Raw genomic sequence first — 57671 nt, 5'->3', positions numbered from 1 at the left:
CGCTTAATTTTTTTGAGAGCATCAATGACATCAATTCGCAAAGCTACATCTGGCTCAATATGGGTTTAACCTATAATTTGATGGATGATAACATCAGGGCCGAACAATCATTAAAAAAGGCGGTAAGGCTTGCAAAAAGGGCCGGTATAAAAAATGTAGAGTTGTATGCTTACTCTAATTTATCGGCCACTTATTCTTCGTTAAAAAAATATGATCTGTCATATCATTATGCCATGAACGCGGCTGCAATAGGCAGGCAAACCGGCGACTTAGGGATAACTGCAGCAAGCTTATCAAAGGCTATTATTGCCCTTGCCGATCAAAACCTTTTACCTGAGGCCTTAAAGCTGGGAAAGGAATCCATTGCTGTTGCCGATTCATCAAACCAGCCGTACAGCAAATATCAGATTTATGCCAGTATAGGTAATGTACTTAAAAGGCAGGGTTCATACGGCGATGCCATTTTTTATTTAAACAAAGCTTTTAAAGCTATTAAGGAAACTGATATTGTTGATGACGCAACAGGGCAATCGTACGGTGACCTGGCCGAAGCGTATGAAAAAATAGGTTCGTACAGAAGTGCTTTTAAGACTTATAAACGTTCTTCGCAGATCATCGATTCGCTCAGGAGTACCAAAAATATACGCATGGCCACTGAGCAAAACATGAACTATGAGTACGAAAAAAAGCAACAGGCCCAGCTGGCACTGAAACTGAAGCAGGATGAGGCTAATAAGATCAGGCTAATCATTCTTGTAGCTGTGCTCATTGTATTTTCGGTTATAGCAGTTATATATAGAAATGCTTACCGCAATAAGCAAAAGGCCAACGCTTTGCTAACAAGCCAGAAAAAGGAGATAGAAAGTGCCTTGAGCAAACTTAAAACCACTCAGAAGCAATTGGTTCAGGCTGAAAAGATGGCTTCATTGGGGCAGCTTACTGCTGGTATAGCCCATGAGATTCAGAACCCGCTTAACTTTGTTAATAACTTTAGCGAGGTAAGTGCTGAACTGGCAGGTGAGTTAAAAGAAGAACTGAAAAATGGAAACAGGGAGGAAGCCATTTCCATAGCCGACGACCTGGAACAAAATCTGAATAAAATTCAGCACCATGGCAAGCGGGCCGATAATATTGTTAAAGGCATGCTTGAGCATAGTCGCACGCAAGTTGGCGACAGGCAGGTTGTAAACATAAACACCCTGGCCGAAGAGTTTTTAAGGCTATCCTACCATGGTATGCGGGTTAAAGACCAAGCCTTCGCATCGGAGATCGTAACCAACTTTACCGGCGAAAAGGTGATCGTGGATGGCATACAACAGGATATTGGTCGTGTATTGCTCAATTTATTTAACAATGCCTTTTATTCGGTGAGCCAAAAGCTAAAAAATAATCCTAATAACTATACTCCTAAGGTGGAGATCAAGACCGAAAATGAGGGTGCCTATGCTATCATAAGGATCAAAGATAACGGCAATGGTATACCCGCCGATATTCAGGACAAGATCATGCAACCGTTTTTTACAACCAAGCCATCGGGTGAAGGGACGGGTTTAGGCTTATCGCTTAGCTATGATATTATAGTGAACGGCCACAACGGAACCATCGATTTTAGTACCGCCGAGTCTGAATACACCGAATTCATCATTGCCCTGCCGCGGATTTTGGTAAACAACCCGGTTGATATGGTAAATCATCATTCATGAAATTTGAATTTTTAGAATTGGCAGATCTTTTTGTGTAGCTGTCATGGTGAGCTCGTCGAACCATGGTGGGTAGGCCTCTGCTTGCACCCTCGACAAGTTCAGTGTGACAGATTTCAACCTTCAAATCGGTTCTATATTGGTTTATTACGAGTACTTCATGGAGGTTTACGAATTTTGTATCTTTGCAACCCATGTCAGATACTCCTTTTTTGCAGGCCATTGCAGTAAGTAAAATATTTCCGGGTAAACAGCTTTCCGGCGTTAAAAAAACAGATCTGGTTATACAACCCGGAAAAATAACAGCTATTATTGGCGAAAGCGGTAGCGGTAAAAGCACGTTACTGCGCTTACTTTACGGCTTGATCTCGCCCGATGAAGGAGAGGTACAGTTTAAGGGCGAACGCATCTGGGGGCCTGAAGAGAAACTGATCCCCGGCCATGATGCTATGAAAATGGTTACTCAGCATACCGATGATCTTAACCTTTTTGCCAAGGTGTGGGATAATGTGGCGGCTATGCTTCCGGCAACCGATCTGAAAGCCAAACAGCAAAAAACAGAACAGGTGCTAAAGCAACTGAACATGGCCCACATGGCCGACAGGCGTGTGGCCGACTTAAGCGGTGGCGAAAAGCAGCGTGTGGCTATTGCACGAGCAATAATAACCCGTCCGCAGGTATTGTTGTTGGATGAACCCTTTAACCAGGTGGATACCTCATTCAGAGAGGGGCTGCAACGCGATATCAGGCTGATAGTAAAAGAAACGGGACTTACTGTGGTAATGGTATCACATGACCCGGCAGAAGTGCTCTCCATGGCCGATGACTTGATCGTACTTAAGCAAGGGGAGATATTGGAAGAAGGCACCCCGAAAGCTCTGTATCAATATCCGCAAAATTTGTACACGGCCCAGTTATTAAGCAACTGCAACGTGCTCACAGCCACCGAAGCCAAACTTTGCGGTTTGGAAGTAACCAAAGAGTACGCCGTAATTTATCCTGAATGGATCAAGCTAAAACTTATTACCCAATCCAAAAACTGGACAGTAAAGGAAGTGCAATTCAAAGGCTTTTTTGAAAACCTTATACTGGAGCAAAACGGCAGCCTGCTGCGCGTAGTGAACGAAGAAGCAGACAAATACAACCCAGGCGATAAAGTTGCCGTTAGGGTAGGGAAGTGGCTGGAGTATTGAGATTAATGCATCGTCATGCTGAACTTGTTTCATGACAATCGCTATATATGCCGTAAACTTTACCAATGGGATGCCGAAATAAATTCGGCATGACGGCCTGGGGCTAAAAGAGTAGCTAACAAACCGTAGTCAAGCGCGGCAATCGCGAACATTACAGAGATATTATCAAAGTTCTCGATTGCTTCCTCTTGGCAATGAAACGGTTATTCATTATTACCGAACATATAAACGCAGGTAACCATTCTCGAGTTTCTTTGGGTTCTCATTAAACTCATCTACCACAGTGGCACTGAATTTGGCCTCGAGGTTATAACCTCCGACATCTGTTTGGGTAAAACTGATAACTTTAAATGATGAATTATTTTGAAAACCGGGTTTTAATGAAGTTTTCATTTGTAAAGGAAGCGGGCCGTAAGAAGAAAACGATTTATTGTCGGCTGATACTAAAATAGCTATTCCGTTCTGAGCGTTTTCTCTGCCAAAGTCTTCAGCATATCGTTGGTCGCCTGTATATAATTTAAGAACATCTGCCCTTGATGGCGTATAGAAATTGGGGCCGTTTAAATCCTTTTTATTAAATTTTTTGGCAAAGAATATCTGAAAATAAGCGGTGTTTGATGTTATCAAATTCCCTCTGTAAAATAAAACCGAATCTTTATCACCAACAATATCCCAGTTAAGCATGGTGCCGTTATTGTTGTATACAACTTTTTGATTTACCCCCTGGTTACCACCAGATGTGAAGGTACCTTCGTTATTGGCAATATAAGTTTTGCCATCAATGGTATAGGATACCGAATCTCTTACTCCTAAAATTTCTGCTTTTTTAGCCTCTGTAGAGATGTTTTGTGTTGGATTATCTTTTTTGCAGGATGATACGATAGCCAAAAGCAGGATGGCATGAAAAGTAATAAGGTTTTTCATAAAAGTATTTAATGCAAGGTTATAGATTTTTGGTGTGTTTTACAATATGACCTTATCAATTACTAATGGTTTATTAAAATAACAAAAAAAGCCTGAAGCATTCGTAAATACTTCAGGCTTACAGTAATAATAAATTAGTTTATACGAGATACTCAAACAAAGTCCTATCCTTGTTAAGCTCAATAACGTTGAAGCGATGTGCTATCATGCGTTTAAGCAAAGCAGGATAATCATCGGCCGATTGTAGTTCGATACCTACCAAAGCAGGGCCGTTCTCTTTGTCATTTTTCTTGATAAACTCAAAACGGGTAATATCGTCATGCGGGCCCAGTACGTTGGTCACAAATAATTTCAAAGCACCCGGGCGCTGTGGGAAACGTACAATAAAGTAATGCTTCAGGCCCTCGTACAATAATGATTTCTCTTTGATCTCCTGCATGCGGGCAATATCGTTGTTACCTCCGCTTACTATGCAAACCACTTTTTTGCCTTTTATTTTATCCTTGCAGGCATCCAGTGCTGCTACAGATAGCGCACCAGCCGGTTCAACCACAATGGCATCCTCATTGTAAAGTTTTAATATGGTGGTACAAACCTTTCCTTCAGGAACAAGAAGCATATCGTCCAGTATTTCACGGCAAATCTCGTAAGTTAAAGCACCTACGCGTTTCACTGCGGCACCATCAACAAAACGGTCAATTTCGGGTAAGGTGATAGGCTCACCCTGTTCCAGCGCTTTAAGCATAGATGGGGCCCCTTCAGGTTCAACACCTATCAAATGAATGCCGGATACATTTTGTTTTAAATAAGTTCCGGTACCGGCCGCCAGTCCGCCACCGCCAATGGGCATAATTACGGTCTCAACACCGGGCAGATCCTGTAGTAATTCAACGCCAACAGTACCTTGTCCTTCAATAATACGAGGATTATCAAAAGGAGGGATAAAAGTCATCTGGTGAGCTTCGGTATAAGCCAAAGCTTCGCGCAGGCAATCGTCAAAAGTATCGCCGGTTAAAACTAGTTCAACACTGCCGTGGCCGTGCATTTCTGTTTGAGTAACCTTTTGCTTAGGTGTAATTTCGGGCATAAAAATTACACCCTTAGTACCTAAAGCATTGCAGCTAAAGGCCACGCCCTGCGCATGGTTACCTGCGCTGGCGCAAACTACTCCGCGGCTTAATTGTTCGGCAGTTAGCTGGCTGATCATGTTATAAGCACCGCGCAGTTTGTACGAGCGTACAATTTGCAGGTCCTCACGTTTCAGATATATTTCACAATCGTACCGGGCCGACAGGCCGGCATTATATTCCAGCGGAGTGCGCCTTACAACACCTTTAAGGCGTTCATAAGCCGACTCGAAATCAAGCTGGTTCTTAGTGTCAGTTTCCATTTTTAATTTTTTACCAGCTTATGCGCAACCAAACTCAACAAGTCATCATCATTGATGTCGAGCTTAGCATCGGCAAGGGTTAAAAAGCTGTTGTATGCCTCTGCCAGTTCTTCTTTGTTTAAATTGAAGCCCAGGCGTTCTAAGTGAAATTTAAGCGCGTGCCTGCCGCTGCGTGCGGTAAGTACAATGGTGGCACTCGGGAATCCTACATCCTCAGGACGAATGATCTCATAATTTTCACGCATTTTCAGGAAACCATCCTGATGAATGCCCGAGCTGTGTGCAAAGGCATTGGCGCCAACTATAGCTTTATTTGGCTGTACCGGCATGCGCATTTGCGTACGGATCATCTGGCTCAATTCATAGAATCTTTTAGAGTCGATGTTGGTATGTAAACCTAATGTTTGGTGTGTTTTCAGGATCATGACCACCTCCTCAATTGAGGTATTGCCTGCACGTTCGCCGATGCCGTTAATGGTACCTTCAATCTGGCGTGCGCCGTTCTGTAAGCCGGCAATAGAGTTGGCAGTAGCCAAACCAAGGTCATTATGACAATGTACCGAAATAATGGCTTTGTCAATATTCTTAACGTTCTCTTTCAGGAAGCGGATCTTGCTGCCATACTGATCGGGCAGGCAGTAGCCGTTAGTATCCGGGATATTAACTACAGTGGCACCGGCGGAAATCACAGCCTCAACCATTTTAGCTAAATATTCTACATCAGCACGACCGGCATCTTCGGCGTAAAACTCAATATCTTCAACGGCACGTTTGGCATATTTTACAGCTTCAACGGCACGCTCCAGAATTTCTTCGCGGGTGCTGTTAAATTTATGCTTGATGTGCATATCAGACGAGCCGATACCTGTATGTATACGCGGACGTTTGGCATATTTTAATGATTCGATAGCGGCATCAATATCACCTTTGTTTGCACGGGTTAGTGCACAAACGGTAGGTTCTTTAACTGCCTTTGAAATTTCAACAACGCTGTTAAAATCGCCAGGGCTTGAAACCGGAAAGCCTGCTTCAATGATATCCACGCCCAGCAGCTCCAGCTCTTTGGCTATCTCAATTTTTTCGGGGGTTGTTAACTGGCAACCCGGTACCTGCTCGCCATCACGCAGCGTGGTATCAAAAACATAAACGCGGTTGGGATCGTGTAACATATCTTTTGTTTTTTTAGTTGTACGTATTACGTTTTAAGTTTTACGTTATTTAATTATTTATTATCTGTTGTACGTAAAACGTATAACCTATCATTCTTTCACTGCCACAAACCGTAACCTTTTATAATCGGCATACCATTGGCCGCCTTCGTTATAGTAGGGCTCGAGTTTCTGGGTTATTTCTTTTAATATCTGTGGTTTCTCCTCATCGGGAATACCTTCCAGGAATTGTGCACCAAACATAGTTACCCATTTGGCCACACCCTGATCGCCATCCTGCAGCGGAGTTTTGCGGTCATAAAGAATAGCATAAGTCACCTTAAAACCGTGTTCCTCTAATTTTGTGGCCTGCTCGGCAATAGAAGGGAAGTACCATATCTTGGTATCAGCCTGCTCGGTATAACCATGATTTTGCAATACTAACTGGGTCGACTCAATTAAATGGCCAACATTTCCTTTGCCACCCATTTCGGCCACAAAGCGGCCGCCATGTTTCAGGCTATTATATACACTGCGCATCATACCGTTTTGATCAAGCACCCAATGCAGCGCCGCGTTTGAAAATACGGCATCATAAGGCTTATCGGTAAAAAAGTCGGCAGCATTTTCAATTTCAAAATCAACTTCCGGATATTTTTCCTTTGCCTGCGCAATCATATCGGGCGAAAGATCGGTGCCTTTTACTATAGCCCCTTTATCCTGTATTTGTTTTGTTAAATGGCCTGTTCCGCAACCGAGGTCAAGTATATATTCGCCGGGTTTAGCATCCAGTAATTCCAACACATCTTCGCCGTATTGAAATACGAAGGCATGTTTTTCATCATACAGATCGGCGTTCCATTTCATTGCTTTTTTCATCGGCCTTAAATATTTAGCTCAAATACTCTAACACTTTTTGGCCCATGGCTGTGGTGCCTAAAATTTTGCTTTTATCGGTATTAGCATCAGCAATGTCGCCGGTGCGGTAACCTTGTTTAAGCGTTTTGTCAATAGCTGATGTGATCAGTTTGGCTTCTTCTTTTAATCCGAAGCTGATCTCCAGCATCAATGCTACTGATAATATGGATGCCAGCGGGTTGGCTTTATCCTGCCCCGCAATGTCATGTGCCGAACCGTGGATAGGCTCAAAAAAGCCGGTACCATCACCAACCGATGCTGATGCCAGCATACCCATTGAACCTGCAATTTGCGATGCCTCATCAGTTAAAATATCACCAAAAAGGTTAGCGGTTAATACCACATCAAACTTTTTAGGGTTTTTAACCAGCTGCATAGCGGCATTATCAATAAACATGTGCTCGGTTTCAACATCAGGATATTGTTTGGCAATTTCCTGTACCACCTCGCGCCACAGGCGTGAAGCTTCCAGTACGTTGGCTTTATCAACTGAACATAATTTTTTACCGCGTACACGAGCAGCCTCGTATGCTTTGATAGCGATACGCTCGACTTCATAACGGGAATAGATCATCAGGTCAGAAGCGGTATTCCTATCTTCGCTGCGTTTTTTCTCGCCGAAATAAACATCGCCTGTAAGCTCGCGGAAAAACAGGATATCAGTTCCTTTCAATATCTCCGGTTTCAGGCTCGATGCATCAAGCAGTTCATCAAACAGCATGATAGGGCGCAGGTTGGCATACAAACCAAGTTCCTTGCGTATTTTCAACAACCCTTGCTCTGGACGAACCTTTGCTGACGGATCATTATCGTATTTGATGTGACCAATAGCTCCAAATAAAATGGCATCACTGACCTTAGCCTTTTCAAGTGTTTCATCGGGTAGCGGATTGCCGGTAGCTTCAATACCTGCGTGGCCCATCAGGGCTTCGTCGAAGGTAAATTCGTGACCAAACTGCTGACCAATCTTTTCCAAAACGGCCTTACCCCATGTTGTTACTTCGGGCCCGATACCATCACCGGGTATTACTAATATATGTTTTTTAATTCCCATGTTAAATTCAATTCGTCATTACGAAAGCTTCATCCAATCCTCTCCAAAGGGGAGGGCTTCTAAAAACTTTTTAAAGTCTCCCCTTTTGGGGGAGATTTAGAGGGAGCTTTTTTCAATTACGCTTGGTTAATTATTTGCCTTCAAACTCCTCAATTAATTCCTTTTTGCTCAGGATGTAATCAATATCATCATAACCATTGGTCATGCAGGCTTTTTTGTAGGGGTTAACCTCGAATGTTTCCTGTTCGCCGGTGGCTACTATTTTGATAAACTGATCAACCAGGTCAATTTCAACGGCTGCGGTATGGTCGGCATAAACAGCATCAAAGATCTTCTTTAAAAAATCTTCGCTTACCTGTACCGGCAGCAAGCCATTGTTTAGGGCGTTGCCTTTAAATATATCTGCAAAAAAGCTGCTTACAACTGCGTCGAAACCGTAATCGGCAATGGCCCAGGCAGCGTGTTCACGGCTACTGCCGCAACCGAAGTTTTTACCGGCAACCAGTATTTTACCGCTGAAGTTCGGGTTGTTGAGCACAAATTCCTCTTTAGGGTTATCGTTCTCGTCAAAACGCCAATCGCGGAATAAGTTATTGCCAAAACCATCGCGGGTAGTGGCCTTTAAAAAACGAGCAGGGATGATCTGGTCGGTATCGATGTTCTCGATAGGCAGAGGCACCACGCTGGTTTGTATATGTTTGAATATTTTGGTTGCCATCTTTTTTTAGATTTGAGATGTTTGATAAGAAACGGAGGGGCTTGCGGCACCCGCTATCTCTGTATCTTTATAATGTTCAACAGTAGGGAAAGGATCATAAAAATGATGTAATAAAGCTTTCCACTCCTGGTATTCTTTTGATTGTCTGAAGCCTACGGTATGATCAGTTAATATATCCCACTCAACCAGCAGTAGGTACCGGCTTTCGTTTTCAATACATTGCTTAAGCTGATGACTGATATACCCTGTCATTTTTGATATGATGGCCTGAGCTTTTGAAAACGCTTTCACAAAAGCATCTTGCTGGCCCGGTATCACATTTAAAATGGCAACTTCTAATATCATGCTATTTTCTTTTTGTCATTGCGAGGAACGAAGCAATCGCGAATCAGGTTATTCGCTCTGCACAGTTCGCGATTGCCACGCTATGCTCGCAATGACATATTATTGTTATTAGCTAACTAACTCTTCTTCTTTCAGAAAGGTTCTGATATCTGTAACCTTACCGGTAATTGCTGATGCTGCCGCGGTAAGCGGGCTGGCCAGGAAGGTGCGGCTGTTAGGGCCTTGTCTGCCTTCAAAATTACGGTTTGAGGTAGATACACAGTATTTGCCAGCCGGTATTTTATCCTCATTCATACCCAGGCAGGCACTGCATCCTGGTTCGCGGAGCGGGAAACCTGCTTCGTTAAATATCTTGTCGAGCCCTTCGCGTATAGCTTGTTCCTGTACCTGTTTTGATCCTGGAACTACCCATACGGTCACATTATCGGCCTTGTGTTTACCTTTTACAAATTCGGCTACCTGGCGCAAGTCCTCAATGCGCGAGTTGGTACAGCTGCCGATGAAAACATAGTCGATAGGTTTGCCTAACAGTTGTTCATCATCATGCAGGCCCATATATTCCAGGGCTTTTTTGTATGATCCTTGTTCTTTGGCTTCAAACGAAGCAGTTTCAGGAACGTGTTGTGTTACACCAATACCCATACCCGGATTAGTTCCGTAGGTGATCATTGGCTCAATGTCTTCTGCCCTAAAGGATAATACTTCATCAAACTGAGCATCAGCATCAGAGTATAAAGTTTTCCAGTAAGCTACGGCCTTATCCCACTCTTCGCCTTTAGGCGCAAACTCACGGCCTTTTACATATTCAATGGTGGTTTCGTCGGGAGCAATTAAGCCGCAACGAGCACCCATTTCAATGCTCATGTTACAGATGGTCATACGGCCTTCCATACTTAATGAGCGGATGGTATCGCCTGCATATTCCACAGCATAACCTGTACCGCCTGCGGCAGATATCTGCGAAATAATATACAGGATAATGTCTTTAGCACCAACACCTTTGTGCAGCTTGCCGTTTACTTCAATCTTCATCCTTTTAGGGCGCGATTGCAGCAAACACTGGGTTGCCATTACTTGCTCAACTTGCGATGTACCTATACCAAACGCAATAGCACCAAAGGCACCGTGTGTTGAGGTATGGCTATCGCCGCACACATAAGTACCACCAGGGCGGGTAATGCCCAGCTCGGGGCCTATTACGTGTACTATACCCTGAAAAGGGTGACCCAAGCCGTATAACTCAATACCAAACTCTTTACAGTTTTTGGTGAGCATATCAACCTGGTAGCGGGAAAGTTCTTCTTTGATTGGGAGGTGCTGATCAATTGTAGGAACGTTATGATCTGCAGTGGCCACTGTTTGTTTGGGCCTGAAAACAGGTAATCCTCTGGTGCGTAAGCCATCAAATGCCTGCGGACTGGTTACCTCGTGAATGAAATGTGTGTCGATGTATAAAATATCAGGAAAACCCTCGTTGCTACTGACGACGTGTGCATCCCATATCTTATCAAATAATGTTTGTCCCATGATAGTATCAAGTATTTAGTATCAAGTATCAAGTAAGCCTCTTTAACCTGATACTGGTATTGTTTTATTAGTAAGTAACAAGTATTTAATACCTGGTGCATCAAAAAATCCTGATACCAGATACTAAATACTTGATACTAAAAAGGCTTATGCTTCTACAACCTGGTTTTCAGGGCGTAAGCTGCGTACAGTTTTACCTGCCTGCCATAATTCGCTTTCGCGTAATTCTTTCAATTCCGCGTCTAATTTTTCGCGGTAATCTGGCTGGCTGTTTGAATCTATAGAACGTTGTGACTCTTTGCCTGTAGCAACGCTTTCGTATAATTCTTCAAATACCGGTTTAGTGGCGTCACGGAATTTTTTCCACCAATCTAACGCACCGCGTTGAGCTGTGGTTGAGCAATTGGCATACATCCAATCCATACCGTTTTCAGCAACCAGTGGCATTAATGATTGAGTTAACTCTTCAACAGTTTCGTTAAAAGCCTCAGATGGAGAGTGGCCTTTGCTGCGCAATACATCATACTGAGCCGCGAAGATACCCTGGATACAACCCATCAGTGTACCACGCTCGCCGGTTAAATCGCTGTATACTTCTTTTTTGAAGTTAGTTTCAAACAGGTAACCGCTACCTACAGCAATACCTAATGCAATAACACGGTCAAATGCTTTACCGGTAGCATCCTGGAAAATAGCATAGCTTGAGTTTAAGCCACGGCCTTGCAGGAACATACGACGTAATGAAGTTCCTGAACCTTTAGGAGCAACCAAAAATACGTCAACATCTGCAGGAGGTACAATGCCGGTTTGCTCATTGAAAGTGATACCAAAACCATGAGAAAAATAAAGTGCTTTACCAGGAGTTAAGTGTTTTTTAACAGTTGGCCATAAAGCAATCTGAGCTGCATCGCTTAATAAGTAGCAAATAACAGTTCCTCTTTCTAAAGCTTCTTCAATTTCAAAAAGAGTTTCGCCCGGTACAAAGCCATCACTTACGGCTTTATCCCATGTTTTGGTGCCTTTACGCTGACCAACAATTACATTAATACCATTATCTTTTTGGTTTAATGCCTGGCCTGGGCCTTGTACGCCATAGCCAATTACCGCTACAACTTCATCTTTTAATACTTCCTGAGCTTTTGATAAAGGGAACTCTTCGCGGGTTACTACGTTTTCTTCAGTGCCGCCGAAATTTAGTTTTGCCATTGTTTTGTTTATTTTATTGATTTTGATGATGGCCACTTTTTAAAGTGGTATCACCGATTAATTTGCTGTTAATAATTTATCTATTGTCATTGCTACACTCGCAATAACATTTTTCTACATTGTAAATACCTTTTGCCCTTGATTGAGGTATTCGTTTTCGATAACATCTTCACCTGGTTCAAGTCTTTCAAACTCGCGCAGTTTGCGGTTAAAGCCATCGCTATCTTTGATGATAGCCACGCGTGCGCTCCTAACAAACTCAATGAGGCCGTAAGGCTGTAATATATTGATCAGGTTGTCGGTCTCTTCGCGATGACCGGTGGTTTCAAATACTGTATAATCTTTACGCAGCACAACCACACGTGCGCCGTTTTCGCGCAGTAAACGTTCAACACTTACCTTCTCGGCAATAACATCTGTTGATACTTTATATAACGCTAATTCCTGCCAAATCACGTCTTCATTGGTATGATAGTATACTTTTAATACCTCTACCTGTTTTTCAATCTGGCGGGTAAGCTTGCGTACTACATCTTCCGATTCGGTGATCACTATGTTAAATCGATGAATACGTTCAATTTCTGATGGCGACGTATTCAGGCTTTCGATATTGATTTTTCGGCGTGTAAATATAATAGCTATCCGGTTTAATAAACCAATTTGGTTTTCGGTATAAACCGTGATGTTAAATTCCTGTTTCTCTGTATCTTGATTGCTCATAATTTGTTTTGTTAAAGTTTAGGGCTGATTATTTAAGCCTGATTTCGCTTACACTACATCCTTGCGGCACCATCGGGAACACATTGTTTTCCTTGGTTACCATCACTTCTAAAAGGAACGAACCTTTGTTGCTCAGCATTTCATTTAATGCCGCAGGCAGATCCGTACGATCTTCAATCCGTTTTCCCGGGATTCTATAAGCCGCAGCCAGGGCAACAAAATCAGGGCTCTGAATATCTACAAATGAGTAACGGCGTTCGTTAAACAATTCCTGCCATTGTCTTACCATACCTAAAAAGCGGTTATTCAGAATAATTATCTTTACATCGATACCGCTTTGCATAATGGTACCCAGTTCCTGCAAGGTCATCTGGAAACCACCATCACCAATAATGGCTACAACGGTACGGTCTTGAGCCCCAAACTTAGCGCCGATGGCAGCAGGCAGGGCAAAGCCCATTGTACCTAAGCCGCCACTGGTAACGTTGCTGCGGGTGTTATTGAACTTAGCATAACGGCAGGCCACCATTTGGTGCTGACCTACGTCGGTTACAATAATAGCTTCGCCTTTGGTTATCTCGTTCAGTTGTTTAATAACCTCGCCCATGGTCATTTCAGGCGTGGTTGGGTTAAGTTCCTGATGAATTACCGCTTCAACTTCCTGTTGAGTGTAATCATGGAATTTATTTATCCACTCGGTATGTTGTTTTTGCTCAATGGCTTTGGTAAGCAAAGGCAGGGTTTCTTTACAGTCGCCCCATACCGGTACGGTTGATTTAACGTTTTTATCAATCTCGGCAGGGTCAATGTCCAGATGGATCACTTTAGCTTGCTTGGCGTATTTATCAAGGCGGCCTGTTACACGGTCGTCAAAACGCATACCGATGGCTATCAGTACATCGCATTCGTTGGTTAATACGTTGGGGCCATAGTTGCCGTGCATACCCAGCATACCCACGTTTTGAGGGTGATCTGTTGGGATGGCACCTGCACCTAAAACTGTCCATGCTGCAGGGATACCGCTTTTTTCGATAAAAGTTTTGAACTCCTGCTCGGCACTACCCAATATTACACCCTGACCCCAAATGATAAATGGTTTTTTAGCCTGATTTATCAATTCGGCAGCTTCCTGTATGTATTGTGTACGTACAATAGGTTTTGGCCTGTAGCTGCGGATATGGTTGCAAGGGGTATAACCCTGAAAATTAAATTTTTGTATCTGCGCGTTTTTGGTAATATCGATTAACACTGGTCCGGGGCGGCCGCTTTTAGCTATGTAAAAAGCTTTGGCAATTACCTCAGGAATTTCGTTGGCATCAGTTACCTGGTAGTTCCATTTGGTTACCGGGGTGGTGATGTTGATCACGTCGGTTTCCTGGAAAGCATCTGTACCTAAAAGGTGCGCGAATACCTGCCCGGTGATACATACTAATGGTGTGCTATCTATCTGGGCATCGGCCAGGCCGGTTACCAGGTTGGTTGCACCGGGGCCGCTGGTTGCAAATACAACACCTACTTTGCCCGAAGTACGCGCATAGCCTTGCCCTGCATGGATACCACCCTGTTCATGACGGACCAGGATGTGGTTCAGTTTATCATTATAATCAAACAGAGCATCATAGATGGGCATGATAGCGCCACCCGGATAGCCGAAGATGGTATCAACACCTTCAACAATTAATGCCTCCAATAATGCTACTGATCCTGAAACTTCTACCGCTGTTGTTGTAGCCGGTGTAGTTAGTGTTTCCTGTGCAACTTCCATAGTGTGTTGGGTATTATGTTGTATGTTATTATTGTTTTACGTAGTACGTTTTACGTGATACGTTTTTATTTTATTACCATTTTCAATTGTGTACAACTTAAAACGTTATACGTATAACCTTATGGCATTTCGTCGGTTACGCAACCTTCGGCTGCTGTGCTTACCGTTTTGGCATATCTGTATAATAAGCCTTTGCTTACCTTTAAAGCTGGTTGTACCCATGCTGCTTTACGGGCTGCAAATTCTTCATCGCTTATCATTACGTTGATGGTGCGGTTAACAGCATCAATAAATATGCGGTCTTCATCCTTTACAAAGGCGATACCACCACCATCATAAGCTTCTGGTGTAATGTGACCAACCACAAAACCGTGTGTACCGCCAGAAAAACGACCATCGGTGATTAATGCTACCGAGCTACCTAAACCGGCGCCAAATATGGCCGATGTTGGTTTAAGCATTTCCGGCATACCCGGTGCGCCCTTAGGGCCCACGTTGCGGATAACTACCACATCGCCCGATTTAACACGGCCGCTTTGTATACCATGTATCAGTTCAAACTCGCCATCAAATACACGGGCAGGACCTTCAAAGCTGGTGCCTTCTTTACCGGTAATTTTGGCTACGCTGCCGCCTTCGGCAAGGTTTCCGTACAATATCTGTAAGTGACCGGTAGCCTTAATTGGATTGGTAGCCGGGAAAATAATTTTTTGTGTTTCAAAACTCAACTCCGGAACCTCAGCTAAATTCTCAGCAATGGTTTTTCCGGTAACGGTTAAGCAGTCGCCATTTAACCAACCCTGGCTTAAGCAGTATTTCATTACGGCAGGTACACCACCAATGTTGTGGAGGTCTTCCATCATGTATTTACCGCTTGGCTTCATATCGGCAAGAACCGGGATACGGTTACTTACCGCCTGAAAATCATCCTGGGTTACTTTAACACCAACGCTTTTAGCCATTGCTATCAGGTGCAATACCGCATTGGTTGAACCACCTAATACCATTATCACTACCATAGCATTTTCAAATGCCTCGCGGGTCATGATATCTGATGGTTTAATATCTTTTTCTAACAACACCTTGATAGCTTTACCGGCGGCAAGGCATTCTGCCTTTTTATCTTCGCTTAATGCAGGGTTTGATGATGAGTATGGCAAACTCATACCCAATGCCTCAATAGCGGCAGCCATGGTATTGGCGGTATAGATACCACCACAGGCACCAGCGCTCGGGCAGGCATTCTTGATAACGCCCATAAAATCTACATCATCTATCTGGCCGGCGATCTTTTTGCCTAAAGCTTCAAATGCCGAAACAATGTTCAGGTCTTCACCTTTCCAGTGGCCTGGTTTAATAGTGCCACCATATACCATGATTGATGGACGGTTTAAACGACCCATAGCCATGATAGAGCCAGGCATGTTTTTATCGCAGCCTGGCAGGGTGATCAAACCGTCATAATATTGAGCACCAGTAACAGCCTCAATGGAATCGGCAATAATATCACGGCTCATTAATGAGTAGCGCATACCTTCTGTACCGTTGCTCATGCCATCGCTTACACCAATGGTATGGAATATAAGGCCTACCAAATTCTCATCCCAGATGCCTTGTTTAACCAGCTTAGCCAGATCGTTCAGGTGCATGTTGCAGGTGTTGCCATCGTAGCCCATGCTGGCAACGCCAACCTGTGCCTTTTCCATATCGTCATCGGTTAAACCTATTCCGTATAACATGGCCTTGGCGGCAGGCTGTGTTTCGTCCTGCGTAAAAGTTTTGCTGTACTTGTTCAATTCTATAGCCGCTGTAGTATCTGATGATGAACTCATTTTTGTTTATTATGATAGCCTTATTAGTAAATGATTTAGTATGCTGATCCGGGTTTATGTATACTGTGCGAATCTGTATTTGTAAGGTAGATATAGCCGTAAAAAATAGCAAGGATCAGAAAAAATATTTTCAAAAAGTATTTTATTTTGTTATTTAATTATTAAAAAAATTTAATTCTTTACATAGTATAAATATAGAAATTAAATATGTTATAAAATATACCAAAGTTCAAAACGGTATTCGGTACAAATTTTATGCATGCATAGTAAGTTGTTGATTTTCTTCCTGAAACGAGTAAAATACCGCTATTACTTGTGTAAAATCTACTTGCTATGCCTTATGTGATTTTAGCTATTGAAGTTGCCTTACGGTTACTTCATACTTTAAAATTCAGCCCTCTTAATTTAATTAACTTTTAAACTTCAGGTCGTAAAAAAAGGGTTCAGTTTGTTCAGTGTACTTAATTTTGTGCAGAGCATAGTTTAGATAATAGCTGTTTACGGACTCACTCGATCTGCGCTGCGCTTGTCGACCTTTTCAGCTTCGCTGGAAAGGGGATACGAAAATATTTTTCTCACTCTCTTGTCTTTCATCCATTTTCAAAATCCCCTCTTTCCGCCGCAGGCGAAGAGAGGGGCGACAAGCGCAGCGATGTCGGGGTGAGTCTGCCACGCAATTTTCAAGAATATTCTCTGACAGCCGAAAAAAGTGCAAAAAAAAACGTCCGGGGATTTATACCCGAACGTTTTTATAAATATTGGGGTATAAGGTTTACTTGTGCTGAATACCTTCAGCAAGCACAATAACCTTATTGTTTAATACCTCAACAACACCGCCTTTAATAAAAAAGACTTCTTCTTTACCAGCGTTGCCGCCACGCACGGTTAGTTTACCATCCTGCAAAGTAGAGATGATAGGAGCGTGGTGGTTTAATATTTCAAATAATCCCAAAGCACCCGGAACGGTTACCGATGTGGCTTCGCCCTCGTATACTTTTTTATCGGGTGTAAGAATTTCTAAAGTCATTTTTTTTGTATCAAGTAGTTAGTATCAAGTATCAAGTATTATGCAATTAGTATCAAATAGCAATCTTGCTACCTGATACTAAATACTTGTTACTATGCGTTAGCTTCAGCTAACAGCTTTTTACCTTTTTCAATGGCATCTTCAATGCTTCCAACTAAGTTGAATGCAGCTTCAGGATATTCGTCAACTTCACCATCCATGATCATGTTGAAACCTTTAATGGTTTCTTTGATGTCAACCAATACACCTTTTAAGCCGGTAAATTGTTCGGCCACGTGGAATGGTTGTGAAAGGAAACGCTGAACACGACGCGCACGTGATACAACCAGTTTATCTTCCTCAGATAACTCGTCCATACCCAGGATCGCGATGATATCCTGTAACTCTTTGTAACGTTGTAAAGTTTCTTTAACACGTTGAGCTGTATTGTAATGCTCATCGCCTAAGATAGCCGGGCTAAGGATACGTGAAGTAGAATCCAAAGGATCCACCGCAGGATAAATACCTAACTCTGCAATTTTACGTGAAAGTACTGTTGTTGCGTCCAAGTGAGCAAATGTAGTTGCCGGTGCAGGGTCAGTCAAGTCATCCGCAGGTACGTAAACCGCTTGTACAGATGTAATTGAACCGCGTTTGGTTGAAGTGATGCGCTCTTGCATGGTACCCATTTCAGTAGCCAGTGTTGGCTGGTAACCTACCGCTGATGGCATACGGCCTAACAGCGCCGATACTTCAGAACCTGCTTGTGTAAAGCGGAAAATGTTATCGATAAAGAAAAGGATATCACGGCCTTTGCCATCTTCTTCACCATCACGGAAGTATTCGGCAATGGTTAAGCCTGATAAAGCCACACGTGCACGTGCACCAGGAGGCTCATTCATCTGGCCGAAAACGAAGGTTGCTTTTGAGTCTTTCAAAGCTTCGTTATCCACTTTAGATAAGTCCCATCCGCCTTCTTCCATAGAGTGCATAAATGCATCTCCGTATTTTATAATGCCTGATTCAAGCATCTCACGTAAAAGGTCATTTCCTTCACGGGTACGCTCACCAACACCTGCAAATACCGATAAACCGGCATAAGCTTTAGCGATGTTGTTGATCAGTTCCTGGATCAATACTGTTTTACCAACACCAGCACCGCCAAACAAACCAATTTTACCACCTTTTACATAAGGCTCTAACAAGTCGATAACCTTGATACCTGTAAAAAGTACCTCAGTTTCGGTTGAAAGGTCCTCAAAACGTGGAGGAGTATTGTGGATTGGACGACCATTGGCTTTATCTAAATCAGCGATACCATCAATGGCATCACCAACAACGTTGAATACACGACCTTTGATGTTTTCGCCAACCGGCATTTTGATGGCCGATTCTAAATCCAATACCTTCATGCCGCGTAGCAATCCGTCTGTTGAATCCATCGCGATAGCACGTACACGATCTTCGCCTAAGTGCTGCTGAACTTCTAAAATTACTTTTTGGCCATTTTCTTTCGTGATCTCTAATGCATCATAAATTTTGGGAAGATGAGCATCATCAGCGAAACTTACGTCAACTACCGGACCAATGATCCGTGATATTTTTCCAATGTTTGGCATATATAACCTGGTGTTTTAAAGAATTTTTCTAATAAATAGCTGTTGCAATAAAATATAAGATGCTATTTCAGAGGCGCAAAGTTAAGATTTCTATCCAAATATTTAAATACCAAAAGCAACATTTGTTACGATATTTTCTTAACAGTCATTTTGAGGTTTTTTGTTACTCAAAACTGAGTACTATTTTACCAATATGACTGCTGCTTTCCATCAGCTCATGAGCCTGGGCTGCCTCTTCGGGTTTAAATATCTTGTATATAACTGGCTTAATTGCTCCTGATGCCAGCAATGGCCAAATGCTTTTTAGCAGATTTTGAGCAATCCTACCTTTAAATTCTGCATCTCTTGCTCGTAAAGTAGAGCCCGTAATGGTTAGTCTTTTCACCATCACCCGGCCCAGATCTACCTGGGCATTGTTGCCGTTCATGGTATTAATCATCACCAGCCGACCCTCTATAGCTAATGACTGAATGTTGGCGGGGGTATAATCGCCGCCTATCATATCTAATATCACATCAACACCCTTGCCATTGGTTAACTGCTCAATAACTTCTTTAAAGTTTTCGGTTTTGTAGTTAATGGCCCTCGCGGCACCAAGCGCCTCGCAGCTGTGGCATTTTTCATCAGAACCCACCGTAGTATAAACCGTATGGCCTAAAGCACTGGCTATTTGTATGGCCGCTACACCAATACCGCCCGAGCCGCCGTGAACCAGCAGGGTTTCACCATCTTTTAAATTGCCTCGGTCAAATACATTGCTCCAAACGGTAAAAAATGTTTCAGGCAGGGATGCAGCTTCTGTAAAAGACAAATTTTCGGGTACGGGCAGGCATTGCAGTTCGTGGGCGCTGCAATATGCTGCATAACCACCTCCGGATACCAGGGCGCAAACTTTATCGCCAATTTTCCACCGGGTAACGGCAGCACCCACTTCAACTACGGTGCCGGCAACTTCAAGACCCGGAATATCCTGTACCACATCTGCAGGTGGCGGGTACTTACCTTCGCGCTGCAGCACATCCGGGCGATTTACACCTGCGGCAGCAACCTTAATTAAAACTTCATTTGCGCCATAAGTGGGTTTGGGCCTTTCTGCAATTTGCAAAACCGAGGGTTTGCCGGGCTGGGTTATGATAATGGCTTTCATTGCAAGTAGTTATATAGCAAATATATGTTATATAAATGCGCAAAAAACAAATTCTAAACCCTAAAGTAAAGTTCTAAATTCATGGTATGCTCTTTAGTTTCTCTTTTGCTTAAGCTCTATTCATTCTTCAAACTATTAACCGGGTTGGCTATTGCCGCTTTCAATGATTGCGTACTAATAGTGATAAAACAAATAACTACGGAACCGATGCCGGCAATCGCTAATTCCCACCATTGGATGTTCTGCCTGTAGGCAAAGCCTTGCAACCAGATGTTCATAATTAGCCAGGCTAATGGCGCTGCTATCAAAAACGAAATGATCACCAATTTTATAAAGTCCTTTGATAACATTTTTACAATAACCGGGACGCTTGCGCCCAAAACTTTGCGTATGCCAATTTCCCGGTTACGCTGTTCTGCTGCGTAAGCAGCCAGGCTAAATAATCCCAGGCAGGCAATAACAATAGCTAAAACAGTAAAGACTATGAAGAGATTACCCATGCGTTGCTCAGTACGATACGTGGTTTCAAAATCATCGTCCATAAATGTATAATTAAAACGCTCGTGAGGGGCAACGGTTTTCCATTGGTTTTCCATCAGATTTATTAACGCATGTAAATTGGATGTGTTCACCCTTACGGTTAAGCGGGCCAGCCAATCATTAGCCATTACCATTACCAGCGGACTTACATTATCGCGCAGCGAACTGAAATTAAAATCTTTTACAACGCCAATAATAGTGTATTTTTTGTCGATCTCTTTCCCCTTCCATGTGTAAAGAAGCTTATTAATAGCATGATTATTATAGCCAAATACTTTGGCCGCTGTTTCATTGATGATTACCGCTGTTGAATCTGTTTTAAACTGTGCAGAAAAACTTCGGCCCTCTTTCAATGTGATACCCATGGTGTTCAGGTAGTCTTCATCAACTTTCCAGAACTGGGTTGACTGACTGTTTTTTTGATCTGGTGATACATACCCAATTGTCCGGTAACCGCCAACAGGGAGGTAGCTGCTAAGCGTTGCATTGATTACTCCTGGAAGTTGTTTTATTTCCTGTTTCAATATCTGGGGATTATCTAATGTATTTACACTATTAATAGTGATTACCTGGTTGCGGTTAAAGCCAAGATCCTTATTTTGAATGTAATGCAGCTGATTATATATTACCAACGTACCTATAATTAGAAAAATAGAAATAGAAAATTGAAAAACAACCAATGTGCTTCTGAGTGCGCCGCCTTTAAAGCCTGTTGCCAATTTACCCTTTAATACATCAATGGGTTGAAATGCAGAAAGGAAAAATGCTGGGTAGGAGCCCGCTAAAAGGCCTACCACCATAACAATAGCGATTATAGAGGGTAGTAGCCAGGTTAGTACATTCCATGTGATGACTAATTCTTTATTTGCAAAATGATTAAAAATTGGCAGCAAGGCCCAGGCTGTTAGCATGGCTATGAAGGCAGCGGTGAAAGTTACTATTAATGATTCGGCCAAAAACTGAAATATCAGGTGCTTGCGAGATGATCCTAATACCTTGCGCACGCCAACTTCACGGGCTCTGTTTGCCGAACGGGCTGTTGACAAGTTCATGAAATTAATGCATGCCAATAGTAAAATGAACAAAGCTACTACCGAAAATATGTAGATGTATTGTATGTTGCCGTTAACACCAATTTCGCCTTGACGATTTGATTTTAAGTGTATGTCTTTTAAAGGAGTGGTTATAAGTTTAAAGTAGTTATTGTTTGATTTGAACCTTTGATAATTAAAATTGGCTGTTGAAAGGTTTTTTTCCATCAAAGGAGCAAGCTTTGATTCAAAACGTGCCGGGTTGGTGCCAGGTTTAAGCAAAATATAGGTGATGAAAGGACTGATACTGTTCCAATTACCCTTGCCAACCGCATTGGCGGCAAACAGAAAATTAGCTTTAAAATGTGATTGGTGGGGCATCTCACGCATTACACCACTTATTTTATGATTGCTGCTATCGGTAACCAAAAAAAGCGTTTCACCTACCACATTGGTACGATTAAAATATTTTTTGGCTATTGATTCAGTAATTACAACATTATTAGGTTCTGTAAGTGCAGTTTTAGGATCGCCGGAAAGCAGAGGTAAGGTGAAAATATCAAATATGCCTGTTTCGCAATAAAAGGTAGCGCCATCTTCCCGAACAATTTCATCGCCCTTTTTAAAACGGATATTTACGGCTGGAGTTATCCGTACAGCTTTTTCAACTTCCGGAAACTCCCGGGTTAAAGCATCTGCAACAGGTATGGGAGAGCCTGCAAAATAGGATATAGTACCGTTAAACTTAACGTCGGTATTTACCCGGTATATTCTATTGAATTTAGTGTTATAGCGATCATAATTTAGCTCATCAACCACAAAAAATATGATGAGCAGACAGGTAGCTAAACCCAAAGAGAGCCCTAAAATATTGATGAACGTAAATCCTTTATTTTTTAAAAGACTGCGAAACGCCGTTTTGATATAATTCCTGATCATAACCTTTAGCTAATTGATATTGCTAAAGCTATAACTAAATATTTAGTTAATCAAGAATTTTATAACTTAATTTTTAGTTCAACTATGTTTATTTACTTTTTGCTATGTTTATAGTATGGCGTAATTGCATTGTATCACCCTGCCAGCCCTGGTGACCAGGTATAACATATTTAATATTTTTAAAGCGCTTGCCAACGCGTTCTACAGAATTTGGCCACTCGGCTATGTTGCCATCATCAGTAAAGCCCTTACTATTAGTTTCCAGGCTTTTGATGAGGCATCCGCCAAACAGTACCCGGGTTTGTGGCAGCCAAACTACAATATTGTCTTTAGTATGGCCTTCGCCGGGATAGTAAGTTTGTATGCTTACGCCGCCAACGTTAAAAACGGTATCGCGGTTAAAGGTAAACTCAGCCTGTTTGTTGCCGCCCTTTTTAGCCAGTGTATTGGTTAATTTGCTTGCGTAAGTTTTTACACCGTTCTTTTTTAACATATCGAGCCCGGCGGTACGGTCGCTATGGAAGTGGGTTGCTATACAAAGCACAATTTTTTGATGATAGCGTTTCTGTAAAGTATCCATCAACTGTTGTGTTTGATCTTCATCCCATGGAGTATCAATTAATATAATACCGGCTTTGGTTACAATATAAAGTCCGTTGGCAGGGAAGGGGCTTTTACCATCCGGCAATCCGTAAGAGATGTGTACATATACATTATTAGTTAAATGTTTAGTACTGATACGGAATGGCTGGGTTTGGGCTTTAACATAAGCCGAAAAACATATTAGGGCTGCAATCAGTATAAATCTCATTATTCAAAAATAGCAAAGTCAATTAATTACCTGCCAATTACCATTAGCTGTTTCTATTTATTTTTATTTGCAATAAAAAACTACGCTATGGCATTACAAGTTGGCCAAAAGGCCCCCGATTTTATATTAGTTTCATCAGCATTAAAAAGTGTATCGTTAGCCGATTTTAAAGGCAGAAAAGTAGTGCTGCACTTTTTCCCTTTAGCATTTACTGGTGTTTGCACCACGCAATTATGCACCATGCGTGATAGCTTTGGTTATTATGATGGATTAAATGCTACCATATTAGGTATATCTGTTGATTCGCCTTTTACACTGGCAAAGTTCAAAGAAGAGAACAATTACCAGTTTGATCTGCTATCTGATTTTAATAAGGAAGTATCTGCAGCCTATGGCGCCTTGTATGAAACTTTTGCTTTAGGATTGAAAGGTGTATCAAAGCGTGCGGCATTTGTGATTGATGAAAACCAGGAAATTATTTACGCCGAGGTACTGGAAGATGCAGGCAACCTGCCCGATTTTGCTGCCATTGCCGAAATTGTGAAACAATAAAGAGGCTGACTAAGTCAAATAGTAAAAAAATATGGAAAGATATTTGCCATAAAATCAGTTGTTTGGCTTAGTTTGAAAAAATAATTGTAAAAGTTATTTGAAAAAAGTTTGCAATAAAGGGTAAAAAAACTACTTTTGCATTCCGTTTCAAAAAGCACTCGTAGCTCAATTGGATAGAGCGTCTGACTACGGATCAGAAGGTTAGGGGTTCGACTCCCTTCGAGTGCACCAAACGTTAAGCCTTTCTGTGTTGTACCGAAAGGCTTTTAATTTATTAAGAGCATGCTAAATCTGGTATTGTTTGGTCCTCCCGGAGCAGGGAAAGGGACTCAGTCGCAAAAGCTTATTGAAAAACACGGTTTAATACACCTTTCAACAGGCGACCTTTTACGCGGCGAAATTTCACAAGGAACTGCACTTGGCTTAGAGGCAAAGAAATTGATGGATGAAGGCATGCTTGTTCCTGACGAGGTAGTTATAGGTATGATCAGCAATAAGCTGGATGCCAATAAGGAGGCTGAAGGTTTTATATTTGATGGTTTCCCCCGTACCGTTGCACAGGCCGAAGCATTGGACAACCTGCTGGAAAGCAAGGCAGCTACCATATCACATATGATTGCTCTTGAGGTAGATGCTGAGGAGTTGGAGCGCAGGCTTTTGGAACGTGGTAAAGAATCTGGCCGTGCAGATGACGCCAACCCGGAAGTTATTCGCAAGCGTATTAAAGAATACAATGATAAAACGGCTCCTGTTGCCGGTTTCTATAAAAATCAGGATAAGTTTAAAAGTATAAACGGTATTGGCTCAATTGACCAGATATATGGTGCCATTGATGCCGTTATTGAACAATAATAATTAAGTCCGGAAGTCGGGAAAGTCAGTAAAGTCCGAAAGTTAAGAACATCAAACTTCTTATCTTTCGGACTTTACTGACTTTCGGACTTTTCAGACCAAATCTTAAAATTTATGTCGCAAGGTTCCAATTTTGTTGATTACGTGAAAATCTGTTGCCGCTCGGGCCACGGTGGGGCAGGTTCTGCGCATTTGCACCGTGATATTTTAACCTCCAAAGGCGGCCCTGATGGTGGTGATGGCGGAAGAGGTGGTCATGTTATTGTAAAAGGCAATGCCCAGCTATGGACAATGCTGCATCTTAAATATCGTAAGCACGTAATTGCCGGCGATGGCGATTCTGGCGGCAGTTCATTAAGATCGGGTAAAACCGGACGCGACGAAATTTTGGAAGTGCCCCTTGGTACCACCGTTAAAAATGCCGAAACCGGCGAGGTTATTTTTGAGATTACCAAAGATGGCGAAACCAAAATATTAACTCCAGGTGGCCGCGGTGGTTTAGGTAACTGGCATTTTAAAACCGCAACACAACAAACCCCACGTTTTGCCCAACCGGGTGAGGATGGCCGGGAAGACTGGAACATACTCGAATTAAAGATACTTGCCGATGTGGGTTTAGTGGGCTTTCCGAATGCCGGTAAGTCAACTTTACTTTCTGTAGTATCGGCTGCCAAACCAGAGATCGCTGATTACGCGTTCACGACGCTGGTGCCCAACCTGGGTATAGTATCGTACCGCAATAACCGCTCATTTGTAATGGCCGATATTCCGGGAATTATTGAGGGCGCTTCGCAGGGGAAAGGACTTGGGTTTAGATTTTTAAGGCATATTGAACGTAATTCGGTATTGTTGTTCATGGTACCTGCAGATACAACCCGTACCATTAAACAGGAATACGAGATATTACTGCACGAGCTGAAAGAATATAACCCCGAACTGATACATAAGCCGCGTGTGCTTGCGGTTACCAAATCAGATATGTTGGATGATGAGTTGCAGGCCGAAATGGCAAAGGAACTTCCGGATGGTGTACCTGCAGTGTTCATATCATCAGTAGCTCAAAGAAATTTAGACGGATTAAAAGATCTGCTTTGGAAAGAGATCAACGCGAACGTTATTTAGCCGAATAGAGCACATAATCTGGACTTAGCTGCTCCATCTTGAAATCCTGATAGTCCGGAAAACAGTGGGTTAAAATGTCTGATCTTACACCACTATAGTTTGAGGGCATGAAAATATATAGCGGCCCTGCATGGCCTTTATAGGTAAAATTGTCATAGTAGTCCTTTGAACTAACCTGAACCGCATCCATTGGATCTACAGTGATGATGCGGTTATTTTTTATCTCCAGGCCAAGATCAGGTTGTATAAAAACAAAAATGGCATTGTTGTTTTTTCTGTCCAGATCCATGAGGTAGTTTAATGACTGCTGATCGGCTGCTATTTGGGCCAAACCAGTTGTTCCCCTGGCATTAAATAGTTTGTTTTGTCTAAATCCAGGTACAAAGTATCTGAAGCTTAAAAAGCCAATAACAAAACAAATAAACACAAATGCAGCCTTATAAATGAGTTGGCTCCGGCTTACCAGGTAAACAAGGCCGGGAGTTATCAGCAGGCCAATTAACCGCAAATGCCTTGCCTCGTACGATATATTAGCCTGCCTTAAAAAGTTATAGCTGAAAAATATTACCGAAACCGAATAAAAAACAATAACCAGTAAGGCGTAGTTTTTATCAGGCGCATGGCGCGCAATGTTAATAACCAGTATCACACTAAATATAGCCGATGTTATAACCGTAACTAACGACCAAAAAGGGTTCAGTATGGTTAAGTCATCATGATATATCAATCCTCCAGCCATATCATCAATAGACAAACCTGCCAGCAAAGGTGAGGCAAGCGGAAAGCTAAAAGTTTGCCAGGTTAGTTTGATACCCATACCACTCGATGCTGGATTTTCACCTTTGGAAAGATACAGGATGTAAATTAATGAAAGGGAGGCTATGGCTGGTATCCCAATCCATATTCCTTTTTTTATCCATTGCACAATATCATACTGACCTCGCGATAGTTTTATCCACAAATAAATGCAGCCCGCCCCGTACATCCATAAAAACGATGATTTACAGCAGAAGCCAAAGCATCCGGAAAGTAAAAGGAATACAAGTAGTTTCCAATCAGTTTTATTAATAGCTGTGCAACCGTAAAGGAACCAGCCTGCAAAGCCGAATATCAATACTTCGCCGCCGTTATAAAAAATATAAGGGATAATAAAGGCCTGTTGGCAAGCTATCAGGGCAACGCTGATAGCGGCTATTAGTTGCCCGAAGCCGGCCTTCTTAAAAAATGAATAAAAACCAAATATCCCTGATAAAGTAAAAACTGCACTTGTAACAGCAGCTGCCTGCCCAAGGTTGAGTTTAAAAAGCGATATGAATAAATAAGGAGCAAGGTATTGCCCCGGCGACCACCATGTTAAAAACTCGGAATGAGTTTTACTTAAATCGGCAGCGTTGGGTTTAAAAAGTAAATTAAAGCCACCGCCGGCCTGCATTTTTTGCAATACCTGAAAGCCCCATGATGAGTCAGGAAAAACCGCTGCAGGAGATAAAAAGGTCATTACGCCAACTATTAATACAATTACGCTCAGCACAGCCAGAATTATTTTGTGAATATTGCTTGTTTGTAGTGGCATAATTATAGTTAATGTGGTAGATTTTTAAATAATATTACGTTCGCGGGTTTTTATTGCCGGGTTGCCCTGGTAAACAGCATAAGGCAGCAGGTTTTGAGTGGCCACAGAGCCACTGGTAAGTACAGAATGGCTGGCAGCGGTAACTCCCGGGTTTACTATAGCTCCGGCTGCTATCCATACCCCATCTTCTAAAGTTAACTCTTTAGTTATCAAGTTAAATGATGTTTTTTTGTAGTCATGACTGCCTGTAAGCAATATGGCTCCCTGCGAAAGGCATACATTGGCCCCAATGTTAACACCAACCAGGCAGTCTATCCAAACATTTTCGCCGATCCAGGTTTTATCGCCAATGGTCAAAAACCAGGGGTATTTTATGTTTACACAAGGTTTTATGGTTACATTTTTGCCAATTTTTGCACCAAACAAGCGTAGCAGAGAAACTTTGAACCTGCTTGAAGGGATAAGGCTGGTTTTAAAAAAAAAGGCATTCAGGTAAAACCATACCAGTCTCTTAAACGCATTACCACCCGGATGAAAAGGATAATTGCTATAGGTGGATAGGTCGGTTTTGTGCATGCCTGTTAATAAGCCTGTAGTTGTTGTTTTAATAAAATTAACAAAGCAAGTTGTGCAATGTTTAGCAATTGATATGTTAATTAAGATCTGAACCCATCAAATTTTACCGGCGCGAAAGTGTGAAAATAATTAAAGCTGTATTCAATAAAAGTAATACAGGCTGGGTAATGACTGAAAGGTTTTGCAAGTTCTCGTTCCGTACAGCACGTTTGTTTTGCGATATATAAATAACATCGCCATTTTGCAGGATAGCCCGCGGATCATTTATGGATTGTATATTCCGGAGGTTGATCATGGTTACCTGTGGGTTGAGCTGATCGCCTCGTATAATTTGAATATTTGTTTCATTTGCTTTATCAGTCAGACCTCCTGCAGCACCTATCATATCAACAAGAGTAGTTTTATCTTTTACTAATGGAAAATTGCCCTGGGTTTTAATTTCACCCAAAAACGTTACTTTTAAATTGGTGATCTTTAACTCGATAATGGGGTCCTTTAACAAACTTTTGCGATAAAGGTCCTCAACCTTTTTTGCTGCCTGGGCACGGGTTAAACCCACAACGTTCACATGGCCAATTACAGGTAAAGTTACCGTACTATCATCTTCAACCTGATAAGTTTGGCCGCCCCCTCCACCGGATCCTCCACCTCCAGAATTATTGCCGTTGCTTGGAGCTTCATCAACAATATACCTGATATTTTGAAGGTTTCTGATCTGCAATATATCCTGCGACTTGATGCGGTATGGAACCATATCAGGGGCAGGTGATTTTTGGGTTAAAGTATCATGAGCAACACCCTTTTGTTCAAAAAGTGATTGATATTGTTTGTTGGAGCACGATGTTAAAGTGAATAGTATCCCCAGAAATAAAATAGTAAAAGTAAAAAGACGCATATAAGGGATTTACTGCTTAATAATTATGCATTGGTTTCAAAAATACATAATTTGCGTGTACAATATTAGTATCCTATTCCAATTTGTACGGTTTGAAGCTCTCTCTTGTTACAGTAGTTTATAATGCACAAGATTCAATCGGTGAATGTATTGAGTCTGTCATCAGCCAAAATTACCCCGATCTGGAGTATATTATTGTTGACGGAGGATCAACAGATAACACCCTGAATGTGATCAACCGGTACAGATCGAACATTAATATTTTAGTTTCTGAACCTGACCTGGGTATATATGATGCCATGAATAAAGGTATCCGCCTGGCTACCGGGCAGTTTGTTGGTATGCTGAATGCAGATGACCAGTTTGCTGACACCGACGTTTTAAAATCAGTAGCTGCCGCTTTTGAGCAGCACAATACCGGTGTTATATATGGCGATATGGATATTATAGGTCAGAGGCAGCAAATTATTCGCAAATGGCGAACCGGGCCTTGCAATGATAACTCCTTCAACTTCGGCTTTATGCCGCCTCACCCCACATTTTACTGCAAGAGGGAATTGTTTGAAAGGTTAGGCTTTTACAGCCTTGACTATGGTTCGGCTGCTGATTTTGAGCTGATGCTGCGCTTTCTGCACTTAAACAAGGTAAATAGTCATCACCTTAAAAAAGTGATGGTTAAAATGCGTACAGGCGGCGTAAGCAGTAAGAGTTTCAAAAACAGGATCAAAGCATGGCAGTTCGATTTAAAAGCTATGCGTAAAAATGGCGTTACATTCCCCCTCATGGCTATTATATTAAAGCCGGTTCAAAAAATCTTCCAATTTTTTTAATTTCAAGTTAAACCTATATTTTTCTTCTGCGTATAAGAGTTCATGGCTGTAAGCTATATGCGTTGCGTCTGAAACGGGCAAGTAAACCAATAACGGGACTTCATATGACAGAGTTATTGCATTCTTATCACTTGATTTATAATGTTTTAATAGTTGTAATATCGGCTTTTATAACACTGATTACCATTCCTTCTATTTTACACGTAGCACGCGCAAGGCACTTATATGATGATGTTGGCCATTTCCGTAAGCAACATGATCATGGCATACCACGCCTTGGTGGGGTAGCTATATTTGTAAGTTTTATCATCACCATACTTTTATTCAGCGTAATTGATAAATCATTGCCGGTAAGTTGTTTGCTTATCTCCTGCATCATTTTGTTTGCCATGGGCCTTAAAGATGATCTGTCGGGCGTAAACTCAAGTACCAAATTCTTTATACAATTTATAGTAGCAGCCATACTGGTATTACTGGGCGATATACGAATAACCAGCATGTTTGGCATATTTAATATTTATGGCCTGCCTTATGTACCGAGCGCTATATTTTCTATATTACTGATCATGCTTATTGTTAATTCCTTCAATTTAATTGATGGTATTGACGGGTTGGCAGCTACAACCGGTATTATAGTTAATATAACCTTTGCCTTACTTTTTATGCACATAAAGCAGTATGAGCTGGGTGCTATTTGCCTGGCTATGGTTGGCGCGGTAGTCGGTTTTTTACGTTACAATATAACTCCTGCCAAAATATTTATGGGCGACACCGGGGCCCTGCTCATAGGTTTAATATCGGCTGTTATGGCTATCAAGTATATTGAATTGGGTAAGCTTACAGGCGTTAGCGAACCTAACTTTTACCCTGCACCGGCGCTTACGGTTGCTATATTGGTAGGCCCTGTTTTTGACACGCTCCGGGTATTTACCATCCGGATATTAAACGGGAGATCACCTTTTGATGCTGATCGTAATCATATGCACCACCGTATGTTAAAACTGGGAATGGGCCATATTCAGGTTACTCTGTGCTTATCCTTAATTAACATTGGTGCAATAGTGATGGTATTGTATTTTAAAAATCTGAGCAACACCTTACTTGTTAGCTGTATACTTTTAATCCCTTTGCTATTTAACTGGCTTGTTACTTTTTGTATACGCTCAAAAGAACGCGAAAATTTAGCCCTGCGCAATCTGTTTGTTTAAGGTCAATTGTGTTTTTGTAATGCCAGCGTAGTATTAGCGTCAGTAATTGAGCAGCATTATAATTTACCCATACATCTTCATTAACTTTGAATTGTATTAACAGAAATATAATGAAGATTGCTATCAATGGATTTGGCCGTATAGGGCGCGTTTTTTTAAGGAATATTTTAGCTAAACCCGGTATAGAGGTGGTGGCTATTAATGACCTTGCCGATACCCAAACACTTGCTCATTTATTTAAGTACGATTCTGTTCATCGTGGGTTTAAAGGCGTTGTAAATTTTGATGCTGATAATTTGTTTATCAATAATCAGCAGATAAAAGTATTTGCCGAACGCAACCCCGGGGCACTGCCATGGGCCGCGCTTGATATTGATGTTGTAATTGAGGCTACAGGTAAATTTACATCCAAAGAAGGTGCTGCACTGCACCTCAATGCGGGTGCAAAGCAAGTGATCATTTCTGCACCTTCGGCAAATAAAGATGTACCAACGGTAGTGCTGGCTGTTAATGATGATCAGATCGACCTGAGTTCGCCTATACTATCAAATGCTTCCTGTACCACCAATAACGTTGCCGCCATGGTGAAAATACTTGACGATAACTGGGGTATTATTGATGGTTACATCACTACCGTACACTCTATGACGGGCGATCAAAACCTGCATGATGCACCACATAAAGACCTACGCCGGGCGCGTGCGGCATCGGCATCTATAATCCCGACAACTACTGGTGCAGCAAAGGCTATAACAGCCATATTTCCGCATCTGGAAGGCAGGTTAGGCGGGGCAGGTATCCGCGTGCCTGTGCTTAATGGCTCTCTTACCGATTTTACATGCAGCCTTAAAAAGCAACCTACTATTCAGGAAATTAACCAGGCATTTAAACAGGCTGCCAATGGCCCTATGAAAAATGTACTGGAGTACACCGAAGACCCGATTGTATCAACCGATATATTGGATAATCCGCACAGCTGTATCTTTGATTCGCAGCTTACCTCTATTGTAGGAGGGTTGGTAAAGGTGGTTGGCTGGTATGATAATGAAATGGGCTACAGCAGCCGTTTGGCAGATCTGGTTGAAAAAATAGCCCAACTGAAAGTTCATCAGCCGGGCTATTCGATGTGAGAGATTTAGGTTTTATTAATTTATTTTGTGTAGGATAAGCCTACAGTAAGGCTCACTGCAGCATTATCTTTATCATCAAATATGTATGATGAAAAAGTGATCATATCTTTATTTTTATTAATGTAGCCGGTTTGTGCCTGTACAGCAAGCTGCTGAGATTGATAGGCTTTGAAGAAAACGATAGTACGCTCTACATGTAATTTAACCACGGTTTTACCATTAACTATAGCGGTTGTAGCAGCCGGCAGATTAACGTTATTCAGGTTATCATCAATATAATCATAAGCAATATCGCCATCACCGTTTAATGTACTGAAATGTAAGCCTGAAAGACCTGATGCCGAAAAATCTTCCTTAAAGTGTACTGCTGAAGCCTTGTTATAATCATCCTGACTGATGATAAGATCAGCTTTTTCGTTAAGTGACAAATAAAGTGTATCGTGACTAACGCTGGTTTTTACAACATGGTCGGCTATTGAAAGGTTAACCGCGTTTGGTGCAGTACTGTTAGTAGTATGTGGTTTATTGCTTACAGGTTTAGGATCGCCTAATTTGGCTGATTCGCAACTTGCAAAAAGTAATGTGGCTGTGACTAGGTATAGTAATTTCTTCATGACTTTAGTTTTATATTATTTTAACTTTTGCAAAAAATGTGCCTCTCAACTTAATTATTTTATAGTTATACTTAAACCAACTTAATTCAGCCGAATTTATAGCTGATATACTTAACAATTAATTTATATAGTGTAATATATGCCACAGGAGATGGGCAAAATATTCCCAGATTTCTCATTTTATGATCAAATTTATCACAGTTGAAGACCTACTTCCCTTGCGCAATGAGGTACTGCGCGAAGGCAAACTTACCCTGGATGAATGCCGTTTCCCATCTGATGATATAGAGGGGGCGTTTCATTTAGGCTATTACCAAAACAATGAGTTAGCCTGTGTGGCATCATTTCATCCGCAAAATTATACAGGTTATCCTGGCAAAGCCTACCAGTTAAGGGGGATGGCCACTATTGAAAAATATCGTGGTAAAGGTTTGGGTAACCAGTTGGTTAACTTTGCCCTGGTATATCTGCGCGGACAAAAAACAAACTATGTATGGTGCAATGCCCGCAAAAAAGCAGTGCAGTTTTACCTGGGAGCGGGTTTTGAGATCATATCTGATGAGTTTGAAATCTCTGGCATTGGGCCTCATTTTGTGATGTATGTAAAAATAACATGAAGTTTAAACGCGCAATAAACACCTTTTTCATTTTTCGTTTAAGAATTAAGAATAAAATGTTGAATTTGCGCGCCTTACATTAAACGACATATAATCGTATGAAAACAGTAGATCAAATTAGTTTTGCCGGCAAAAAGGCCCTGATCAGGGTTGACTTTAATGTGCCTTTGGATGAGGATTTTAACATTACAGACGACAACCGCATGACGGCAGCTTTACCTACTATAAAAAAGATCTTGAAAGATGGTGGTAAAGTTATCCTGATGTCGCATCTGGGCCGGCCAAAAGGTGGTCCGGAAGATAAATATTCTTTAAGACACGTGGTACGTCACTTATCTGACCTTTTAGGCCAGCAGGTTGAATTTGCTGATGATTGTATTGGCGAAGAAGCTATTCAAAAATCAAAAGATCTGGAAAAAGGCGAAGTGCTTTTATTAGAGAACCTGCGTTTTTATAAAGAAGAAGAAAAAGGTGATGTAGCTTTTGCCGAAAAACTTTCAAAATTAGGCGATGTTTATGTAAACGATGCTTTTGGTACTGCTCACCGCGCACATGCGTCTACAGCTGTTATAGCTCAGTTTTTCCCTGATGCCAAAGTGTTTGGTTACCTGATGGCAGCCGAATTGAATAATGCAGAGAAAATATTAAACGGCGCCGCTAAACCTTTCACCGCTATTATGGGTGGTTCAAAGGTTTCTGATAAGATAGAACTTATTGAAAAATTGCTGGATAAGGTTGATAACCTGATCATCGGTGGTGGCATGGCTTATACCTTTGCTAAAGCTGATGGCGGTAATATCGGTACCTCACTTGTTGAGGCCGATAAACTTGACCTGGCTATTAGCCTGCGTCAAAAGGCTAAAGACAAAGGCGTGAAATTATACCTGCCGGTTGATAACGTTATTGCTGATGCTTTCTCAAACGATGCCAAAACCGGAGTTGCTAAAACCGGCGAAATTCCTGACAACTGGATGGGATTAGATATCGGCCCTGAAACCGTAGCCTTATTCAGCAAAGTGGTTGAAGAGTCAAAAACCATTTTATGGAACGGCCCAATGGGTGTTTTTGAAATGGAAAGCTTTTTAGCAGGTACCAAAGCTATTGCCGAGGCGGTAGTTAAAGCAACTGAAAACGGTGCTTTCTCACTTATCGGTGGTGGCGACTCAGCTGCAGCTGTTGCTAAATTTAACCTGACTGCAGATGTAAGCTACGTATCTACAGGTGGTGGTGCTTTGTTAGAGTATATGGAAGGTAAAGAGCTTCCGGGCGTAAAAGCAATCAACGAATAAAATACTTTTTATTATTAAAGCAAAAGCCTCCCGGTAGTACCGAGGAGGCTTTTGCTTTTTAGAAGATTGTGAAATTTATTATTGAATTTTAACTGATGTTACTACATCATTGGCATTTGGAAAAAGTGTAGTAAAGTTTGGTGTATTAGCAGTGCGTGTCCATGATGTACCGGTGAAATTATCATTGGTGTACATGGTCACTGTCCATCCGGTTGGTATCTTTACTGATGATGCCCAGTTATCAGGCATACCATAAGCCTGTAGCTGTGCTAAGGTATAGGTTCCCTTGGGTATAGCAGTTGTGACTGTACCGCCGTAGTTAATGTCCTGGTAAAATGTTACCCCGGTAGTTGGTGGCGTCACCGTACCTGTGTATACCGTTGTTTTGCCGTAAAGCTTGTTTGATACGCTTGTAAGGTAAGTATGCACATCGGTATTAGGCAGGTTATAATAAAGGTAAATACCATAGCTGTTATTTACAGTTTGTGTAGCCAGTGATGCGGCAGTAGTTGAGCTTGTGCTTTGAATATCAATAGCAGCAGGCCCTAAATTGCTTTTAGCTAATCCCGGAACGTTTGGTACGGAGTATGATCCGTAAACGGCATTCCAGCTGTAATCAACCTTTGAACCTACGGTAACACCATTAAAGCTTAAGCGCGAAGCCGCAGGGCCATAATAGTAAAATGAGATAAGTTTAGTAGGCATCAACTGGCGCAGAGCGGTAACCAGGTATACAAACGAGCTTGAGTTAGGCTGTCCGGTTCCGTTGTTGCCATAGTCTGCGTATTCGTCATCAAAGTCAATACCGTCAAGGCCGTAAGTAGTAACGGCGTTGCTCAGTAACTGGGCAAAATCCTGCGCGGCAGCCTGAGTAGGGAAGTTGCTGATACCAGCACCCTGGTGGTTACCCAATATTGATAGCATTACTTTAATGCCCTTAGCCTGCAATGGTTGTATGTAAGTTGAGGCATTGCTCAATACATTAGTCACTTGCGGGTTAAAAAACAGTTCTGCCTTTTGGGTAGTGGTGTTGTAATTAATGTTGGCCGCAAAAATAATGGCTACATCAAACAGCTGTTGTCCGGTAGATAGGGTGTAGTTGCCTACATTTCTAATATCGTTATTGTTTACTTCTACATAACAAACGCCTTTCGGTCCGCTTACGCCAATAGCATTGGTACCCAGTTTTGATGCCGAATTGTTGCTTGCACCGGGGGCGGGTGCCAGATCTTTTTTACATGCGGCGGCAAATAACAGGGTTATACCTAATAATGCTGTAGGTATTTTATTCAATTGTATTCTCATAAAGTTTTTTGATTTTAATTAATAATGTTTTTTAGTAGTTAAGCTGTGGTTTGTTTATCCATAGGCATGCGGTTTTGAGTTTAAGAGGGTTATCTGAATAGAGTATGGTTAAGAAATTGGATTTTAGGAGTTTGAGAAGAAGTGATATTGCTTTTAAAAGTTTAGACTCGTATTTATACGGATGCAGCAATCATCTTAGTTGCAGATTATTAGCTCTGATTGAAAAAATATTTCAAAATATGAAAAAGGGCATTTAGTTGAAGTTTGATGTTGGTTACCGAGCCTTGTTTGTCGCTTTTATTTTATTGAAGTACATTTAGGCTTTAATCGCATTTTTAAAATGAAGAAAACTTTACTTGCTACCTTATTGCTGATAATTACGGTAATTGGCGCTTATGCCCAGCCTAAGGCCCCCGATGCCGAATACATAAAAGCCAACTACCAGAAATACGAATACCAGATACCTATGCGCGATGGTAAAAAGCTATTTACTTCGGTATATGTACCAAAAGACAAATCGAAAAAATATCCTATCATGATGGATAGGACACCCTACAGCGTTGCTCCATACGGTACGGAATTATATAAAGGCAGCCTTGGGCCATCGTCATTATTTACGCATGATGGTTTTATTTTTGTTTACCAGGATGTGCGTGGCCGTTGGATGAGCGAGGGTATTTATGAAGAAATGACTCCCGAAAAGGAAGTACATAAAACCAAAAACGATGTTGATGAAGGTACCGATACCTATGATACCATTAATTGGTTGCTTAAAAACTTACCCAACAACAATGGTAAGGTAGGGGTATGGGGTATTTCGTATCCTGGCTTTTACACCACAACTGCGCTGCTCAGCCGTCATCCTGCTTTAGTTGCCGCATCGCCGCAGGCGCCTATCGCCGATCTGTACCGGGATGATGCATTTCATAATGGCGCTTTTATGCTGGTAGCCAACTTTGGTTTTTATCCCGGCTTTACCAATCGCCAGGACGATAAACCAACCCAGCGCCGTGGAAAGGGATTTGATGCAGGTACAGAAGATGGGTATGACTTTTTCCTGAAAATGGGTTCGGTAAAAAACAGTAACGATAAATATTATAAAGATACCATCCGCTTATGGAACGAAATGCTTGATCATCCGAATTACGATCAGCATTGGAAAGACAGAAATGTTCTTTATCACCTGCATGATATTAAAACAGCCGTACTGGTAACAGGTGGCTGGTATGATGCCGAAGATCTCTACGGAGCAGTCAACACCTATAAAACACTGGTAAAGGAAAATCCAAAAACGCCGGTTTATTTTGCCATGGGCCCCTGGGTGCATGGCGGCTGGTCACGCGGAGATGGTGACCATTTGGGCGATGTGGGTTTTGGCGAAGCTACCGGGCCTTTCTATCGCGAAAAAATTGAGTTTGCCTTTTTTAGCCATTACCTGAAAGGTACTGAACTGAGCCTCGCCCCGGTATCTACCTTTGAAACAGGTCTCAATAGCTGGAAAACATATAATGTATGGCCGCCTAAGGAGGCTGCCGAAAAGAATTTGTACCTATTGCCCGGCGGTAAATTATCTTTTGACGCGCCCGCTGCCGCGGCCGAAAGCTTTGATGAATTTGTATCAGACCCTAACAAACCTGTACCATTCATCAACAGCATTGATATGGATATGAAACGCGAGTACATGACTGCCGATCAGCGTTTTGCATCGCAGCGCGCTGATGTGCTTACCTATGCTACCGATGTGCTTGATAAGGATGTTACCATTGCCGGTAATATATGGGCCAACTTAAAAGTATCAACAACCGGAACTGATGCCGACTGGGTAGTTAAAGTGATTGATGTTTACCCTGATTCTACAAAAAATGATAAGTGGGCGGGTAAGGAAGTTTATTTATCGGGCTATCAGCAAATGGTGCGCAGCGAGGCCATGCGCGGCAAGTTCCGCAATGGATTTGATAAGCCTGAAGCATTTGTACCTGGTCAGATAACCCCGGTTAATTTTGAATTGCAGGATGTGCTGCACACCTTAAAAAAAGGTCACCGCTTAATGGTGCAGGTACAAAGTACCTGGTTTCCGCTTATTGATCGCAATACACAACAATTTCAGGATATTATGAAAGCCAAGGATACCGATTTTAAAAAGGCAACCCACAAAGTATACACCTCGAAGGATAATGCCAGCTTTTTAAAGGTAAGGGTAATTGAATAGCGTTGCTTCTACTTAAAATATAACCAAAAGTCCCGGGTTTTCAAAAGAGAGCCCGGGACTTTGGGCTTAAAATAACGGTTGCGGTGTTATGTTGAATTTCTGATAAAGGATAGTTTTGTTAATAAGAGCCAAAATCTTATCCGGTAAACTATTATGAAAAACTTCTTGTTTGTTTTATTGCTGTTTGCAGTTACAGACGCCTTTTGCCAGAAAACCAAAGTTGAAGAGGATGCCAGGAACAAAGCTGTTGCTGTGGCTAAGAATGGAGGCCGGCTTTCAGCAATCAAAAATACCGCGCAGCGATACATGCCACAGTTTTTAGATAGCTTGAAAAAGAACGGTAACGATCATGAGGGGTATTCTTTCATCTTAAAGTCTGAATTTGTGGAGGGAGATAAACATGAACATATGTGGTCGCAGGTTTTGGGGTTTAGTAATGGAGTGTTCAAAGTGATATTCATCGATTCTCCTTTAGAACTCACCAATATCAAAATGGGTGATAAGGTTGATGTGAAACAAACCGATGTGGAAGACTGGGCTATCAATAACATACGAACCAAAAAAATAACCGGAGATTTTTCTGATAAATATTTGAACATCAAACAGTAAATTGCTTTGTGTTTTATTTAGCGTTTGTAGCATTAATAAAGCTGCGACCGTAAATTATATAAACTTATATTTATGAAAAAGCCGTTATTGTTTTTATTGCTGATTGTTGTTTACTCGACCTGCAGCAAAAAGACCTACCAGAGTGCTGCGCCCTGTAATCCGGGCATGTGTACCATGATGTTTGCAACTGTTGGTGTAAACTTTGTTGATAAGGCCGGTAATGCCGTAGCTATTAAAGATTTTAAGGCTGTCAACTTAAGATCAAGCAAAGTTATTCAAACAGAGGCTACACCAGCATCGGGCGAAAATTCTGGCTTTCATGTTATTGCTACCGATGGCAATATCAAAGAATTTACCATTGAGGGTGATGAGGTAAAAGTTACCGCTACAAATGCGGCTACCAATCAAACACAATCAATCACTGTAAAAATAACCGGAGGCTGCGCCTGCCATGTTGCTAAAGTTGCCGGCCCGGATAAGGTTGTTTTTGATTGATGATATAATTCAGACTAATCAATCAAAAAGTTTGTCATTTCGATTGAGCCTGGAGGGCGTGAGTTTAGAGCGAAAGAGAAATCTTATACGACATGCAAATTCGCTTCGTCAATCCTATATGATTTCTCGCTATCACTCGAAATGACAGGCATTAATAATATGAATAAGATCAATTATACTATACACCCGTCAATACAACCGTTGTGCCGTTTGGTATTGCCTGGTATAATGCATAAGTGCCCTTAGCATCGCTTGCTGTAGATACGGTTTGTTTTTTGATTCCCTGAGTTATGGTCACCTTTTTCCAGCTGCTTGGCAAATAGGTTTTAAGTGTAAGCGGCAGGGTATAAAAAGTTTTGTTAAGCGGATTGTTTACACTTACAGTTATTTTATTACCCATTAAATTGCTTTGTATTTTGGCGCTTTGTCTTTCGCGCATGTATTTAGTAACATCGCCAAAAGTGGCTACCCAAAGTTTATCCTGATTATTTTTAATATAGGTAAAATACTCATCAAGTTCCTGATGAGGCAAGGCTTCCCAGCCAATACCATCAACACCATGATGTGTGAGCACAAGCCAGGTATCGTGCCGGGCAATGGCGGTATCAACCCAGGCTTTCATCATGGGCAGCGGTGTTTTGGTAGTAGCGCCGCGTTGATACTGTACATATTCTTTATCGGTATTGCCGGGAGTGTCTTTATTGCCGCGACTTATTTCTTTAAGCCAGGGTTCGGGCATGCGATTGCGGAGAGCAGGATAAACCTTACTAAGGTAGCTTACCGCGCGCTCGTTCTCGGTACCAAAAGGGCCTTCGGCGCTAAAGGTATATTGCAATCCCAAATGGTTTAAAACATCCAGTCGGCTTTTTTCGGCCTCGTACATCAGGTTGGTTTCATCAAGGGCGGCCAGGCGAGGGTGAGTTACCATGTGACTGGCAAATTCATGCCCTTGCGCTGCATAAGCCTTAATTTGAGGCCAGGTGGTGCCATGGGCATCTTTCCACTCATCATTATGTTGTACACCGGGTTTAAATTCGCCGCTGCGTACTTTGGCGTAGCACTCATCTATAGCTTTATAAGCCGCATCGGTTTTACCGGCATCTATCAATGAGCCCGCCTTGTAATGATAATCAAGCGGCCCTATCAGTCCAAGATAACCGGTTGCTGAAGCACGTTCAAAAAAATTATTCTTATTGGTTGGTATAGTCGCTGTTTCCTTAATAATATCCTTTACCGGGCGACCTATAAATTTACCCTGATACTGCGAGCCAGGTATTTGTCCGGTGATGATAAAAAAGGTTGCCGGTAGTTTCAGTTTGTTCAATATGGGTAAGGCTACCTTAAACTGGTTGATGGAGCCGTCATCCCAGGTTATGGATACAGCACCATTACGGTTATATTGCCATTTGGCTATTTCTGTTTTACCGGGCTGGGCTTTAACTATGGTTACAACACAAAGAAGGCCAATAACCGGCAGGAATAATTTTTTCATTATTACACAAGTAGGTTTATGTAGCTAATATAATCACACTGCTTTAACATAAATACTATTAATTGCTTTGTAACGAAATAGTTAACAATTGCCGATGTGAAATAATAGCTTACGTGTGTGTATGCAAGAAAGGGTAAGCCAAAAGCTGCCTCTGAATGCTGGAGAGTAATTGTTGCGGTTGAAAGGGCTTTAGTAAGCAATCGGCAAAACCACTGTTCAATAAATCGGCCAGCATTTTTTCATCAACCAATGAGGCTGTAAAAGCAATAACAGGAGTTTGCGGATATAGCCGTTTCATTTCATATATGGCGGTGTATCCGTTCATTACCGGCATTTCAAGATCCATCAGGATAACATGATAAGCCTGGTCTTTTTTTAGCTCATCAAGCGCTTCCTGGCCGTTATATACACAAGTAACCTCGGCTTTATAGGTGGTTAGTGATTTTTTGGCAACCATCATATTGATGTGGTTATCCTCAACTAATAAGATCCGTATACCGGCTAAAAGATCGGCGGTTTTGGCCTGGTCTGCCTTTATCTGTTTAGAAGTAGCTGCATAAGGAAATTTAAGATCGAAGCTGAAGATGCTGCCCATGCCCTTTTTACTCACCAGCACCAGTTTGCTCTTCATTAATTTTAACAGCCTAACGCATATGGTAAGTCCTAAGCCCGTACCGTTCAGATTTTTAGTGGTAGGGTCGTAAACCTGCCAAAAGCTTTCAAATATTTTTGCCTGGTCTTCATCGCTGATGCCTATCCCGGTATCTTCAACACTGAAGCTAACCTCCATAAAATCATCAGTCCGGGTTTTACATGCCGCCTTGAGTTTAATAAAACCTTCGTCGGTGAATTTTAGGGCGTTCGATAATAAATTGTTGAAAACCTGTATCAACCTAAGGTCGTCGGCCATTATCTGCTTATCAAGCACAGGGTCAATCTCTATTTCCAGATCAAGGCCTTTTTCCTTAACAATCGCTGTAAAGGGAATGCCTATGTTGATCAGGAGCTGTTTCAGGTTAAGCTCAACAGGATAAATATCCAACTTGTTGGCCTCAATTTTATTAAAATCAAGGATGTTATTTACCTGATGCAGCATGTGGTCTGAGCAATACTTTAATACCTGTATATATTCGTCATGCTGGCTAAGAGTATGTTCCTGTTTAAGCAGGTTTATTACACCAATAATGCCGTTTAGCGGAGTGCGTAATTCGTGTCCCATAGTAGCCAGGAACTGCGTTCGGGTATCAATTACGCGTTGGCTTTGCTCCATGAGCTCGTCAATGTATTTCTTTTCAAAAAAAATGTAAGCTACAGCAAATACTATGGTTGATGAAATGGCCACAATACGATTGATCAATGCCAGTTTGGTAATTTGATCTGTAGTAAAATCTGCCAGTGGAGTAACGTGCCTGCCTATTAAGGTACATATACCGGCCGATACCAAAATAATAAAGATGTAAATGAACGACTGCCGGTACTTGGTACGCTTCAAATCAACCATGATAGGTACCGAAACCAGTATCGGGAAAAAATACAGGAACTGTTCAGATTGTAAACCTTCGAGCGCAGCAGCAATAATGAGCATGCTACAGGTTAATGATATAATGGCAATGGTTAAGTTTTTAATAACATCCTGATATTTTAAAAGGATGAACATTAAAATAGCAAAGCAAAAACATGCCACCAGGAATGATGATACATAGAGGCCAATGAATGAATCATAGATGGAAAGCCCGATACCCGTGAACAAAGCCGCAAGGCCAAGTTGATATGACCTTTTCGGAACCTCCTTCATGTCGAAAAGCGGGTCGAGGTGCTTATCATCCTCCCTGATCAATTTATGATATTTATCGGTAACGTTTTGCATTTTGATATGATGCCGCTGTGCTTTTTGTTTTGAAACTTACAAAGTTACTGAATGAAAAAGCTTATAGCGTGAATAAAATGAACAGCGTGCTTATGGGTTATAATTTTGTTCGGTACAGTTATTAATTTAACTGCTAATTCTAAAAATAGCTTTTAAATTTTTTGAAAAACTGTACAATTTGAGCACAATTTATTACACATATAGTTAACAACGATTTGTTGTAATGGATGTTTCCTCACCGGATGAATGTTACGACTAATAGCGTAATTAAAATCAAATTACCATGGAACGTAAACTTAATCTCCGGCACCTGTTATTATTTTGTGGTTTATTTATATCAGCCTCGGCAGTACATGCGCAAAACAAGGCAAATGAATTGCCAGAAACAGGGTTTTATGTATTGGTCAATAATAAAGACAGCATGAGGGTCACTATTGTGCAGTTTTATAATGATGAAAAGCAATTGATCTATGAAGAGAAGGTACAAGGCAGGAAACTGAAACTGAACAATAAGAAAGTGCGTGAATCACTTAATTCCTGTTTAAACAAAGCTCTGCTGGCCTGGAACTATAAAAAAGAAGTTCTGCTTGATAAAAAATGGGTGGCTGCTACAGTACATTGATCTCCTGTTGTAGCGAAAGCATGAATATCGGATTAAGCTATAAAAAAATCCCCGTGATCATGATCCGGGGATTTTAAATTTATAATAGTAAGTGTTTGTGTTATGCCTGCGGTAAATCATAATGGAAACTTTCGCTAACTATTTTTCCATCCTTAACCTGATAAACACCTATCTCATTCATCATGGTTCTGTCCTGCCCTTTAAAAGTAACATCAATATCCATTGCTATAGTGAAAAAATTACCGGTTACAATTGGGTTTGATGTGGTATAGCTATGTAACGTTTCAACCGCATCAAACCATTCGTTTGTTTTGTCCAGCACAGCGGTTTTACCTTCCGTTATTTCCATGTGCGATCCTTTTGGCTCATAGCTTGTAATATTATCGGCATAAAGCTCATTTATAGCTTCTACATTTTTTCCTTCCCGGCAAAGTTGCACTAATTTGTCGGCTACTTCTTGTGTATTCATAATTTTAGGGGGTTAAATGGTGGTTTGTTTTTTACCATAAAGTTAAAGGATTATATAATTAAAAGTGGTTAAAAACAAGAGTTTAAATAGGTGGCCCAATTAAAAAATCGATAGCTTATAATGATCGATTTTAATGGAGGTAAAATGCTATATATTCCTGATAATATTTTACATGATTCCGTTTTGTTAAGCATCTATATTTGATATTAATAAACCATTTAACATCACAATTTATTATGAAAACGAAAAACCTAATGATGCCATTGGCGCTGATTTTCTGCGCATTATTATCTGGTAATGTGCTGGCAAAAGATGCACCTTTAAGGCGGGGGAACCATATTCCTTATTACTCTTTAAATGACATTAAACCTGCAACTACGGGAGCAAAATTTAACGACGTTCCATGTAACCTAACTATTGCGCAAAACTATCTTGATAGTGACTGGATAATTACCTTTAGCCAGAATGGGCATGAGGTGTATAGTTTTACAACACCTTATTACCACTCATGGGATGTTATTGACGGATATGAAAATTTAGGTTATGTAGCCGAGGGTACTTATGACATTACATTTATGACTCTTGATGATCATTACCGCACCCATTATTTAGTACTCCCTGATGGAACCGATAAAGATTTTGTTGACTGCTATCAATATAGTGGTGGCGGATACACCTTTCACAACGTAACTATCAGCAGTAGCACCGGATGCGAGCTGATGGCTACGCCCGATCTGGAATAATTTATTTATCCTAAACAAACACTGAAAAATCCATGGGAAGTTGAAATCCCGTGGATTTTTTATTTTATTAATCTCATTGCCGCCTTGATATTTGAGGTTATTCGCTCAAAATTCCTTCTTCCTTCTCCAGCAAACATTTATTCAATCTGGCTTTAAAATCTGATTCCTTCAGTTGACTCATCAATCTCCGTTTAACGCAAAAAATTAAGGCAAATATGGGCCCAAGGAAAGTGGAATTCGCTTTTAAACGCTGTTTTATTTGTTTTCATTTACCTGATGCATCTGCCAATTTTTGGATGGTAACTTGCTGGTTTTTTGTTTTTTAGGATATAGCATAATAGGGCCAAAAATGTTGAAAACTTTTTGGTGGTAAAAAGTGGTAGAAAGTGGTAAAAGTAAACTACTTTTACCTATTAAATTATGCCATAGTCTGAAAATGTCCTATTTAACCGGAAATTTTGAATGCAAGCTGGATCCTAAATCAAGGATGATGATTCCTGCTGGACTCAAAAAAAAGCTTCCGGAAATTGAAACTGAGGGCATTGTGATCAATTGTGGCTTTAAAAATAATCTGGTTATCTACACCAAATCCCAATGGGATAAAAGATTGGATGAACTGGGTAAACTTAATGAATTTGACGAAGACAGTGCAGACTTTATACGATATTTTACAAGCGGGGCCACTGAATTAACCCTTGATGCTGCCGGCCGGGTTTTAATACCTAAATTTTTGCTGGAGCACGCGGGTATTAAATCAGATGTAATGTTAACCTGTCAGTTAAATAAAGTTGAAGTGTGGGATGCTGAGGTATATAAGTCTACATATCTTAAAATGCCAAAAGATTTTGCAGCATTAGCGCAAAAGGTATTAGGAAGTAAAGCAGGGAGGGATAATGAGTGAGTATCACACACCGGTAATGTTGCAGGAATGCATTGATGGGCTGAATATCAAAAGCGATGGCACTTATGTAGATGTCACTTTTGGTGGAGGTGGGCATTCGCGCGAAATATTGAAGCATTTAGGTGCGGAAGGCAAATTGGTTGCCTTTGATCAGGATGCCGATGCTCAGCAGAATTTAATTGATGATGAGCGTTTTATCTTCGTAGATCAAAACTTCCGTTATCTCAAAAATTTCAGCCGTTTACATGGTGTTATTCCGGTTGATGGTATACTGGCTGATCTGGGTGTTTCATCGTACCAGTTTGATCAGGCAGACCGGGGATTTTCAATCAGGTTTGATGCCGAGTTGGATATGCGTATGAATCAGTTGGGTGAGCTAACTGCTAAGGATGTTGTAAATAATTATACTGCTGCCGAGCTGCATCGGATTTTTGGTGTTTACGGAGAAATACAAAATGCTAAATCGCTGGCCGAAACTATTGTTACCGCGCGTTTAAATGCACCGATAGTAACCATAGCTGATCTGAAAAACGCCATTAGTAACCGTATCCCAAGGGGCAAGGAAAATAAATATCTGGCGCAGGTATTTCAGGCTTTGCGCATTGAGGTTAACCAGGAGCTGGAAGCCTTGAAAGAGTTTCTGGTGCAGGCATCAGAGATATTGGCTGTTGGTGGCAGGCTGGTAGTAATGTCATATCACTCGCTGGAAGACAGGCTGGTGAAAAATTTTATAGCCAAAGGTAAGTTCAGCGGTGAGGTAGAGAAAGATTTATATGGTAATGATAATAAACCGTTTGATGCGGTAAGTCGCGGTGCTGTAACAGCATCAGACGAAGAAATAAAGAATAATAACAGGGCACGGAGCGCTAAATTAAGGATAGCTGTAAAAAAATGACCAATCGTTTACGTACAGAAATTCAGGAAGAAGAAGTTGAGCAGGATATTATCGTGGAAGAAAAACCTGTAAGGGAAATTCCGGATAATTTTTTTACCCAGCTTTTTAGCAAAGGCTTTATCTCTACAGAAAAGGCTACCAGCGCTTTGCCGTTTTTAATGTACCTGGCCTTGTTGGGCATGATATACATTGGCAACATGCACTTGGCCGAAAAAACGATACGTGATATTGATGATATAACTAAAGAGGTAAAAGAACGTGGCTGGGATTATAAAACCGCCAAGGCCGAAATGGCTTTTAAAAGTACGTTAACCGAGGTGGCCAAACGTGCCGATACTCTTGGGGTAAGGCAATCAGTTGAGCCGCCGCAAAAAATAACAGTAAAGGAGGAAGAACAGGATGGGAATTAGAACCAACATTCTGCTGCGGGTGTATATCGCTTTCGGGCTGATATTGTTATTTGCGTTTGCTGTGATAGTACAGTTATGTCGTGTGCAGTTTATACAAGGCAAAAAATGGAAAGCCATGGCCGTAAGCATGTCGGCCCAGTATCGTGATGTAGAGGCTGCCCGGGGTAATATTTTTTCTGTTGATGGCAGCTTATTGGCTACATCGGTGCCTGAATATGAGTTGCATATGGATATGCTGGCCGGTGGTATTGCCGATGATGGCGTTTTTAATGATAATATAGATCAGCTGGCAGCAAACCTATCAAAAATGTATGGCGACAGGAGTGCACGTGAATACTCCCGGATATTACGCGATGCTCGCAAGGATAATTCGCGCTATTTGCTGTTGAGGCGCAGGGTTAGTTATCAGGAGCTAAAAAAGATAAAGGAGTTCCAGATATTTAAAAACCGGAAAACTAAAAACTGCCTGATCGTACTACAGCAAAACAAACGTATACGACCTTTTCAGTCATTGGCTGCCCGTACAATTGGCTATAAGAATGATAACGTTAAAAATCCTGTGGGCCTTGAGGGGGCCTATTCGTCGTATATCAATGGCGAAAATGGCCGCCGCTTAATGCAGCGTATTCCAGGTGGTATCTGGATGCCGGTTAATAACGATGAGGATGAGATAGCCGCGAAAGATGGAGCTGATATTATATCAACCATCAACGTGAACTTTCAGGATGTGGCACAGGACGCGCTGAAAAAACAACTGATCAAAAGCCAGGCAGACCATGGCTGCGTTGTATTGATGGAAGTGGCAACCGGTGAGATCAGGGCTATTGCCAATTTTACCCGTACCAAGGAAGGCGACTACCAGGAAAAAATGAACTATGCTATCAGCAACGCCATTGACCCGGGTTCGACTTTTAAGTTGGCATCGTACATGACCTTGCTTGATCAGCATAAGATTGATACCAGCACTATTGTAAATGCCGAAGGTGGCAAGTATAAATTCCCGAAAGGGCCAACCATTACCGATACCGAGCATGATAACTATGAAATGAGCGTTAAACGCGCTTTTGAAGAATCATCAAACGTGGCTGCGGCAAAATTAGTTACCAAATATTACAGCGGTAACCCATGGGAGTACATTAATAAACTGTACAGTTATCATTTGAATGAAAAACTGCAACTGCAAATAGCGGGTGAAGGCAAACCGGTAATCAAAAACCCATCAAACCGCAGCTGGAACAAAAACTATACCCTGCCCGAAATGGCTTACGGTTATGAAATGAATATGACGCCACTGCAAATGCTGGCCTTTTATAACTCGGTTGCAAACAATGGCAAAATGATAGCGCCCATATTTGTGCGTGAAATTCGCAGGTTGGGTAATCCTATCGAACAGTTTCAGGCCCGGGTTATTAATGAGCAGGTTTGCTCTGATGTTACCCTGTCAAAAGTGAAAGGTATGCTGGAGGGCGTGGTGCTTAACGGTACAGCCAAAAATGTGGTAAAAAACAAGTTATATAGCGTAGCCGGTAAAACAGGAACGGCACAGGTGGCTGATGGCCGTAAAGGCTACACCGCCAACAAAACATACCAGGCATCGTTCTGCGGATATTTCCCGGCAGATCATCCTAAATATTCCATGATCGTGGTTGTAAATAATCCACATGGTGTTTACCTGGCTGCCCTGGTAGCTGGCCCGGTTTTCAGGGAAGTTGCCGATAGGGTTTATGCTAATGATATGGAGATAAACCAAAGTCCTGCCACAAATCTGGTTGGCAACACAAGCTTACCAAAAGTAAAGCAGGGTAATTTAACGGCATTAAAAAAGGTTTATACCAAGTTAGGTGTAAAGCCACTATATGCATCGGCTAATGCCGGTGGTGAAGGCGTTGATACCAGCAACGGTATTCCTTTTGAAGAAGTAAAATACAAGAATGGCACAGTTCCGGAAGTAACCGGAATGGGTTTAAGCGATGCCCTTTATGTACTGGGCAACGCGGGTTATAAAGTAACGGTACGAGGCAGCGGCATAGTAACTACACAATCGGTTACTGGCGGCAGCTTAATACCAAAGGGTTCACGAATAACATTAGAACTGCAATGAAGTATTTAAGTGATATATTGGATGGACTGGCCTTCACAGAACTACAGGGAAGCGCCGATGTGGAAATTACTTCGGTAACCTTCGATTCGAGGCAGGTAAAGCCCGGATCGTTGTTTGTTGCAGTGAAAGGTACCCTTGTTGATGGGCATGACTATATTGCTCAGGCTGTAAAAAATGGCGCTATAGCTGTTATATGCGAAGAATTGCCTGCGCATACTGCCGGTGAGGTTGATTATTTAATGGTAGCCGACTCGGGCAAGGCTTTAAGTATAGTTGCCGCCAATTTTTACGGCAGGCCATCTGAACAGCTTAAACTGGTTGGTGTAACCGGTACCAATGGTAAAACTACCGTGGCAACGCTGTTATATCAGCTGTTTCGTGATCTGGGTTACAAATGCGGTTTGCTGTCAACGGTCGAAAATCAGATCAATGGACAGGTGATCCCATCAACCCATACTACCCCCGACCCAATTGAGCTTAACAGTTTGCTGGCCCAAATGGTAGAGCAAGGATGTGATTACTGCTTTATGGAAGTAAGCTCACATGCCATTGTGCAGCATCGTATAGATAACCTGCTGTTCTCAGGAGGTATTTTTACCAACCTGACACATGATCATTTAGATTATCATAAAACTTTTGACAGCTACCTGAAGGCAAAAAAAACCTTTTTTGATGGCCTGCCAAAAAGTGCTTTCGCCCTTACCAACAGTGATGATAAAAATGGCAATGTAATGTTGCAAAACACACAGGCCCATAAAAAAACTTATGGTCTTAAAACTATGGCTAATTACAAGGCCCGCATACTGGAAAACCAGTTCAGCGGCTTGTTATTGCACATTGATAATGAAGAGGTGTGGTTTAAAATGGTTGGTACTTTTAATGCGTACAACCTGCTGGCTGTTTATGCAACGGCTATGCTGCTTGATCAGGATAAGGCCAAGGTGTTAACCAGCCTGAGCAAACTAACCGGTGCCGAGGGCAGGTTTGAATATATAGCTGCTCCAAACAAAGTAATAGGTATTGTTGATTACGCCCACACGCCTGATGCCGTACAAAATGTGCTGAGTACCATCCATGACATTCGTAAGGGTAATGAAAAGGTGATAACAGTTATAGGCTGCGGCGGCGACAGAGATAAAACCAAACGCCCGGTAATGGCAAAAGTAGCCAGCGAATGGAGCGACAAAGTAATACTAACCTCAGATAATCCGCGCTCGGAAGATCCGGCGCTGATCATTAAGGATATGGAAGAAGGTGTTGATCCGGCATTTAAAAGGCACACGGTAAGCATTGTGAACAGGCATGAGGCTATTAAAACAGCTTGTATGCTCGCCAATCCGGGCGATATTATCCTGGTTGCCGGTAAAGGCCATGAAAAATACCAGGAAATAAACGGAGTGAAAAGTCACTTTGACGATATGGAGGAATTGGAAGAACAATTTAAGTTAATGAATTAACTACCTGAATCAAGATTCAGACAAAATATAAACCAATTAATATAGTAACTATAAAACACATTTAAAACATTAACCGCACATCTGCATATCTGCACATTTGAAATTTGCACATCTGCATATCTGCACATTAAAAAAAGAGATGTTATATTATTTATTTACATATCTAAGTAAAAACTACAGCATTCCGGGAGCAGGGGTATTTCAATATATCACCTTCCGTACAGCGCTTGCTGTTATAACATCGTTACTGGTTACTACGGTGTATGGTCGTAGGTTAATTGATTACCTGCGTTTTAAACAGGTTGGTGAAACAGTAAGGAATTTGGGACTTGAAGGTCAGATGCAAAAGTCAGGTACCCCTACTATGGGTGGTATCATTATTTTATTAGGCATCCTGATCCCAACATTGCTGTTCGCCAAGTTGGAGAATATTTATGTGATCCTGATGCTCATCACTACCGTATGGCTGGGTGCCATCGGCTTTTTGGATGATTATATCAAGGTATTCAGAAAAAATAAGGAAGGTTTAGCCGGCAGGTTCAAGATCATAGGGCAGGTAGGTTTGGCACTCATCATCGGGTGGACAATGTATTTCAATACCGACATCGTGATCAGGCAGGAAGTGAAGTTACCGGTAAGGGCCGATGTTCCGGTTGACTTCCACATGAAAAAGGATAACCCTATTTATACACAGGATGTACGGTCGACCAAGACCACCATGCCTTTTTATAAAAATAATGAGTTTGATTATGCCAAGGTATTAAAGTTTTTAGGCTCGGGTTATGAGCAATACGCGCTGGTAGTGTTCCTGTTTTTTGTGATCGTGATCATCACGTTCATTTCAAACGGAGCCAACATTACCGATGGTATTGATGGCTTAGCTACGGGCACATCGGCAATCATAGGTATTACGCTGGCAATACTGGCTTATGTATCGGGTAACATTGCAATGGCCGATTATCTGAACATCATGTTTATTCCAAATTCGGGCGAGCTGGTAATTTTTGCTGGTGCCTTTGTTGGAGCATGTGTAGGCTTTTTATGGTATAACTCCTATCCTGCACAGGTATTTATGGGCGATACGGGTAGTTTAGCCATAGGTGGTATCATAGCGGTATTTGCCATCATGATACGTAAGGAACTATTGCTTCCAGTACTATGCGGCGTGTTCCTGATCGAAAACATATCGGTTATTATGCAGGTGGGCTGGTTTAAGTACACCAAGAAAAGATCGGGCGAGGGCAGGAGGATATTTTTAATGGCCCCGCTGCATCACCATTATCAGAAAAAGGGTTTCCATGAAGCCAAGATCGTAACCCGCTTCTGGATCATTGGTATACTGTTGGCTATTATAACGATTATAACACTGAAGTTGAGATAACGGCCCCCCGGCCCCCTAAAGGGGGAGTAAAATAAATAGGATTAGAATCAAGATATAAGAAAATAAAAGGAAAATAAGTGGAAACACAAAACAACATAGCTAATAAAAAGCACCCCCTTCAGGGGGCGGGGGGGGCTCGTATTGCCATTCTTGGTGCCGGCGAAAGTGGTGTTGGTGCGGCATACCTTGCGCAACAGCAGGGCTATGATGTTTTTGTTTCTGATTTTGGTGCCATTGCCGATCATTACAAAAAGCAGCTTCAGGGCTGGAATATCCCTTTCGAGGAAAATCAGCATACGGAAGCCGAAATATTGAATGCTTTAGAAGTAATTAAAAGTCCGGGTATACCTGAAAAGGCGCCTATTGTTAAAAAACTTCGCGAAAAAGGAATTTCGGTTATATCTGAAATTGAATTTGCCGGAAGATATTGCGATGCCAAAATTATAGGTATCACCGGCTCAAACGGAAAAACTACTACCACCAGTTTAACCTACCACATCCTGAAAAACGGAGGATTGAATGTAGGCCTTGCCGGTAACATAGGCAAAAGCTTTGCCTACCAGGTAGCTACCGAAAAGTTTGAGTATTACGTGTTGGAGTTAAGCAGCTTTATGCTTGATGATATGTACAGGTTTAAGGTAGATATTGCTGTTTTGCTCAATATTACGCCTGATCATTTAGACAGGTACGATTATAAGCTGGAAAATTATGCGGCGTCAAAATTCCGCATAACGCAAAATCAAACAGCGGCCGATTATTTTATCTATTGCGCCGACGATCCGGAAACCATTAAAGGTATGGCCGGTCGCGGTTTTGAAGCACAGTTATTACCATTTTCAATAGAAACTAAGATTAAACCGGGAGCATATCTCGAAAACGACAATATTGTCATTAACACACTACAAGAACATTTTCAAATGTCAATTAAAGAACTGGCCCTGCAGGGTAAGCACAACATTTACAACTCCATGGCATCAGGTATTGTATCAAAAGTGCTTGAACTGCGCAACGAATCGATGAGAGAGAGTATGGGCAACTTTAAAAACATCGAGCACAGGCTGGAGTCGGTTGGTAAAATATCAGGCATTAGTTTCATTAATGATTCTAAGGCCACCAACGTAAACTCAACCTGGTACGCCCTGGAAAGCATGACCACTGATGTGGTGCTGATTTTAGGCGGTGTAGATAAGGGAAATGATTATAGTATGCTTAAACAGCTCGTAAAGCAAAAGGTGAAAGCCATTGTTTGCCTGGGCAAGGATAACAAACGCATTCATGATGCTTTTGAAGAGGATGTAGAAGTTATCGTTAACACCGGCTCGGCGCAGGAAGCAGTGCAGGTAGCCTATCACCTGGCCGAAAAGGGCGACACTGTATTATTGTCGCCAGCTTGTGCCAGCTTTGACCTGTTTAAAAATTACGAAGACCGCGGCAACCAGTTTAAAGCGGCAGTGCGGGAATTGTAGCCCATAACTCCATAAAGGGAGAATAATGAGGGTTTAAATTATAAATAGTTGAACATTAAATAAAAGTCTCACCCTTTAGGGGGAGATTTAGAGGGGGTACAATGCATCGGATACTCAGTAACACAAAAGGCGACCGCTGGATATGGCTTATAGTCATATTGCTTTCTGTTATATCCTTGTTGGCAGTATACAGCTCAACCGGTACGCTGGCATATAAGAGAGGAGTTGGGGTCGAATCGATCCTGATGAAGCACCTGGCTATGGTGGTAGGCGGTATCGCGCTCATGTATATTTCACACAAGCTCGATTATCGTTACTATGCAGGTATCTCCAAGATCATGATGATTGTTACCATACCATTATTGTTATATACACTATTGTTTGGTAGTCACATCAACAATGCCAGCCGGTGGATCAACATCCCTGTAATTGGGCTGAGTTTTCAAACGTCGGATTTGGCCAAGCTGGCACTGATCACTTACCTGGCTCGTACATTATCGCGCAAGCAGGAAAATATTAAAGACGTAAAAGAGTCGTTTTTGCCTATTATGGGTGCGGTTTGCCTGGTGTTTATATTAATTGCATTAGCCAACTTATCAACAGCGCTGATGCTGTTTGGGGTGAGCATTTTACTGCTCATAATAGGCCGTATTAGTATTAAGCAAATTGCTGTGGTTTGCGGAGCAGGTTTTATCTTATTGCTGGGCGTTTTATTCCTGGGCCCAAGAAGGCACATGTATGCAACGCGTGTAAGTACCTTCCTGCACCCGGAAGAAGCCAAGCCTGATAAATCTTTCCAGTCTGACCATGCTAAGATAGCTATAGCCAGCGGCGGTTTATTTGGTAAAGGGCCAGGCAACAGTAGCGAAAGAAACTACCTGCCAGAATCATACTCCGACGAGATATACGCCATTATTATTGAGGAGTATGGATTAGTCGGGGGATTTGCCTTAATAGGCATTTACCTGTTTTTATTATACCGGTGTATAAAAATTGTAACAAAGGCGCCAAAGGCTTTCGGAGCTTTGCTGGCTTGCGGCTTAAGTTTTAGCTTAACCATACAGGCTTTCGCTAACATGGCGGTGGCGGTAGGTTTGGGGCCGGTAACCGGTGTTCCGCTGCCGTTTGTAAGCATGGGTGGTACATCAATATTGTTTACCAGCGTGGCGTTTGGCATTATATTATCGGTAAGCAGAGATATTGAAGAGCCAAAGAAGGTAGTAGTAGGAGAGATCAGGACGGCATGAGAAGCCCCCTAACCCCTAAAGGGGAACTATAGTTATATATAGAAAAGAGAGTTAAAGAAAATGAAAAGAGAAAGCAATAATGTGAGTGAAGCAACTCAAAAACTCCCCCTTCAGGGGGCAGGGGGGCTTCGCGTTATCATAAGCGGAGGCGGAACAGGAGGACACATCTTCCCTGCCATTGCTATTGCCAATGCTTTAAAAAATATTGACCCTGCTACCGAAATATTGTTTGTAGGAGCTAACGGCCGTATGGAAATGGAAAAAGTTCCGGCAGCAGGTTATAAGATCATTGGGTTGGATATTCAGGGTATACAGCGTAGTTCTATCTGGAAAAACGTGATGTTTCCCATTAAATTAATTAACAGTGTACGTAAGGCGCTTAAAATTATTAAAGATTTTAAACCTGATGCTGCTGTTGGTGTTGGTGGATATGCTTCGGGACCTTTGTTGTATGCAGCATCATTAAAGCATATACCATATCTCATACAAGAGCAAAACTCGTATGCAGGTATTACCAATAAATGGCTCGGAAAAAATGCTCAAAAAATATGCGTGGCATTTGATGGCATGGAGCAGTTTTTTCCAGCTTCAAAGATCATTAAAACAGGCAACCCTATTCGTAAGGATGCCGTAAACGTGGCCGGCAAGCACATGCAGGCATTGGAGCTTTATAAGTTATCGGCATTTAAAAAAACAATACTGATAACAGGTGGCAGCCTGGGAGCACGTACTTTGAACAACAGCATACTTGCAGGGCTTGATAAACTGATAGCTGCCGATGTGCAGATCATCTGGCAAACAGGTAAGTTTTATTATAAACAGATCATCGAAAAACTGGGCGAAGATTATCACCCTGATATCAAGATCAAGGAGTTTTTATCAAGGATGGATCTGGCTTACGCCGCTGCTGATATTATTATATCACGCGCCGGTGCAGGTACCATCGCCGAGCTTTGCATGGTTAAAAAGCCGGTGATCCTGGTGCCATCGCCAAATGTGGCCGAAGATCACCAGACCAAGAACGCACTGGCACTGGTACAGGAAGAGGCGGCAGTATTTTTAGCCGACAGGGATGCCGAAGCTAAACTGGTTGACAGGGCACTTGAATTATTGAACGACAGAGAACAGCAAAAGAAACTGGGCGTAAATATTGGCAAACTGGCTATGCCAAATGCCGATGAGGTTATTGCCCACGAATTATTAAAAATAACAACAAACAACAACAATTAAAATTATGGTCCTCCTTCTCCCCAAAGCGGGAGGGCCTTTTTAAAAACAAAAAAATGGAACTACGCAACATACAAAGAGTTTACCTCGTAGGTATAGGCGGCATCGGGATGAGCGGCCTGGCCCGATATTTCCATCATTTAGGTTGTATTGTTTGTGGTTACGATAAAACCTCAACAGATCTGACAAATGATCTGCACAACGAAGGGATACAAATTATTTTTGATGACAGGGCAGACTGGATACCAATGAGCTTCCAGAAGCCTTGTAACGATACGCTTATCATATATACTCCGGCCGTTCCTAAAGATTCAGAAATACTGAATTATTTTAAACATAAGGGGTTTGAGTTGTTTAAGCGCTCGCAGGTATTGGGGCTAATCAGCAAAAGTTCGTTTACCATAGCGGTTGCAGGTACACATGGCAAAACTACCACCTCAACCATGGTGGCGCATATTCTGAAAGATTCGGGAAATGACCCATCTGCATTTTTAGGTGGTATATCAACCAATTATCAAAGCAATGTGCTGTATGGCAAAAGCAATGTAATGGTGGTTGAGGCCGATGAGTATGATCGTTCATTCCTGACGCTGTATCCGGATGTAGCTATCATTACCTCGATGGATGCCGATCACCTGGATATTTATGGCGATCATGAACACCTTACAGAATCGTTTAAACTATTTGCTTCGCAGATAAAAGAAGGTGGTACGCTGGTTCATAAAAAAGGTTTGCCTTTGGGTAAAGGTTATACGTATGCCATTGCCGATGTTACAGCAGATGCTCATGCAGCTAACGTACGTATTGAGAATGGGGATTTTTACTTCGACTTTGTAAATACAGATCTGACCATACCCAACATAAAAATGGGTATCGCGGGTACACATAATATTGAGAACGCGGTTGCAGCCATCGAGTCTGTTTTAAGACTGAATGTAAATCCTGATGCTATCAAAAGCGCGCTGGGATCTTTCAGGGGAGTAAAACGCAGGTTTGAATATATTGTAAAAACACCACAGCATATTTATATTGATGATTATGCCCATCACCCCGAAGAATTGAGGGCCTGCATATCATCAGTAAAAAAACTGTACCCTGAAAAGAAGCTTACAGCCATTTTTCAGCCACATTTATATACCCGCACCCGCGATTTTGCCGACGGCTTCGCTGAAGTGCTTGATATGGTTGATGAGCTGATCATGCTGGATATTTACCCGGCAAGGGAGCTGCCGATTGAGGGTGTTACTTCGGATATGTTGTTAGATAAAATGCACTTGTTAAACAAACGCAAACTAAGCAAGGAGGATGCGTTAAGAGCAGTAACCAACGAACAGCCTGAGTTACTGCTCACCGTAGGTGCCGGTGATATTGACACTTTGGTTCACTCTTTAAAAGAAATATTAAACCATGAATAAAAAACTCATGTGGAGGCGCTTGCTTATTGTTTCTGCCTGGGTATTTGGCCTGGGTAGCCTCATCGCGCTCATGAGTTTTATTGAAATAAAAAAGGCATCGGTTATTTGTAAAGCTGTTAAAGTGAATATTCCGGGCAACCAGTATTTTATTGATAAAGAAGAGGTTGACCAGATATTACAAACCAGCAGCCATACGCTTATCGGCCGCAAGCTGGAGAATATCTATATACAGGATCTGGAAAATAAACTTCGTGCTAACCCATTTATTGAGTTTGCTAAGGTTTATACCGAGATGGATGGCATTTTAAGGGTAGAAGTGAGCCAGCGCCAGCCAATACTACGTATCATGAACCATTATGATATGGATTTTTATGTTGATCAGCACGGTTTGAAAATTCCGCTGTCAACAAACTTTACCGCCAGGGTTTTGGTGGCCAATGGTTTTATTGAAGAACTGTTTGCCAATAAGGTTGATTCTTTACATACCAAACTGGCTAAAGACCTGTATCTGACCGCCGATTTTATCCGGAAGGATTCATTATGGGATGCGCAGGTGGCGCAGATATATG

Annotated in this window: 51 protein-coding genes and 1 tRNA gene (2 of these 52 running past the window's edge); 27 read left to right on the top strand and 25 right to left on the bottom strand. The window is 41.8% G+C overall.

Annotated features, from left to right (window positions below):
* Positions 1 to 1703, top strand: partial view of a tetratricopeptide repeat-containing sensor histidine kinase gene (locus QWZ01_RS15960; protein ID WP_290324924.1) — the 3' portion only. 616 nt of this gene lie to the left of the window's left edge; only the last 1703 of its 2319 coding nucleotides appear in the window; its start codon lies off the left edge, out of view; it ends in the stop codon at positions 1701 to 1703.
* 191 nt (positions 1704 to 1894) lie between these two features.
* Complete coding sequence (locus tag QWZ01_RS15955) at positions 1895 to 2893, top strand: ABC transporter ATP-binding protein (protein ID WP_290324923.1); 999 nt, start codon at positions 1895 to 1897, stop codon at positions 2891 to 2893.
* Between the two features lie 213 nt (positions 2894 to 3106).
* On the opposite strand, the gene QWZ01_RS15950 is transcribed toward QWZ01_RS15955, so the two are convergent.
* The 17 genes from QWZ01_RS15950 to bla all read right to left on the bottom strand — a co-directional run bounded on the left by QWZ01_RS15950 (position 3107) and on the right by bla (position 23533).
* Positions 3107 to 3817 carry a hypothetical protein gene (locus tag QWZ01_RS15950; RefSeq protein WP_290324922.1) on the bottom strand — a complete coding sequence of 237 codons (711 nt, stop codon included), beginning with the start codon at positions 3815 to 3817 and terminating at the stop codon, positions 3107 to 3109.
* A gap of 139 nt (positions 3818 to 3956) precedes the next feature.
* Positions 3957 to 5207, bottom strand: a complete 1251-nt coding sequence (ilvA, locus tag QWZ01_RS15945; protein ID WP_290324920.1) for a threonine ammonia-lyase IlvA — start codon at positions 5205 to 5207, stop codon at positions 3957 to 3959.
* A gap of 2 nt (positions 5208 to 5209) precedes the next feature.
* Positions 5210 to 6376 (bottom strand): 2-isopropylmalate synthase, encoded by a 1167-nt coding sequence (locus QWZ01_RS15940; RefSeq protein ID WP_290324919.1) that lies wholly within the window; start codon positions 6374 to 6376, stop codon positions 5210 to 5212.
* Positions 6377 to 6466: 90 nt separating this feature from the next.
* Positions 6467 to 7234 carry a class I SAM-dependent methyltransferase gene (locus QWZ01_RS15935; protein WP_290324917.1) on the bottom strand — a complete coding sequence of 256 codons (768 nt, stop codon included), beginning with the start codon at positions 7232 to 7234 and terminating at the stop codon, positions 6467 to 6469.
* Positions 7235 to 7247: 13 nt separating this feature from the next.
* Positions 7248 to 8321: a 3-isopropylmalate dehydrogenase gene (gene leuB / locus QWZ01_RS15930; protein ID WP_353959418.1), complete on the bottom strand. Its 1074-nt coding sequence runs from the start codon at positions 8319 to 8321 to the stop codon at positions 7248 to 7250.
* A gap of 136 nt (positions 8322 to 8457) precedes the next feature.
* A complete protein-coding gene (gene leuD, locus QWZ01_RS15925) occupies positions 8458 to 9045 on the bottom strand; it encodes a 3-isopropylmalate dehydratase small subunit (protein WP_290324913.1) in 588 nt (195 codons plus the stop codon).
* 6 nt (positions 9046 to 9051) lie between these two features.
* Entirely contained in the window at positions 9052 to 9390 is a 339-nt protein-coding gene (locus QWZ01_RS15920; protein WP_290324911.1) for an antibiotic biosynthesis monooxygenase family protein, read from the bottom strand.
* A gap of 108 nt (positions 9391 to 9498) precedes the next feature.
* Positions 9499 to 10917 carry a 3-isopropylmalate dehydratase large subunit gene (gene leuC / locus QWZ01_RS15915; protein WP_290324909.1) on the bottom strand — a complete coding sequence of 473 codons (1419 nt, stop codon included), beginning with the start codon at positions 10915 to 10917 and terminating at the stop codon, positions 9499 to 9501.
* A 147-nt stretch (positions 10918 to 11064) separates the two neighbouring features.
* Complete coding sequence (ilvC, locus tag QWZ01_RS15910; RefSeq protein WP_290324908.1) at positions 11065 to 12123, bottom strand: ketol-acid reductoisomerase; 1059 nt, start codon at positions 12121 to 12123, stop codon at positions 11065 to 11067.
* 114 nt (positions 12124 to 12237) lie between these two features.
* Positions 12238 to 12843, bottom strand: coding sequence for an acetolactate synthase small subunit (gene ilvN / locus QWZ01_RS15905; protein WP_290324906.1), 606 nt, complete (start codon positions 12841 to 12843; stop codon positions 12238 to 12240).
* Positions 12844 to 12871: 28 nt separating this feature from the next.
* A complete protein-coding gene (gene ilvB, locus QWZ01_RS15900; RefSeq protein WP_290324905.1) occupies positions 12872 to 14608 on the bottom strand; it encodes a biosynthetic-type acetolactate synthase large subunit in 1737 nt (578 codons plus the stop codon).
* A 119-nt stretch (positions 14609 to 14727) separates the two neighbouring features.
* Entirely contained in the window at positions 14728 to 16440 is a 1713-nt protein-coding gene (gene ilvD, locus QWZ01_RS15895) for a dihydroxy-acid dehydratase (RefSeq protein WP_290324904.1), read from the bottom strand.
* 772 nt (positions 16441 to 17212) lie between these two features.
* Positions 17213 to 17467: an ATP synthase F1 subunit epsilon gene (atpC, locus tag QWZ01_RS15890; RefSeq protein ID WP_290324902.1), complete on the bottom strand. Its 255-nt coding sequence runs from the start codon at positions 17465 to 17467 to the stop codon at positions 17213 to 17215.
* A gap of 92 nt (positions 17468 to 17559) precedes the next feature.
* Positions 17560 to 19065, bottom strand: coding sequence for a F0F1 ATP synthase subunit beta (gene atpD, locus QWZ01_RS15885; RefSeq protein ID WP_290324900.1), 1506 nt, complete (start codon positions 19063 to 19065; stop codon positions 17560 to 17562).
* 163 nt (positions 19066 to 19228) lie between these two features.
* Positions 19229 to 20212: an NAD(P)H-quinone oxidoreductase gene (locus tag QWZ01_RS15880; protein WP_290324898.1), complete on the bottom strand. Its 984-nt coding sequence runs from the start codon at positions 20210 to 20212 to the stop codon at positions 19229 to 19231.
* 116 nt (positions 20213 to 20328) lie between these two features.
* Positions 20329 to 22722, bottom strand: coding sequence for an ABC transporter permease (locus tag QWZ01_RS15875; protein WP_290324896.1), 2394 nt, complete (start codon positions 22720 to 22722; stop codon positions 20329 to 20331).
* A gap of 88 nt (positions 22723 to 22810) precedes the next feature.
* Positions 22811 to 23533, bottom strand: coding sequence for a subclass B1 metallo-beta-lactamase (gene bla, locus QWZ01_RS15870; RefSeq protein WP_290324894.1), 723 nt, complete (start codon positions 23531 to 23533; stop codon positions 22811 to 22813).
* 87 nt (positions 23534 to 23620) lie between these two features.
* On the opposite strand from bla, the gene QWZ01_RS15865 reads away from it, so the two are divergent.
* From QWZ01_RS15865 to obgE, 4 genes are all read left to right on the top strand, one after another.
* On the top strand, positions 23621 to 24085 hold the full coding sequence (locus tag QWZ01_RS15865; RefSeq protein WP_290324893.1) for a redoxin domain-containing protein: 465 nt from the start codon (positions 23621 to 23623) through the stop codon (positions 24083 to 24085).
* Positions 24086 to 24239: 154 nt separating this feature from the next.
* A tRNA-Arg gene (locus QWZ01_RS15860) sits at positions 24240 to 24316 on the top strand.
* Positions 24317 to 24367: 51 nt separating this feature from the next.
* Positions 24368 to 24937 (top strand): adenylate kinase, encoded by a 570-nt coding sequence (locus QWZ01_RS15855; protein ID WP_290324891.1) that lies wholly within the window; start codon positions 24368 to 24370, stop codon positions 24935 to 24937.
* Positions 24938 to 25051: 114 nt separating this feature from the next.
* Entirely contained in the window at positions 25052 to 26059 is a 1008-nt protein-coding gene (gene obgE / locus QWZ01_RS15850; RefSeq protein ID WP_290324890.1) for a GTPase ObgE, read from the top strand.
* Here obgE and QWZ01_RS15845 read toward each other — a convergent pair.
* From QWZ01_RS15845 to QWZ01_RS15835, 3 genes are all read right to left on the bottom strand, one after another.
* Positions 26052 to 27632, bottom strand: coding sequence for a hypothetical protein (locus QWZ01_RS15845; RefSeq protein WP_290324888.1), 1581 nt, complete (start codon positions 27630 to 27632; stop codon positions 26052 to 26054). The genes obgE and QWZ01_RS15845 overlap by 8 nt on opposite strands.
* A gap of 24 nt (positions 27633 to 27656) precedes the next feature.
* On the bottom strand, positions 27657 to 28208 hold the full coding sequence (locus tag QWZ01_RS15840; protein WP_290324886.1) for a WcaF family extracellular polysaccharide biosynthesis acetyltransferase: 552 nt from the start codon (positions 28206 to 28208) through the stop codon (positions 27657 to 27659).
* Positions 28209 to 28311: 103 nt separating this feature from the next.
* On the bottom strand, positions 28312 to 29103 hold the full coding sequence (locus QWZ01_RS15835) for a polysaccharide biosynthesis/export family protein (protein ID WP_290324885.1): 792 nt from the start codon (positions 29101 to 29103) through the stop codon (positions 28312 to 28314).
* A gap of 92 nt (positions 29104 to 29195) precedes the next feature.
* On the opposite strand from QWZ01_RS15835, the gene QWZ01_RS15830 reads away from it, so the two are divergent.
* The 3 genes from QWZ01_RS15830 (at position 29196) to gap (ending at position 32271) form a co-directional block, all read left to right on the top strand.
* Positions 29196 to 29933 carry a glycosyltransferase family 2 protein gene (locus tag QWZ01_RS15830; RefSeq protein WP_290324883.1) on the top strand — a complete coding sequence of 246 codons (738 nt, stop codon included), beginning with the start codon at positions 29196 to 29198 and terminating at the stop codon, positions 29931 to 29933.
* A 104-nt stretch (positions 29934 to 30037) separates the two neighbouring features.
* Positions 30038 to 31141 (top strand): MraY family glycosyltransferase, encoded by a 1104-nt coding sequence (locus QWZ01_RS15825; RefSeq protein ID WP_290324881.1) that lies wholly within the window; start codon positions 30038 to 30040, stop codon positions 31139 to 31141.
* Positions 31142 to 31251: 110 nt separating this feature from the next.
* Entirely contained in the window at positions 31252 to 32271 is a 1020-nt protein-coding gene (gene gap, locus QWZ01_RS15820) for a type I glyceraldehyde-3-phosphate dehydrogenase (RefSeq protein WP_290324879.1), read from the top strand.
* A gap of 20 nt (positions 32272 to 32291) precedes the next feature.
* Here gap and QWZ01_RS15815 read toward each other — a convergent pair whose 3' ends face one another.
* The gene (locus tag QWZ01_RS15815; protein WP_290324877.1) at positions 32292 to 32885 is read right to left on the bottom strand and encodes a hypothetical protein; all 594 of its coding nucleotides are present in this window, start codon (positions 32883 to 32885) and stop codon (positions 32292 to 32294) included.
* Positions 32886 to 33067: 182 nt separating this feature from the next.
* Between QWZ01_RS15815 and QWZ01_RS15810 the strand changes: the two genes are divergently transcribed.
* Together QWZ01_RS15810 and QWZ01_RS15805 are read left to right on the top strand one after the other, a co-directional pair.
* Complete coding sequence (locus QWZ01_RS15810) at positions 33068 to 33502, top strand: GNAT family N-acetyltransferase (protein WP_290324876.1); 435 nt, start codon at positions 33068 to 33070, stop codon at positions 33500 to 33502.
* Positions 33503 to 33600: 98 nt separating this feature from the next.
* Complete coding sequence (locus tag QWZ01_RS15805) at positions 33601 to 34791, top strand: phosphoglycerate kinase (RefSeq protein ID WP_290324875.1); 1191 nt, start codon at positions 33601 to 33603, stop codon at positions 34789 to 34791.
* A 78-nt stretch (positions 34792 to 34869) separates the two neighbouring features.
* Here the strand turns inward: QWZ01_RS15805 and QWZ01_RS15800 are convergent, their stop codons facing one another.
* Positions 34870 to 36096, bottom strand: a complete 1227-nt coding sequence (locus QWZ01_RS15800) for an endo-beta-N-acetylglucosaminidase H (protein WP_290324873.1) — start codon at positions 36094 to 36096, stop codon at positions 34870 to 34872.
* Positions 36097 to 36436: 340 nt separating this feature from the next.
* Here QWZ01_RS15800 and QWZ01_RS15795 point away from each other — a divergent pair, with 340 nt between their 5' ends.
* The 3 genes from QWZ01_RS15795 to QWZ01_RS15785 all read left to right on the top strand — a co-directional run bounded on the left by QWZ01_RS15795 (position 36437) and on the right by QWZ01_RS15785 (position 39409).
* Positions 36437 to 38305 (top strand): CocE/NonD family hydrolase, encoded by a 1869-nt coding sequence (locus QWZ01_RS15795; protein WP_290324871.1) that lies wholly within the window; start codon positions 36437 to 36439, stop codon positions 38303 to 38305.
* 153 nt (positions 38306 to 38458) lie between these two features.
* On the top strand, positions 38459 to 38914 hold the full coding sequence (locus tag QWZ01_RS15790; protein ID WP_290324868.1) for a DUF2314 domain-containing protein: 456 nt from the start codon (positions 38459 to 38461) through the stop codon (positions 38912 to 38914).
* Positions 38915 to 38986: 72 nt separating this feature from the next.
* On the top strand, positions 38987 to 39409 hold the full coding sequence (locus QWZ01_RS15785; RefSeq protein ID WP_290324866.1) for a hypothetical protein: 423 nt from the start codon (positions 38987 to 38989) through the stop codon (positions 39407 to 39409).
* A gap of 178 nt (positions 39410 to 39587) precedes the next feature.
* Here QWZ01_RS15785 and QWZ01_RS15780 read toward each other — a convergent pair whose 3' ends face one another.
* On the bottom strand, positions 39588 to 40901 hold the full coding sequence (locus tag QWZ01_RS15780) for a polysaccharide deacetylase family protein (protein WP_290324864.1): 1314 nt from the start codon (positions 40899 to 40901) through the stop codon (positions 39588 to 39590).
* 109 nt (positions 40902 to 41010) lie between these two features.
* Entirely contained in the window at positions 41011 to 42768 is a 1758-nt protein-coding gene (locus QWZ01_RS15775) for an ATP-binding response regulator (protein ID WP_290324862.1), read from the bottom strand.
* Positions 42769 to 43051: 283 nt separating this feature from the next.
* Between QWZ01_RS15775 and QWZ01_RS15770 the strand changes: the two genes are divergently transcribed.
* Positions 43052 to 43390, top strand: coding sequence for a hypothetical protein (locus QWZ01_RS15770; RefSeq protein WP_290324860.1), 339 nt, complete (start codon positions 43052 to 43054; stop codon positions 43388 to 43390).
* Positions 43391 to 43490: 100 nt separating this feature from the next.
* On the opposite strand, the gene QWZ01_RS15765 is transcribed toward QWZ01_RS15770, so the two are convergent.
* Positions 43491 to 43859 (bottom strand): nuclear transport factor 2 family protein, encoded by a 369-nt coding sequence (locus tag QWZ01_RS15765; RefSeq protein WP_290324858.1) that lies wholly within the window; start codon positions 43857 to 43859, stop codon positions 43491 to 43493.
* A 236-nt stretch (positions 43860 to 44095) separates the two neighbouring features.
* Here QWZ01_RS15765 and QWZ01_RS15760 point away from each other — a divergent pair, with 236 nt between their 5' ends.
* The 12 genes from QWZ01_RS15760 to QWZ01_RS15705 all read left to right on the top strand — a co-directional run.
* Positions 44096 to 44602 carry a hypothetical protein gene (locus tag QWZ01_RS15760; protein ID WP_290324856.1) on the top strand — a complete coding sequence of 169 codons (507 nt, stop codon included), beginning with the start codon at positions 44096 to 44098 and terminating at the stop codon, positions 44600 to 44602.
* A 436-nt stretch (positions 44603 to 45038) separates the two neighbouring features.
* Positions 45039 to 45503 (top strand): division/cell wall cluster transcriptional repressor MraZ, encoded by a 465-nt coding sequence (locus QWZ01_RS15755; RefSeq protein ID WP_290324854.1) that lies wholly within the window; start codon positions 45039 to 45041, stop codon positions 45501 to 45503.
* Complete coding sequence (gene rsmH / locus QWZ01_RS15750; protein WP_290324853.1) at positions 45496 to 46398, top strand: 16S rRNA (cytosine(1402)-N(4))-methyltransferase RsmH; 903 nt, start codon at positions 45496 to 45498, stop codon at positions 46396 to 46398. Before QWZ01_RS15755 ends, rsmH begins: the two co-directional genes overlap by 8 nt.
* Positions 46395 to 46808: an FtsL-like putative cell division protein gene (locus QWZ01_RS15745; RefSeq protein WP_290324852.1), complete on the top strand. Its 414-nt coding sequence runs from the start codon at positions 46395 to 46397 to the stop codon at positions 46806 to 46808. Before rsmH ends, QWZ01_RS15745 begins: the two co-directional genes overlap by 4 nt.
* Positions 46798 to 48909 carry a penicillin-binding protein gene (locus QWZ01_RS15740; protein ID WP_290324850.1) on the top strand — a complete coding sequence of 704 codons (2112 nt, stop codon included), beginning with the start codon at positions 46798 to 46800 and terminating at the stop codon, positions 48907 to 48909. Before QWZ01_RS15745 ends, QWZ01_RS15740 begins: the two co-directional genes overlap by 11 nt.
* Positions 48906 to 50366, top strand: a complete 1461-nt coding sequence (locus QWZ01_RS15735) for a UDP-N-acetylmuramoyl-L-alanyl-D-glutamate--2,6-diaminopimelate ligase (RefSeq protein WP_290324847.1) — start codon at positions 48906 to 48908, stop codon at positions 50364 to 50366. Before QWZ01_RS15740 ends, QWZ01_RS15735 begins: the two co-directional genes overlap by 4 nt.
* Positions 50367 to 50505: 139 nt before the next feature.
* The gene (mraY, locus tag QWZ01_RS15730) at positions 50506 to 51747 is read left to right on the top strand and encodes a phospho-N-acetylmuramoyl-pentapeptide-transferase (protein WP_290324844.1); all 1242 of its coding nucleotides are present in this window, start codon (positions 50506 to 50508) and stop codon (positions 51745 to 51747) included.
* A 77-nt stretch (positions 51748 to 51824) separates the two neighbouring features.
* Positions 51825 to 53213 carry a UDP-N-acetylmuramoyl-L-alanine--D-glutamate ligase gene (murD, locus tag QWZ01_RS15725; protein WP_290324843.1) on the top strand — a complete coding sequence of 463 codons (1389 nt, stop codon included), beginning with the start codon at positions 51825 to 51827 and terminating at the stop codon, positions 53211 to 53213.
* A 101-nt stretch (positions 53214 to 53314) separates the two neighbouring features.
* On the top strand, positions 53315 to 54460 hold the full coding sequence (locus QWZ01_RS15720) for an FtsW/RodA/SpoVE family cell cycle protein (RefSeq protein WP_290324841.1): 1146 nt from the start codon (positions 53315 to 53317) through the stop codon (positions 54458 to 54460).
* Positions 54461 to 54520: 60 nt separating this feature from the next.
* Complete coding sequence (gene murG, locus QWZ01_RS15715; RefSeq protein WP_290324839.1) at positions 54521 to 55690, top strand: undecaprenyldiphospho-muramoylpentapeptide beta-N-acetylglucosaminyltransferase; 1170 nt, start codon at positions 54521 to 54523, stop codon at positions 55688 to 55690.
* A 53-nt stretch (positions 55691 to 55743) separates the two neighbouring features.
* A complete protein-coding gene (gene murC, locus QWZ01_RS15710) occupies positions 55744 to 57102 on the top strand; it encodes a UDP-N-acetylmuramate--L-alanine ligase (protein ID WP_290324837.1) in 1359 nt (452 codons plus the stop codon).
* Positions 57095 to 57671, top strand: the 5' portion of a protein-coding gene (locus QWZ01_RS15705) for a cell division protein FtsQ/DivIB (RefSeq protein WP_290324836.1). Its footprint extends 293 nt past the window's final position; 577 of the gene's 870 nt are visible here — the first part of the coding sequence; its start codon is at positions 57095 to 57097; its stop codon lies off the right edge, out of view. Before murC ends, QWZ01_RS15705 begins: the two co-directional genes overlap by 8 nt.

The organism is Mucilaginibacter aquaedulcis (assembly GCF_030409325.1).
Classification (GTDB): Bacteria; Bacteroidota; Bacteroidia; order Sphingobacteriales; family Sphingobacteriaceae; genus Mucilaginibacter; species Mucilaginibacter aquaedulcis.
This window is presented reverse-complemented; position numbering and strand designations above follow the sequence as displayed.

Coding starts and splice junctions, on each gene's coding strand:
- QWZ01_RS15785 (WP_290324866.1), top strand. CDS start 38,987: ATGAAAAAGCCGTTATTGTTTTTATTGCTGATTGTTGTTTACTCGACC.
- ilvC (WP_290324908.1), bottom strand. CDS start 12,123: ATGGCAAAACTAAATTTCGGCGGCACTGAAGAAAACGTAGTAACCCGC.
- QWZ01_RS15865 (WP_290324893.1), top strand. CDS start 23,621: ATGGCATTACAAGTTGGCCAAAAGGCCCCCGATTTTATATTAGTTTCA.
- QWZ01_RS15770 (WP_290324860.1), top strand. CDS start 43,052: ATGGAACGTAAACTTAATCTCCGGCACCTGTTATTATTTTGTGGTTTA.
- obgE (WP_290324890.1), top strand. CDS start 25,052: ATGTCGCAAGGTTCCAATTTTGTTGATTACGTGAAAATCTGTTGCCGC.
- QWZ01_RS15935 (WP_290324917.1), bottom strand. CDS start 7,234: ATGAAAAAAGCAATGAAATGGAACGCCGATCTGTATGATGAAAAACAT.
- QWZ01_RS15835 (WP_290324885.1), bottom strand. CDS start 29,103: ATGCGTCTTTTTACTTTTACTATTTTATTTCTGGGGATACTATTCACT.
- QWZ01_RS15735 (WP_290324847.1), top strand. CDS start 48,906: ATGAAGTATTTAAGTGATATATTGGATGGACTGGCCTTCACAGAACTA.
- QWZ01_RS15880 (WP_290324898.1), bottom strand. CDS start 20,212: ATGAAAGCCATTATCATAACCCAGCCCGGCAAACCCTCGGTTTTGCAA.
- QWZ01_RS15790 (WP_290324868.1), top strand. CDS start 38,459: ATGAAAAACTTCTTGTTTGTTTTATTGCTGTTTGCAGTTACAGACGCC.
- QWZ01_RS15955 (WP_290324923.1), top strand. CDS start 1,895: ATGTCAGATACTCCTTTTTTGCAGGCCATTGCAGTAAGTAAAATATTT.
- QWZ01_RS15800 (WP_290324873.1), bottom strand. CDS start 36,096: ATGAGAATACAATTGAATAAAATACCTACAGCATTATTAGGTATAACC.
- QWZ01_RS15795 (WP_290324871.1), top strand. CDS start 36,437: ATGAAGAAAACTTTACTTGCTACCTTATTGCTGATAATTACGGTAATT.
- QWZ01_RS15920 (WP_290324911.1), bottom strand. CDS start 9,390: ATGATATTAGAAGTTGCCATTTTAAATGTGATACCGGGCCAGCAAGAT.
- QWZ01_RS15940 (WP_290324919.1), bottom strand. CDS start 6,376: ATGTTACACGATCCCAACCGCGTTTATGTTTTTGATACCACGCTGCGT.
- ilvA (WP_290324920.1), bottom strand. CDS start 5,207: ATGGAAACTGACACTAAGAACCAGCTTGATTTCGAGTCGGCTTATGAA.
- gap (WP_290324879.1), top strand. CDS start 31,252: ATGAAGATTGCTATCAATGGATTTGGCCGTATAGGGCGCGTTTTTTTA.
- QWZ01_RS15740 (WP_290324850.1), top strand. CDS start 46,798: ATGGGAATTAGAACCAACATTCTGCTGCGGGTGTATATCGCTTTCGGG.
- leuD (WP_290324913.1), bottom strand. CDS start 9,045: ATGGCAACCAAAATATTCAAACATATACAAACCAGCGTGGTGCCTCTG.
- QWZ01_RS15845 (WP_290324888.1), bottom strand. CDS start 27,632: ATGCCACTACAAACAAGCAATATTCACAAAATAATTCTGGCTGTGCTG.
- QWZ01_RS15950 (WP_290324922.1), bottom strand. CDS start 3,817: ATGAAAAACCTTATTACTTTTCATGCCATCCTGCTTTTGGCTATCGTA.
- murG (WP_290324839.1), top strand. CDS start 54,521: ATGAAAAGAGAAAGCAATAATGTGAGTGAAGCAACTCAAAAACTCCCC.
- QWZ01_RS15720 (WP_290324841.1), top strand. CDS start 53,315: ATGCATCGGATACTCAGTAACACAAAAGGCGACCGCTGGATATGGCTT.
- QWZ01_RS15840 (WP_290324886.1), bottom strand. CDS start 28,208: ATGCACAAAACCGACCTATCCACCTATAGCAATTATCCTTTTCATCCG.
- murC (WP_290324837.1), top strand. CDS start 55,744: ATGGAACTACGCAACATACAAAGAGTTTACCTCGTAGGTATAGGCGGC.
- ilvB (WP_290324905.1), bottom strand. CDS start 14,608: ATGGAAGTTGCACAGGAAACACTAACTACACCGGCTACAACAACAGCG.
- QWZ01_RS15760 (WP_290324856.1), top strand. CDS start 44,096: ATGAAAACGAAAAACCTAATGATGCCATTGGCGCTGATTTTCTGCGCA.
- rsmH (WP_290324853.1), top strand. CDS start 45,496: ATGAGTGAGTATCACACACCGGTAATGTTGCAGGAATGCATTGATGGG.
- mraY (WP_290324844.1), top strand. CDS start 50,506: ATGTTATATTATTTATTTACATATCTAAGTAAAAACTACAGCATTCCG.
- QWZ01_RS15805 (WP_290324875.1), top strand. CDS start 33,601: ATGAAAACAGTAGATCAAATTAGTTTTGCCGGCAAAAAGGCCCTGATC.
- leuC (WP_290324909.1), bottom strand. CDS start 10,917: ATGGGACAAACATTATTTGATAAGATATGGGATGCACACGTCGTCAGT.
- atpD (WP_290324900.1), bottom strand. CDS start 19,065: ATGCCAAACATTGGAAAAATATCACGGATCATTGGTCCGGTAGTTGAC.
- QWZ01_RS15765 (WP_290324858.1), bottom strand. CDS start 43,859: ATGAATACACAAGAAGTAGCCGACAAATTAGTGCAACTTTGCCGGGAA.
- QWZ01_RS15855 (WP_290324891.1), top strand. CDS start 24,368: ATGCTAAATCTGGTATTGTTTGGTCCTCCCGGAGCAGGGAAAGGGACT.
- QWZ01_RS15810 (WP_290324876.1), top strand. CDS start 33,068: ATGATCAAATTTATCACAGTTGAAGACCTACTTCCCTTGCGCAATGAG.
- QWZ01_RS15755 (WP_290324854.1), top strand. CDS start 45,039: ATGTCCTATTTAACCGGAAATTTTGAATGCAAGCTGGATCCTAAATCA.
- QWZ01_RS15775 (WP_290324862.1), bottom strand. CDS start 42,768: ATGCAAAACGTTACCGATAAATATCATAAATTGATCAGGGAGGATGAT.
- QWZ01_RS15875 (WP_290324896.1), bottom strand. CDS start 22,722: ATGATCAGGAATTATATCAAAACGGCGTTTCGCAGTCTTTTAAAAAAT.
- QWZ01_RS15745 (WP_290324852.1), top strand. CDS start 46,395: ATGACCAATCGTTTACGTACAGAAATTCAGGAAGAAGAAGTTGAGCAG.
- atpC (WP_290324902.1), bottom strand. CDS start 17,467: ATGACTTTAGAAATTCTTACACCCGATAAAAAAGTATACGAGGGCGAA.
- ilvD (WP_290324904.1), bottom strand. CDS start 16,440: ATGAGTTCATCATCAGATACTACAGCGGCTATAGAATTGAACAAGTAC.
- QWZ01_RS15825 (WP_290324881.1), top strand. CDS start 30,038: ATGACAGAGTTATTGCATTCTTATCACTTGATTTATAATGTTTTAATA.
- bla (WP_290324894.1), bottom strand. CDS start 23,533: ATGAGATTTATACTGATTGCAGCCCTAATATGTTTTTCGGCTTATGTT.
- QWZ01_RS15815 (WP_290324877.1), bottom strand. CDS start 32,885: ATGAAGAAATTACTATACCTAGTCACAGCCACATTACTTTTTGCAAGT.
- ilvN (WP_290324906.1), bottom strand. CDS start 12,843: ATGAGCAATCAAGATACAGAGAAACAGGAATTTAACATCACGGTTTAT.
- QWZ01_RS15780 (WP_290324864.1), bottom strand. CDS start 40,901: ATGAAAAAATTATTCCTGCCGGTTATTGGCCTTCTTTGTGTTGTAACC.